Annotated in this window: 33 protein-coding genes and 1 pseudogene; 17 read left to right on the forward strand and 17 right to left on the reverse strand. The window is 36.7% G+C overall.

The features are described from left to right. Positions 1–57 precede the first annotated feature (57 nt). Positions 58–1,329 (forward strand): exonuclease subunit SbcD, encoded by a 1,272-nt coding sequence (gene sbcD / locus ACP6PM_RS28495; RefSeq protein WP_426590263.1) that lies wholly within the window; start codon positions 58–60, stop codon positions 1,327–1,329. A 208-nt stretch (positions 1,330–1,537) separates the two neighbouring features. Here the strand turns inward: sbcD and ACP6PM_RS28500 are convergent, their stop codons facing one another. After that, on the reverse strand, positions 1,538–2,278 hold the full coding sequence (locus tag ACP6PM_RS28500; protein WP_426590304.1) for a winged helix-turn-helix domain-containing protein: 741 nt from the start codon (positions 2,276–2,278) through the stop codon (positions 1,538–1,540). 188 nt (positions 2,279–2,466) lie between these two features. Then, positions 2,467–2,643, reverse strand: a complete 177-nt coding sequence (locus ACP6PM_RS28505; protein ID WP_426590264.1) for a hypothetical protein — start codon at positions 2,641–2,643, stop codon at positions 2,467–2,469. A 313-nt stretch (positions 2,644–2,956) separates the two neighbouring features. On the opposite strand from ACP6PM_RS28505, the gene ACP6PM_RS28510 reads away from it, so the two are divergent. From ACP6PM_RS28510 to ACP6PM_RS28520, 3 genes are all read left to right on the forward strand, one after another. Further along, positions 2,957–3,703: a creatininase family protein gene (locus ACP6PM_RS28510; protein ID WP_426590265.1), complete on the forward strand. Its 747-nt coding sequence runs from the start codon at positions 2,957–2,959 to the stop codon at positions 3,701–3,703. Between the two features lie 1,113 nt (positions 3,704–4,816). Continuing rightward, complete coding sequence (locus ACP6PM_RS28515) at positions 4,817–5,395, forward strand: COP23 domain-containing protein (protein ID WP_426590266.1); 579 nt, start codon at positions 4,817–4,819, stop codon at positions 5,393–5,395. A 571-nt stretch (positions 5,396–5,966) separates the two neighbouring features. Further along, positions 5,967–6,311 carry a hypothetical protein gene (locus tag ACP6PM_RS28520; RefSeq protein WP_293096435.1) on the forward strand — a complete coding sequence of 115 codons (345 nt, stop codon included), beginning with the start codon at positions 5,967–5,969 and terminating at the stop codon, positions 6,309–6,311. Positions 6,312–6,327: 16 nt separating this feature from the next. Here the strand turns inward: ACP6PM_RS28520 and ACP6PM_RS28525 are convergent, their stop codons facing one another. Further along, positions 6,328–7,149 carry a S1 family peptidase gene (locus ACP6PM_RS28525; protein ID WP_426590267.1) on the reverse strand — a complete coding sequence of 274 codons (822 nt, stop codon included), beginning with the start codon at positions 7,147–7,149 and terminating at the stop codon, positions 6,328–6,330. A 1,047-nt stretch (positions 7,150–8,196) separates the two neighbouring features. Here ACP6PM_RS28525 and ACP6PM_RS28530 point away from each other — a divergent pair. Then, positions 8,197–8,736 carry an alpha/beta hydrolase gene (locus ACP6PM_RS28530; RefSeq protein ID WP_426590268.1) on the forward strand — a complete coding sequence of 180 codons (540 nt, stop codon included), beginning with the start codon at positions 8,197–8,199 and terminating at the stop codon, positions 8,734–8,736. Between the two features lie 2 nt (positions 8,737–8,738). Here ACP6PM_RS28530 and sipA read toward each other — a convergent pair whose 3' ends face one another. After that, a complete protein-coding gene (gene sipA, locus ACP6PM_RS28535; RefSeq protein WP_426590269.1) occupies positions 8,739–9,029 on the reverse strand; it encodes a regulatory protein SipA in 291 nt (96 codons plus the stop codon). Positions 9,030–9,377: 348 nt separating this feature from the next. Between sipA and rbfA the strand changes: the two genes are divergently transcribed. The 3 genes from rbfA (at position 9,378) to ACP6PM_RS28550 (ending at position 11,973) form a co-directional block, all read left to right on the forward strand. Continuing rightward, positions 9,378–9,791, forward strand: coding sequence for a 30S ribosome-binding factor RbfA (rbfA, locus tag ACP6PM_RS28540; protein WP_426590305.1), 414 nt, complete (start codon positions 9,378–9,380; stop codon positions 9,789–9,791). 29 nt (positions 9,792–9,820) lie between these two features. After that, positions 9,821–11,419: a glycoside hydrolase family 3 N-terminal domain-containing protein gene (locus ACP6PM_RS28545; RefSeq protein WP_426590270.1), complete on the forward strand. Its 1,599-nt coding sequence runs from the start codon at positions 9,821–9,823 to the stop codon at positions 11,417–11,419. 329 nt (positions 11,420–11,748) lie between these two features. After that, positions 11,749–11,973 (forward strand): DUF4327 family protein, encoded by a 225-nt coding sequence (locus tag ACP6PM_RS28550; protein WP_293109503.1) that lies wholly within the window; start codon positions 11,749–11,751, stop codon positions 11,971–11,973. 182 nt (positions 11,974–12,155) lie between these two features. On the opposite strand, the gene ACP6PM_RS28555 is transcribed toward ACP6PM_RS28550, so the two are convergent. The 6 genes from ACP6PM_RS28555 to ACP6PM_RS28580 all read right to left on the reverse strand — a co-directional run bounded on the left by ACP6PM_RS28555 (position 12,156) and on the right by ACP6PM_RS28580 (position 19,291). Continuing rightward, positions 12,156–12,536, reverse strand: a complete 381-nt coding sequence (locus ACP6PM_RS28555; RefSeq protein WP_426590271.1) for a hypothetical protein — start codon at positions 12,534–12,536, stop codon at positions 12,156–12,158. 864 nt (positions 12,537–13,400) lie between these two features. After that, the gene (locus ACP6PM_RS28560) at positions 13,401–14,648 is read right to left on the reverse strand and encodes a hypothetical protein (RefSeq protein WP_426590272.1); all 1,248 of its coding nucleotides are present in this window, start codon (positions 14,646–14,648) and stop codon (positions 13,401–13,403) included. A gap of 724 nt (positions 14,649–15,372) precedes the next feature. Continuing rightward, the gene (locus ACP6PM_RS28565; protein WP_426590273.1) at positions 15,373–15,813 is read right to left on the reverse strand and encodes a hypothetical protein; all 441 of its coding nucleotides are present in this window, start codon (positions 15,811–15,813) and stop codon (positions 15,373–15,375) included. Between the two features lie 1,359 nt (positions 15,814–17,172). Then, positions 17,173–17,529 (reverse strand): hypothetical protein, encoded by a 357-nt coding sequence (locus tag ACP6PM_RS28570; protein ID WP_426590274.1) that lies wholly within the window; start codon positions 17,527–17,529, stop codon positions 17,173–17,175. Positions 17,530–18,207: 678 nt separating this feature from the next. Next, positions 18,208–18,738: a phosphoribosyltransferase gene (locus ACP6PM_RS28575; RefSeq protein WP_426590275.1), complete on the reverse strand. Its 531-nt coding sequence runs from the start codon at positions 18,736–18,738 to the stop codon at positions 18,208–18,210. 346 nt (positions 18,739–19,084) lie between these two features. After that, the gene (locus tag ACP6PM_RS28580; RefSeq protein WP_426590276.1) at positions 19,085–19,291 is read right to left on the reverse strand and encodes a hypothetical protein; all 207 of its coding nucleotides are present in this window, start codon (positions 19,289–19,291) and stop codon (positions 19,085–19,087) included. Between the two features lie 1,027 nt (positions 19,292–20,318). On the opposite strand from ACP6PM_RS28580, the gene ACP6PM_RS28585 reads away from it, so the two are divergent. Both ACP6PM_RS28585 and ndhM read left to right on the forward strand, forming a co-directional pair. Then, positions 20,319–22,196 carry a hypothetical protein gene (locus tag ACP6PM_RS28585; protein WP_426590277.1) on the forward strand — a complete coding sequence of 626 codons (1,878 nt, stop codon included), beginning with the start codon at positions 20,319–20,321 and terminating at the stop codon, positions 22,194–22,196. 147 nt (positions 22,197–22,343) lie between these two features. Beyond that, the gene (gene ndhM / locus ACP6PM_RS28590; protein ID WP_426590278.1) at positions 22,344–22,691 is read left to right on the forward strand and encodes an NAD(P)H-quinone oxidoreductase subunit M; all 348 of its coding nucleotides are present in this window, start codon (positions 22,344–22,346) and stop codon (positions 22,689–22,691) included. A gap of 351 nt (positions 22,692–23,042) precedes the next feature. Here the strand turns inward: ndhM and ACP6PM_RS28595 are convergent, their stop codons facing one another. Together ACP6PM_RS28595 and ACP6PM_RS28600 are read right to left on the reverse strand one after the other, a co-directional pair. Beyond that, entirely contained in the window at positions 23,043–23,318 is a 276-nt protein-coding gene (locus ACP6PM_RS28595; RefSeq protein WP_426590279.1) for a hypothetical protein, read from the reverse strand. A 126-nt stretch (positions 23,319–23,444) separates the two neighbouring features. After that, positions 23,445–23,576, reverse strand: a complete 132-nt coding sequence (locus tag ACP6PM_RS28600; RefSeq protein ID WP_426590280.1) for a hypothetical protein — start codon at positions 23,574–23,576, stop codon at positions 23,445–23,447. 658 nt (positions 23,577–24,234) lie between these two features. On the opposite strand from ACP6PM_RS28600, the gene ACP6PM_RS28605 reads away from it, so the two are divergent. Continuing rightward, positions 24,235–26,343, forward strand: a complete 2,109-nt coding sequence (locus ACP6PM_RS28605; protein WP_426590281.1) for a protein phosphatase 2C domain-containing protein — start codon at positions 24,235–24,237, stop codon at positions 26,341–26,343. 250 nt (positions 26,344–26,593) lie between these two features. On the opposite strand, the gene ACP6PM_RS28610 is transcribed toward ACP6PM_RS28605, so the two are convergent. The 3 genes from ACP6PM_RS28610 to gap form a co-directional block, all read right to left on the reverse strand. Further along, complete coding sequence (locus ACP6PM_RS28610) at positions 26,594–26,743, reverse strand: hypothetical protein (RefSeq protein ID WP_426590282.1); 150 nt, start codon at positions 26,741–26,743, stop codon at positions 26,594–26,596. A 110-nt stretch (positions 26,744–26,853) separates the two neighbouring features. Further along, complete coding sequence (locus ACP6PM_RS28615) at positions 26,854–27,234, reverse strand: DUF1823 family protein (protein WP_293105891.1); 381 nt, start codon at positions 27,232–27,234, stop codon at positions 26,854–26,856. A 217-nt stretch (positions 27,235–27,451) separates the two neighbouring features. Then, on the reverse strand, positions 27,452–28,477 hold the full coding sequence (gap, locus tag ACP6PM_RS28620) for a type I glyceraldehyde-3-phosphate dehydrogenase (RefSeq protein ID WP_426590283.1): 1,026 nt from the start codon (positions 28,475–28,477) through the stop codon (positions 27,452–27,454). A gap of 615 nt (positions 28,478–29,092) precedes the next feature. Here gap and ACP6PM_RS28625 point away from each other — a divergent pair. The 5 genes from ACP6PM_RS28625 (at position 29,093) to ACP6PM_RS28645 (ending at position 41,902) form a co-directional block, all read left to right on the forward strand. Beyond that, the gene (locus ACP6PM_RS28625; protein ID WP_426590284.1) at positions 29,093–29,284 is read left to right on the forward strand and encodes a hypothetical protein; all 192 of its coding nucleotides are present in this window, start codon (positions 29,093–29,095) and stop codon (positions 29,282–29,284) included. A gap of 1,257 nt (positions 29,285–30,541) precedes the next feature. Next, entirely contained in the window at positions 30,542–34,117 is a 3,576-nt protein-coding gene (locus ACP6PM_RS28630; protein WP_426590285.1) for a caspase family protein, read from the forward strand. Positions 34,118–34,800: 683 nt separating this feature from the next. After that, the gene (locus ACP6PM_RS28635) at positions 34,801–36,084 is read left to right on the forward strand and encodes a CHAT domain-containing protein (RefSeq protein ID WP_426590286.1); all 1,284 of its coding nucleotides are present in this window, start codon (positions 34,801–34,803) and stop codon (positions 36,082–36,084) included. A 329-nt stretch (positions 36,085–36,413) separates the two neighbouring features. Next, positions 36,414–41,036, forward strand: a complete 4,623-nt coding sequence (locus tag ACP6PM_RS28640; RefSeq protein ID WP_426590287.1) for an nSTAND1 domain-containing NTPase — start codon at positions 36,414–36,416, stop codon at positions 41,034–41,036. Between the two features lie 281 nt (positions 41,037–41,317). Next, the gene (locus ACP6PM_RS28645; RefSeq protein ID WP_426590288.1) at positions 41,318–41,902 is read left to right on the forward strand and encodes a Uma2 family endonuclease; all 585 of its coding nucleotides are present in this window, start codon (positions 41,318–41,320) and stop codon (positions 41,900–41,902) included. 252 nt (positions 41,903–42,154) lie between these two features. Here ACP6PM_RS28645 and ACP6PM_RS28650 read toward each other — a convergent pair whose 3' ends face one another. Together ACP6PM_RS28650 and ACP6PM_RS28655 are read right to left on the reverse strand one after the other, a co-directional pair. Next, positions 42,155–45,544 carry an efflux RND transporter permease subunit gene (locus ACP6PM_RS28650; RefSeq protein ID WP_426590289.1) on the reverse strand — a complete coding sequence of 1,130 codons (3,390 nt, stop codon included), beginning with the start codon at positions 45,542–45,544 and terminating at the stop codon, positions 42,155–42,157. A gap of 623 nt (positions 45,545–46,167) precedes the next feature. Next, complete coding sequence (locus ACP6PM_RS28655; RefSeq protein ID WP_426590290.1) at positions 46,168–47,997, reverse strand: efflux RND transporter periplasmic adaptor subunit; 1,830 nt, start codon at positions 47,995–47,997, stop codon at positions 46,168–46,170. 792 nt (positions 47,998–48,789) lie between these two features. On the opposite strand from ACP6PM_RS28655, the pseudogene ACP6PM_RS28660 reads away from it, so the two are divergent. Beyond that, positions 48,790–50,133 (forward strand): annotated as a pseudogene (locus tag ACP6PM_RS28660) (RNA-guided endonuclease InsQ/TnpB family protein). Positions 50,134–50,395: the final 262 nt, after the last annotated feature.

The following is a 50,395-nucleotide window of genomic DNA, read 5'->3' on the forward strand; positions in this document are numbered from 1 at the left end:
CATAAATGTTAACTGGGGTTACTTGCCTATACACATGATTTTTTATTCAACTAAAAAATGATTAAAATCCTCCATCTTTCCGACATACATATTGGCAGTGGTTTTTCTCACGGTCGCATCAATCCAGAAACCGGTTTAAACACTCGCCTCGAAGACTTTATTTCTAGTCTAAAACTTTGTATAGATAGAGCAATTTCTGAACCAGTCGATTTAGTTTTATTCGGTGGAGATGCTTTCCCAGATGCTACTCCCGCACCATACATAAAACAAGCTTTTGCTGCTCAATTACGCCGTTTAGTAGATGCTCAAATTCCCACAGTATTATTAGTAGGAAACCATGACCAACATTCCCAAGGTCAAGGGGGGGCAAGTTTAGGTATTTATCGTACTTTAGCTGTGCCGGGAGTTGTAGTAGGCGATCGCTTAGAAAGTCATAAAATTCAAACTCAAAATGGTGCTATTCAAATTATTACTTTGCCTTGGTTAACTGCTTCTAATTTAATGACAAAATCAGAGACTGAAGGTAAATCTATGAAGGAAGTCAATGAGTCATTAATTGAAAAACTACGATTGATATTAGAAGCGGAAATTCGGAAATTAAACCCAGAAATTCCCACTGTACTTTTAGGTCATTTAATGGCAGATAGGGCGAGTTTAGGAGCAGAACGTTTTTTAGCTGTAGGTAAAGGTTTTAATATTCCTGTTTCTCTATTAAACCGCCCTTGTTTTGATTATGTTGCTTTAGGTCACGTTCACAAACATCAAAATTTGAATCAGTCTAATAATCCACCAATTATTTATCCGGGAAGTATTGAACGAGTTGACTTCAGCGAGGAAAAGGAAGAGAAGGGTTTTGTTTTGATTGAACTGGAAAAAGGTGCAGCAAAATGGAAATTTTGTTCTCTACCAGTCCGAACTTTTCAGACGATTAAAGTTAATGTTTCAGAAGCAGAAAAACCACAAACTGAATTATTAAATACTATTAGTAAATATCAGATAGAAAATGCGGTAGTAAGGTTGATTTATCAATTACGTTCCGAACAGTTAGACTCGATTGATAATGGGGTTTTACATCAAGCTTTAAGTGAAGCACATACCTATACTATTCAGCCAGAATTAGTTAGTCAGTTAGCAAGACCCCGTTTACCAGAATTATCAACAGGTAATAGTATCGATCCTTTAGAAGCTTTAAAAACTTATTTAGAAAATCGCGAAGATATTCAAGATATTCAAGAGGAAATGTTAGAAGCTGCTGCTAAGTTACTAGCAGGTAAAGCAGATTTATCAGAAGAAAATTCTGATACTCAGTTAAGTTTATTTAGTAAATAAGGGAATAGGGAATAGGGAATAGGGAATAGTAAGAAGTAATTGATAATTTCTGGATAATAATTGATTCTATTTTTGATTTTTGAAGATGCCTAAGTAATGGGGAACAATAAAAGAAATTAAATTATTCTTGCTTGTTTCTTCCTTCAAAGGTATCTAAACTCTTCTTCCTTCTTCCTTCTTCCTTCTTCCTTCTTCCTTCTCCCTTCCTCTAACCAAATCTATATCCAAAACCTCTAACAGTAATCACATACTCTGGCTTACTAGGATTTAACTCCAATTTCTCCCGTAACCAACGAATATGAACATCAACAGTTTTACTATCCCCAATAAAATCTGGTCCCCAAACTTGTTCTAACAATTGTTCGCGAGACCAAACTCTACGTGGATAACTCATAAATAGTTCAAGTAAGCGAAATTGCTTGGGGGAAAGTTTGACTTCTTGACCTCTGACCGTTACTCGGCATTCCTCGGGATAAACGATTATATCTTTATATTGAAGCATAAGTGCTTGAGATAGTTGACCATTACCTTGGCGACGCATCATAGCTTGGCAACGGGCCATAAACTCCCGCATCCCGAAGGGTTTAGTTACATAATCATCAGCTCCAGCTTCTAAATAAAAAGCACAATTATTAGCACTACCTCTTGCTCCTAAAATCATTATTGGTATTAAATTACCTTGATGTCTTAACATCCGGCATAAATCTAAACCATTAACAGAGTCAAGAATTAACAGATTGAAGGATTTTTCACTTTTAACTGATAAAGAATTCTCAAGAGTGGGAATAACACTACGCCCATCTGGAGCAATAACTACTTCACAACTTTGTTCTTCTAGAGCTAGAGCTAACATATCCCGAAATAGCTCTTCTGTCTCTAATAATAAAATCTTACTATTTGTTCTGACGGCAGACCTGGAAAGACTTTCGCTTAGATCTGGGGAAAACATAAATATCACTTCTGGTAGGTTTAATGGTGAATTATTAGACATCTCCAGAAAAGAGGAAACAGGAAACAGGGAACAAGGAATAGGAATTGATAATTTCTAGATAATAATTGACTTTACCGTTTATTTTTGGAGATGTCTATTAATTAATATTGCCTTGCTGAGAAATTAGGCAATTGCTAATTTTGTAGCTAATTAACTGAATTAATTTCCAACCATCCAACTGCCAAAAGCACTGGGTCTTTCTCCCATTGATACAACGCATTTTGACTATGAGACATTACTAGAGCAACCATAGCACCAGCGGTATCTGTGCTGTGGTCTGGTTTTTTGTCGTTTCTAGGGATAGGTGTTAGTTTAGTCAGCATTTCCCACTTTTATTTTGCATTGTTGTGCTGAATACAAAACTTAGATGCCCTAATAGTAGAGCTAATAGGTTAACGCTTTGTTAACTTTAGGTTATCAAAAGGTTAAATTTGAAAATGTCATACAAATTCAATAGAGCATTACTAAAAACTGTTATGCCAGAAACTTAATAGATTAATCTATGAATTTTAATTTTTGTCTCAACATTGAGGAATTTAAAGTATATTAAATAGTTTAATCCTAATTTAATATAATATTAAATTTTATACTAACAATAAAAATTAAAAGTATAAATCAATCAATCAAAATCTAGATATGTTACTACATTTAAGTACTTGGTCTGAAGTCGAAGCTTATCTAAATCAATCTCAAGGTATTATTTTGCCAATTGGTTCTACTGAACAGCATGGACCTACAGGATTGATTGGCACAGATGCTATTTGTGCAGAAGCCATCTCAAAGGGAGTAGGAAAAACAGTACAAGCATTAGTAGGACCGACAATTAATGTAGGGATGGCCTTACATCATACAGGTTTCCCAGGTACAATCAGTTTGCGGCCTAGTACAATGATTCAGATGATTCGTGACTATATAGTTTGTTTAACTAAAGCAGGATTTACCAAATTTTTCTTTATTAATGGTCACGGAGGTAATATCGCTACTCTGAAAGCTGCCTTCTCAGAAACCTATGCTCACTTAGCTGATTTAAACATTGCCAATGCAGACCAGGTTAAGTGCAAAGTCGGAAATTGGTTTATGTGTAGCTCAGTTTACAAATTAGCCAAAGAGTTGTATAGCGATCAGGAAGGTTCTCATGCCACACCTAGTGAAGTAGCTTTAACTCAGTATGTTTACCCAGAAGCAATTAAACAGGCTCCACTTTCAGAAGATGTAGCTACTGGATATTCAATATATAGTGCTGCTGATTTTCGTAGCCGATATCCCGATGGTCGTATGGGTTCTAACCCTGCATTAGCCACACCCGAACATGGTAAGCAGTTTTATGAGTTAGCAGTCAAGGAACTCAGTAATTCTTACTTGGAGTTTATTAATAGTGATTAGAATTTAGAATTTAGAATTTAGAATTTAGAATTTAGAAGTTAAATTCGCAGCACGGACTAAATTAAAGGGTAGTGGTGCATTGTAATGGTCGTTTATTGTAATTATTTTTGTTACGAGGCATGGCAGTGGGAGCATCTTGCTCCCATACTCCCAGGCAGAATTGCCCACACAAAGCGTTGCTTGTCCCTATCTAACATTACTATGCAGGACTACCAATTAAATAGTTTGAGAATGTCCTAAAAGTAACAGTGACTACTATACAAGCACGGGACGGAGTTTTCCTCCCCCTTACCTTCAAGGGAAGGGGGTTAGGGGGTTAGGTTTTTTGATAACTGATAACTGATATCAAATCCCCTTGGCAATCGAAGTGTCATTAAGAAACCGGGTTTGTGGAAGACAGATATCAGTATAGTAGGACATTTGATACCAACCCAGTTTCTATACTTTATTTATACCGATACTACCAGATTTAATCTGATATAGCACTACGCAAATAGGGCGCGGACATTTATAAATGCTCAAACTCAGTCAGAGAATACTTTTGACTTTTGACTTTTAACTTGCGCGTAGCGCTATATAGCGTTTCTCAAATTAGTGAGGTACAGTTGTTTTTCTTCTTTATCTATTCCTACGGAACGAGAATTACTACTCCCTACTTCCTGTTCCCTACTTCCTACTCCCTACTCCCTATTCCCTGTTTCCTGTTCCCTAAAACCAAAGAATTTTTTACCTCACGAATATGGGAATTGCTATAACTGATTAAAGTACATTTAATTTATATAATTTTTTAGCTACAACCTTTATGTAGATTAACTAAATCTAGAAACTTAGATATTAAAGGTTGCAAAAACCGAAAATTGAGTTAACATAGTATTCAGAAACATCTAAATTATCTCAAGCAAAAACGACACATAAAAACAGTAAACCAGTAGACAAATAGCTAATATATATTACTTTTTTATTACTTTCAGATAACCTATTGTCTGAAATTCTTGTTTTGAAATATTACTTTATTCTTACTGACAATCCTAAGTAATTCCTCTACTGTAAAAGTATAGAGAAGAAACAAATAACTTCTCTCCCGAAGCAGATATTAAGTCAGAGGTCAAGATTGTGAATAACCAATTAAAAATTTCCTTAGCAGGTGTTTTAGCAACCGTTGGTCTCTGGGGTTTTCTACCTCAATCAGAAGCTAAAGCAGGACAATTTGAAACTACTGACAAAGTAGTTTTCACCTGTGTTTCAGTTAATGCAGCAGAAAATCAATATGCAACTGTTCCTCAAATAGTTCGTGAAACACGGGATACAAGTGAACCTGGACTTTTAGGCGGATATCCCCTAGTGAAACGAGAAGTTATTCAAGTTTCCTCTAAACCAATGATTGTATGGACTGCAACTCTTTCTTCCGATCATCCCAAAGGTGCTTATACTCCTGACCGTCGTTGTCAATCAGTTAGCACTCGTCTAACTAACCTTGCTTACGCCCTAGGGATGGAAACTTTCGCAGATATCAGTCAAATTGGTGTTGTAAACCATGAGCAAGTGGTTTATGTTTCTCCAGAAGAAAAGCCTAATTTTGATAATGTGGTCTTCACATTAAAGCCAGGAAATCGTGATAAATCAGAAGAAATTATCACTCAATTTAAAGATTTCGGACAAGGTACTGCTAGTGACGAACCCATCTACGAATAAGTGATTTTAGCAGAAATGTTGAGGGAATAAATAAGGAAATCAATTTTCCCTCTTCACTTCTTTTTATTGACTTATAACTATTAATTATTAGGTTATTAAGTTTAACTATAGCAATTTATATGCTGGTGAGGTACTGTCATTTGTTTGTTGGTTTTAGGGAACAGGGAATAGGAAATAGGGAATAGAATAAAAATCAAAGATAGGTGTACCTCATTAGGAACAGAAACGCTATAGATTTTATTCTATTGTCTTAGTGAACTCTTATCTAACACTATCCATAATTTACACTCAAATTATCTCAGAAACTTATGAATCTTGAGAATAATTAATCAAAATTTGTAGATAATCCACATATCATTTCCTCGGACACTAATAACTTAGTTTGCTCTAAGTTTGTGTCTGTTTTAATCACTTGCTCGATAAATTGATCGGCAAATTATCTCAACTATCAAAATTATTTTTCAACCCAAGGCAAACTGCAAAAATATAGTTAATTGACGGTATAATAAAATAACGCTAAAGCGTTAATTTGTTTGTTAAAGTATTTCAATTAATTGTCAAGAGGAAAGCCATGAAAGTTAGAACTACTCCAACTTTATTTACTGCAACAATCGCAATGTTTTTCACTGTTAGCTTAACCGCTAATCCTGCAAAAGCTCAAGAAAAACCAGCAACTAATAATCTTGGTTCCTCAGAACAATTATTGAGCACCAATGCTAATAGTTTGTCAAGTGGTAAAACTGTTAACTTAACTCAAGAGTCTACAACTAGAGGTAGACGTGGGTTGTCTCAAGGTGAACTGGATGAGGTGACAAACAATATTAACCTACAAATGCAGAAAAATAGAGACCCTAGATGGAAAAGAGAGAAAGTATGGTTTGAGGAAAAGTGGGATTCTTTTTCGACGGACTTTTAGCTAGTCTTAATATGAGTTAATTCCTGATTTTAGAAGCTGGAATTCCCCAACTTAAAGGTTCCATTTTTTTGAATTGCTCTATAGATGGTCGAGAGCCATCTATAAAACTAAATGCTCCAATTCCAGCAATGGGATATTTTGACCGTCCGTTAATACCAATTAACTGACCTTTGCTATTTAAAATCGGTCCACCACTCATGCCACTTTTAATATCATTGGTATAACCTAATTGATATCCTTGGCTGAGGGTGCGACTGGTTAACATTTCTACAGACCCTACAGTTAACTGAAAAGCTCGACTACCCCAAGCACGGGTACTACTCATTTGTGAAGAGTCTGCTTGATGCCAATTGGGAAAACCTGCTGCAAAAACAGTTTCTCCTACTAAGGGTTGATTAGTTTTTACTATTTCTACAACTTCATAGGGGCGATCGCTAGTAAATTTCAATAATGCTACATCCAGATTACCTATTTGAGGGGTAGAAACTAGGGTAGCTTGATGAGTTATCCCATCTCCACTCATAACTGGGTAAAGTTTATTAGAGTTATTCTCAATTACATGATGATTAGTTACAATAGTGTAGGTATTACCTTCCCGTTTGATAATTACTCCAGAACCTGCACTATTATCTGTAAAAATTCTCACAGTAACTTGTTGGGCAATATTGGATACTAATGATGGAAACTGTTGTGAATCTACTGCACTAGGTTTTGTGTAATAAGCTGAATTTTCTACTCTGGTTTGGGAGTAAGCATTAGGTACAAATGTACTTAGACAAAATAGTGAAGCTCCTAAGATTTTACTACTTAAATTCAAGATTGACTTATTCTGTTTCATATTCTTAAGGTTTCTCAAAAAAAAGATATTTAAAAAAAAGACAAAAATTCCCCTTACACCACTCAATCTATTTCAAGAAATTTGAAAGTGTGGTGACTATCTCCACGTTGGTTAGTGGTAGAGATCACTTCTGATTGTTTCAATACATGAATTTTTCTTAGTAGTTCAAATTAACTACTTAAATCAGAATAGGTATATATATTGATTAAGTTCAGGCCAGTCACAAATAATTTAGTTATTTAGCCATTGCTAAAATCTGAATTTTTCAGCAGAAATGACTGTGAGGAACTGAATTGGTATTTTACAATATAACGGTCACAAAAACACATTCTCAGAATAAAAATTTGTCAAATTTTTTTGTAGAGTTTCTCATCTGACCTTGTGTCATAATAATGATGAGTTAAAATACTTAACAGTTATCAGTTATTAGCAATGGAAAATGGGCGACTCCCTAGCCATGCTAACTATTAATTAACACAATCATGACTTACGGTAAGGTACTATATATAGAGTGCAAAAACTATAACGTTATAGTTTTTAACGCTATATATGTGGTCTGTGCGTAAGTCCTAATAATAAGAGTGGGGGTCTTATAGAACTAATTTGAAATCTATTGACCGATCGGTGATGAGTAAGATCTGAATTAATAAAAATATTAATAACAATTATCAGAAAAAATTCTCAGATATAATTAAGCTGAAGCGATCGTTTAACTATATGCAACAATCAATCTCAAAGTTTGTTGGAGACCCGCGCTGTCTCGTAGACCAGCGTCGGGAGGATGTCAAATTTGCTCTTTAATATGGATGCTAGTGGTGGGGATAAAGCTAGAGTATTCGATAGGGGAGTCCATAGCACTATCACTATCGCTCATTTATTTCTGCTGTCTTAATAGCTAACTTTACTATCTGAAAAAAGTACAGTAAATTCAAAATTCTATAGTCAATATAACTGTTTGAGTTATCCAATAAAATGTTACATAGATTGACAAGTAAACTAGAAATGTGTATCTAAGAGCTTAGATGAAAATCTAATTCAATATTAACCATGCAATTATCAAATCTGCTGTCCCGTAGTCCATTAATTATTTTGGGTGCGATCGCTGGAGTTATAGTCTCCCATCAAAATGCGATCGCCACGAACAAAATCGTAATAGATATAGCTGGCCCAATAAAAGCATCGATCAAAGTTAAGGATCTACGACAATTTGCAGAAACGGGTAAAACGACCAAAACAATTTCTCAAGCTCTAGGCATATCAAAAGTCAACCCTAATACAGTTCGTGGATTAATGACATTAGAAGTAGGAGCTAATGTTGCTAACCTAGCCAAAGTGCTGTATAGTAACCTAGGTCAAAATGTAACTAAAGGCGTCGCCGAAGTAGTTCAGACGAGACACAATTATGAAAGTGACAAAGCCCTACGTTCTGCCATTATCTTAGCAGCAGCAGATGACAATCGAATATCAGTACTAGAAGTTCTCGAAAAATATCCTACCGCAGAAATGCACATAGACGTAGGTAAAATTAATGAAATTGTAGGAAAAGTTAAAGAGACTATCGGTAATTTAGGAGAACTACTCAATTAAATCTACGATTCTGAAGGCGGAGTTATCTTATTAGTATATTCATCAGTATAATGTTGCTGGCCAGTTACCGAATCAACTGCCACAGCCTCTATATATTGACTATCTATAAGAAATGCTCCCTTCTCAAAACGAACAGCCCAATAATTTCCTCCTTTGCCACTTAAAATAGTGCCTACTTCACCCAAACGCACTACATTAGGGGGACGTAATATGGGCATCGATTCAGCAGTTTTGATGTATGGTGGTTGAACTACTAATCTGACTTTTTGGCCAACAGAAAATTCATTTTCCATTTATTATACTCCCATAATATTTGCTTTTTTATTTCTTATCATAAAGTTGGTCATCCCCCCTCTTGGTCATTTCAGTTATCAGTTATAGCAATTGAAACAAAGGGCGCGGACATTTATAAATGCTCAAACTTAGTTAGGGATTACTTTTGACTTTTGAATGCATGACTTGCGCCTAGAGCTATATTAGTACCTTTGGCCTCAGCCAAAGCCTTAAGACCTGATTTTTTGTTCAAGGGAATTCAAGAGTTTAATATAATTAATTTTAGTCAAGTTACAAAAAGCTGCCATAAGTCTAGGGAAGGTACTACAATAGATATGGCGAGTATGAAATTTTAGGGGGTAATGATCGTGGCTACAGGTCGTCGCGTTTCCCGGGTTGCTTCATTAATCAAGCAGGAAATCAGCCAGATGTTGCTCCATGGTATCAAAGATAACCGCGTAGGTATTGGTATGGTCAGTGTGACAGATGTAAATGTTTCTGGAGACTTACAACACGCTAAAATATTTGTAAGTATCTATGGGTCTGACCAAGTAAGGTCTGAAACCATGGCAGGTCTAAGGTCTGCCACTGGCTATGTCCGCAGTGAATTAGGCCATAGAATACGTCTACGTCGAACTCCAGAAGTTATCTTTATTGAAGACCGCTCCCTAGAGCGTGGGACTGAAATTATATCACTGTTAAACCAACTTTCCCAGGAACGGCAAGAACAGGAAACAGAAGGTATTGCAGATCCAGAGTCTCAGGCAGAAACAATAGAGTAAGCTGTTCCTAAATTCCCCATTACTAAATTATGAATTTAGCAGAAAAAGTAGCTCAGATGGTAGTAGTCAGAGCATCTGGGCATTTATTTGACAATCAAATTCTTTATCCAGACTGGGAACCCCCTAACAGCAAGCTTCAATATTGGGTACAAGAGTTGGGTGTTGGAGGGGTGATTTTTGTGGGTGGGAGTGCTGTAGACTTGGCAACTCGCATCCAACAACTTCAGTCTTGGGCAAAAATTCCCTTGCTTTTGGCTGCTGATATTGAGGAAGGAGTTGGTCAAAGGTTTGCTGGGGCAACTTGGTTTCCTCCACCAATGGCGATCGCTGCTATTGCTCAAACTAATTTGAAAAAAGCCCAAGGGTATGCTGAGACTATGGGCGCTATTACAGCTCAAGAAGCTGTGGCTATTGGTTTAAATTGGATTTTGGCCCCAGTGGTAGATGTGAATAATAATCCTGATAACCCAGTGATTAATATTCGGGCTTTTGGAGAAACGACGGAATTAGTTTGTCAATTGGCAAGGGCTTTTATTAGGGGTGCTCAACAATATGCAGTTTTGACCACTGCTAAACATTTTCCGGGTCATGGGGATACGGCAGTTGATTCTCATTTTGATTTACCAGTTATACCCCATTCGGATAGAAGACTGGCAGAAGTTGAGTTACCTCCTTTTTTTGAGGCGATCGCTGCTGGGGTAGATTCTGTGATGAGTGCCCATTTGTTAATTCCGGTCTGGGATGGAGAACTACCGGCAACTTTATCCCACAAAATTATCACAGGTCGGTTACGCCAAAAGTTGGGTTTTGACGGATTAGTTGTAACTGATGCTTTGGTAATGGGGGCGATCGCTAATCGTTATGGTTTGGCGGAGGCGTCTGTTTTGGCTGTGGAAGCTGGTGCGGATATTTTACTTATGCCTCTAGATGCAGAGGTGACAATTAATTCTGTTTGTGATGCGGTGAGTCAAGGCCGTATTTCTGAATCACGAATTGATGAGTCTTTACAGAGAATTTGGCAGGCTAAAACAAAAGTTTATCCTACTTGGGAACCCGGAAATGAAAAAATACCAGATTATTTCTCACCTCCTACATACAATTTAGTTGAAAAGTTAGCTCAATCACAGGCACAAGAAACTGTAGCTCAAATTTTGCAAGACTCTATTCAAGTAGGAGGAGGTTATCTTACTCCAAAAAATAGAGATGATAATCATTTACGAAATTTAGTGCTTGTACAGGATATACTTAACACCCCTTTCTTGGGTAATCATACTCCAGCGATCGCTATTCCCAAAAAATATGGTTATCAACTACAGCTAATTGATAATTATTCAGAAGCTCTCCAAACCTTTACCTCTCATCGCTTGACTTTGCTGCAACTATTTATTCGCGGTAATCCTTTTGGTCAATCAGCTAGTTTAACACAAGCAGGAGAGGATTTAGTTAAGAAATTATTAAGAAGTGGCGAATTGCAAGGTCTAATCATATACGGTAGTCAGTATACGTTGAAACAGTTTTCATCAGAACTGTTATCAGAGATACCTTATATCTTTTGTTATGGACAAATGCCAAAAGCCCAAGCTATTGCTCTGGAGCTTTTATTTAAAGATTTACAAGTATCTCTCTAAAATCTAAAAAATATCACACAATATCTCTCAATCTTTGACAAAACAAGATAAAAGTGATATATCGAAGACTATTTTTTTAGGCAAAAAGACAAGAGAAATCCTAAATTAGCTAGCTGATGGGTACAAGTTAAAAGTATATATATGCAATTTGGACTAATACTAGAACTAATATGTTGGTTTGATGACTTTTAGAATACTTATCAAAATAAGATAACAAATTGTAACTATATATACTGAAAAAATTAACATTCATAATTAGCAATTTTGCCTTATATTATTAATAGCGCCGTAGCGCCGACAATTACTCAAGCTAGGCCAAGAGGGTGACCATGACTTACACCACAGTTCAATATTCTTTAGACATTATCAGGGACGAAGCAGCAGAACTTGTATACAAAGGAGTTCTCAGTCGTCAGCAGCCTATTTATACTCTTTGCCAATATATTCCCGCCAGGGAATGGGCCTGTGTAGAGGGTGAGTTAGAAGAGTGTGACTTTCTACTCAGGGATAGAATTGGTGACCTGATAGGTAACGAAAAATGGGACAACGACTAAATAAAAGCCTAACTCAGCTAAATTAAAAATTTTTAGCTGAGTTAGGATCTAAAATTTATCCTACTTATCTAGGACTTATTAATAACTTAATATTGGTATAAGACACATCTAGAAAAGAATCCTGTGATGTGTCAAATATTCAAATATTTTTTTCTGTGTGGAAAAAATATCTTAAAAGAAACTTAATTCTGAGATTCTGACTCCTGAGATTGTTGTAAATCAGTCCGTAGATTGGCTATTTCTTTAGTTAATTCTAACAAGTCTCTTTGTATATCTGATTGTACAAAACCTGAAGCAGGAGCAGAAGAAACAGTCGTGCTATCAGTATTTACTTGACTATTTTGTTGATTCAAAATTGTATCAACAAAATTTCGGGCTTCCTGCTCAGTCATCTCTCCTCTTTCAGCCCATTCTTCAGTTAGTTGATTAAAATCAGAATTTAATTTATTCAAATTTTCATCTCGCTTACCAGAGTCTTGCAAAGTCTCCATGAAAAAGGATGTGGCACCCAAGGTAACACGAAATCCTTTTTGTATTATTTGGGTCAGATGATCGGGATTCATAAGTGTAAGTTAATTCAATATCAAATGGTAATTTCTCTCTTATTACAGATGAGAAATAGACTGTATTGGTAATATAACGCGGATAGAAGCAAGTGAAAAGTTGTTTGAGAATATTTTTAGCTAGTCAAGTATATTTTCTAGCTAAAGTCTAGATTTTTTTAATCTGAATAACTGGCAACTTAAAAGCTGATTTATTTTTGAAGCGTAAGCATTCAGCTATTAGCGGTCAGCTCTCAGCTTTTTTATGAATGAAGCAAGTATCCATTTAAGTTCTACTGAATTTTAACTTCTTGGAAATCTCTCAATTGCTTTTTCCTCCCTTAAAGCTTAAAGGTAATAAAGCTGAATCCTGAATGCTTACTTTGAGGCAGACACAATTTGTAATTATTATCTACTTAATTACGATATTTTAATAATAATTTCTTCTACACCCAAATTTATCAATTTATTTTCAAGTTGGGAAACAACATTTTTTAAATTGATATATATCAATAAATATTCATTTTTTGTCAATCTATATATTAATGAAGCTTTCAGAGCAAATGATAATAAATCTTTATGGTATATCATCAAATTCAAACAGCTTTTGCAGAATTAATTTACCACTAAAATCAGGCAAATAATTTTGAGAAGATTTTTGAAAATATATTTTCTAGCTAAATCTAAATTATTTTAATTTGAATAACTGGAAACTTGAAAGGTAATTGATTTTTTAAGTGTAAGCATTCATTTAAGTTCTACTGCATTTTAACTTCTGGGAAATATCTCAATTGCTTTTTCCTTCCTTAAAGCTTAAAGGTAATAAAGCTGAACCCTGAATGCTTACTTTGAGGCAGACCCAATTTGTGATTATTATCTACTTGATTACGATGTTTTAATAATAATCTCTTCTACACCCAAATTTATTAACTTTTTTTCAACTTGGGAAACAACATTTTTTAAATTGATATATATCAATAAATATTCATTTTCTGTCAATCTATATATTAACGAAGATTTACAAGCAAATGATAATAGATCTTTTGGTATGTCATCAAATTCAAAGAACTTTTGCAGAATTAATTTCTCACCAAAACCAGGTAAATAATTTTGTAATTTCACCCATGAATTATGACCCATGTACTTGCTATTAAAAGTAGGTACAAAACTGTATATTCCTGGAAGTTGATTGACTGATTTTCTCACATCAGTATGTTTCAACATATAATTGTTTTCTGGTTTAGTTAAATCTGAGACCACAGCTTCAGCATTTCCTAAATAATTTTCTGGTATACCAACATTTCTATATCTTAGGTTACAAGGAAAAATAAATCGTTTAATGGGAATAACTGATAAAAATTCAAATAAAGCGTCGTTTGTGCTATAGGCAATTTCTTCGTTTGACAGATTTTTATTTTTCCACTTAATTAAATCTAACTTTTCTTTAGTTAAGATACATTCAAGAGAACTCCAATTATTCTTATTTTGAAAAAAACCGTTCAAGACAAAAACAATAAAAGATGTTGAACTTAAAAGTTTATCTTTCCATGATAATTTTTTAAAACTTGCAGCCATAAAATCATCTATTTTATGAAAATCTATTGTAAATAATGGTTCAGATTTAGCAACATATTCTGGGTCTTCGTATGCTTGGGAAAGATATTCTAATAATAGAAAATATGTGCCACCATCTACTATGAAATGATTAACAAACAGAGTGACACCATAATAATTTTGATTATGATTCAAAATCACATATACTAATGGAAGATCTTTATTAATAGCATCTGAAGAATTTTTGGGAATATTGAATTCATTTTTTACATAAGTTTTTGCATCTAATAAATTATCAAGATTTATTTCCTGTTCATCTAGATCAATTTCAATAAAACCAACACCAGATTTTTGTGGGTTACAGACAACTTTTAATGGAGAAAACAGTTTCTTTACCAATCTTCCTCCGAAAATTGGCACACTATCTACTATTTGTTGAATTGCTATTTTTAATCTATGAGAATCTATTTGATGTTGATACCAACTTATTACACCATAATAAGGCCAAACTCCCATTTGACTATCAAATTTTGAAAGTTGATACTCTTGATGCACATTGCTATTTGTGATTAATTCCATTTTTTGCCTCCCTAGGTTAACGTGATAATTAATCTTAGATAATATGCCATTGATTCTTCAATAGGTATCGTGATTTCCTATGGAAAAAAGAAAGAGGAAACAAATAACAAAAATTATTTTCAATTCGGAGTTTTATTCAAGCAAAAATGACTACTTGTACACCACTAACTATACCCATGGCTATTTCATTCTAAAATGTTTTAATAATAATCTCTTCTGCACCCAAATTTATTAACTTCTTTGTGAATGTAGTAATGATTAATCTTAGATAATATGCCATTGATTCTTGAATAGATATAGTGATTTACTATGAAGGTAGGAAAGCTGAAGAAGCGACAATAAGAATTGAACAGTAGTCCTTGTAAAAGATTGAGCCAGGTACGCTTAAAAAAGATGATCCTCCCTATTGTTAATAAGGCTCATTTAATAAAAATGAATAAACTCCATCAAGTGTACTATAAATATTTAGAAAGTCAATTAAAATTCAATCTATGGGTAATGTTGAAAATTTTAATTGCCATAATTCAAAACCATAGATTAATATTTTAGGAAACTCTGGTGAATCCAATACAAAATTTGAGAGTTGTCGTCGAGCTATGAACATTTTCTATGTTTACCTGAAATAAAATTTGAAACAAAGTTGTTTGAGAATATTTTTGAAAGCATATCTTCTAGCTAAATCTAAATTATTTTAATTTGAATAACTGGCAAGTTGAAATCTAATTTATTTTTGAGGCAGACCCAATTTATGATTATTATATACTTGATTATGATGTTTTAACAATAATCTCTTATACTGATTTACAAGTAGAGTTATGCCACAATAATCTTGATTATGATTCAAAATCACATACAGTAATGGACTATCTTTATTAATAGCATCTGAAGAATTTTTGGGAATCTTGAAATAATTTTTCACATAAGTTTTTGCATCTAATAAATTATCAATATTTATCTCCTGTTCATCTAGATCAATTTCAATAAAACCAACACCAGATTTTTGTGGGTTACATACAACTTTTAAGGTCGAAAACAGTTTCTTTACCAATCTTCCTGCCAAAATTGGTACACTATCTACTATTTGTTGAATTGCTATTTTTAATCTATGAGAATCTATTCGATGTTGATAGCAACTTATGACACCATAATAAGGCCAAACTCCCATTTGACTATCAAATTTTGAAAGTTGATATTCTTGATGCAAATTGCTATTTGTGATTAATTATATTGGTTTCATCTGAGTTTTTTATTAGTTGGTTTTCCATAGTTTACAGATAAAATTATGGTAATTAATGTAATCGGATATTGAATATTGAATTTATTGATATTGAAAAATATTTTTATAGATCCTTTCTACCTTAAATAAAGGAAATAAAGGAAAAAATTATGATTTGAGGAAAGTAGGAAGATGCTTTTAGGTTGCCTGTCTCAACGGTGGTCGATATATTTAACAAGAGCTATAATTATTAATTTTTTTACAAATTCATCCCATGGCTTAAAGCCTTAATATTTTTTTGACAAATACTCTCTTATATTATCTTCCTCAAAATTAAGTTTTTTTAGGAATTAGGAGTAAGGAAGCACAGAGGTGCGGAATAGGAAAATGTAGGGTTTGGTATTGAGACTTTCCTGTTATAGGAATCATATCAAATCTGGTAGCATTGGTTTAATTAGATAAAGAGTGTAGTCCGTGTAGTCAGTGTGGGTAGATGGGGAGATAAGCGAGCATATTTTGCGATAGCTGAAGATGACACATTTTTTTATACTTAGGACTTACGCAGAGACCATGTATGTAGTGTTAAAAACTATAACGCTACAGTTTTTGCACTCTATATATAGTACCCCTGCGTAAGTCCTGATACTGAATTAAGCGGATTTGATATCAGGAATGATTTTGATAGATATTTAAGAACAATTAAGAGCAATCAAAATCCTTTTATATTCGGAGGACTGACTCCTGATTTCTGACTCCTAATTACCACTAAAATCTTACAATTCAAATATAATTGCTATAGAATTTGATTTAACAGAAGAATCTCACACAATTTGCTTCATCCTCATCTACTTGAAAATTTTAGAGACTTTGCTTTTGAATAATTCTTTTTTTGTTCAGGATAAATAAACCAGCCAAAAGAAAAAAGTCTCATAGTAATGTGGTAATTCCCAATAGACCTCTCCGGAAAAGAGGGAGTAGGGAGTAGTAGGGGGAAATAATTGATGATTTATGTGCATGGGATTGATTTGATTTTTGATTATCACCAGATGTCTAATAGTTCATCAGCAAAGGGAGGATGTAAAATTCAACCTTGTACAACAACTAAGAAAAATATCTGGTATAGCCCTACGCGCTAGGGAATAGGGAATAGGGAATAGTATAGTTTCAAAGGGTTTGAGGATTTATAAATGTCAAATACCTTAATGCGTAACGCTATATTCGTAAACAAGTAAAAATAAATTAGTTTAGCTCCTAGCAATTAAAGAGATATACTAACTAATATCCTTTCATTTTAAGACCACCAAAATTTTAGCCTACTTGCTCTAAATATTGATTAATATCATCATAAACTCTAGTAAGTTCAGCTTCAGTAGTTATCCGAATCCGCTCATCTCGTAAAGTAATCAAAACTTTAGCCGCAAAAGGACTAGGCCAAATGTTAGGATTGCAGAATATTTCCAAAAAGACATCTCCTGTATACTGATATTCTGTAGATTTTTGTGGAGTTGGTTTGCCAGAACTACCAGCAGCATTTTTAGCTGCAACAGATTTTAATTGCTGCATTAACTGAGCTATAACACCTTGTAAATTTCTTGCAGCTTCAGCAGTAAAATCAAAAGATATAGAGCCTTCTACCAAATTCAAGGTTAGTTTAGAAGTAGACATAAGAAATCAAATACAAATAAATATATAAAAAGTCCTAGCAATATAGAACTATATCACACAACCTCAAGCTCAAGTTACTATTGCACGATGGCAGAAATAATTAACCAGTTACAACATCCTCAAAGTCCTACCAATCAATACCTTTAAATTTTCAATTTTGACTTCCGGGTTGTGGCACTATTGGAAATAGAAAATTAGGCAATTGTCATTTTTGAATAATTTAGCCTGAAAATGATAATATGGAAATTAAATTAATTTGGGTATTTCTTGACTTACCACAAAAAATTTTGCCCAAGAAATCAGGTTGCTAGCCTCCCTTTTAAAGCTATGCTTTACCCATAAGTCTTGAAACCCTTTTATGATAGGGAGATGGGGGATGGGGGGAGAAAGAGAGCCAAATTACGGAAAAGCCTCTAATTAAATCTAATTAAATAGGTTTTAAATACGTTGAGTCTCCCGAAATATCCATTTAATGGCAAATACATAACTTCTCTACTTTTGTCAAGTTTGATGTTAAGAAAGATGTGGGTAATGGATAGCTTTTAAAGGGGATAACCAAGAAAATTATGTATTTCAAGCCTCTTAATTCAGTAGGAGCTACTGTTAACGGACTACCTTCCGAGGAGACTAACTGATAACTGAAATGACCCTCAGTCGATTTACCCATAAATTAAGTATTTAATCAAAGTTAATTTCACTGCCCATCTTAGCAAAAGTTAGATCGGCAGGATTCATTCGTTCATATATCTCAAACGGTTGATGAATCCAAGGATTATCAGTCAAATAATCAACATAGTAATTAGGCTCAAATATTGAGCAAGATTTATACCATAAAACAGCCGTTTTTAATTCTTGAATTTCTTGAGTATAATTATCCTGTAGCCAAACAATAGATTTTTGAATACTAATTCCCGAATCCACCAGGTCATCAACTAACAAAACATGACTACCTAAAGTATCTGTAGTCATAGTCAAATTTTTCCCGATCTTAATATTACCTTGCTCCTGACCTTTAATACCACCATAGGAAGAAGTAGCGAGAATTGCCAAAGGTTTCCTAAAAATGCGAGAGAGAATATCTCCTACTCTGACTCCCCCCCTAGCTAAACAGACAATTTGATTAAACTCCCATTGAGATTGATAAATCTTTGCTGCTAGATATTCAATTGTTTGATGATACTCTGGCCAAGAGATGTAAATATCACTCATTTGTGAATATGAAAATAATGCTGACAACTTAAAAATAAGTTAATTTTACCTAAAATCACCATTTTTATCTCAAACCATAATTATCATATTCTCTGAAGCAATTTTTTCTTTTTCAATCATTTTAAAATCAAATAAATATCATAGAAGTCTGATCAACAAAGACCTCTATTACTTAAAAATTCGATCGAAAATTTTCACTCAGATAATTCCCATTTTCTATAAGTTGATAGATATAAAAATGCTGAACTTTTGGGGTTATTGAAAGGTAATCAGACCTGCAAATTATGATAAAATGGGTGTTCTTATATTACACTTTTTTTATTAGTCAACCAGAATAGCAAAGTTTTTAATCAGCCATCTTGAGCCATCCACGACGAATTGCATGAAGTAATCGATTAATTGCTGTTGTATCTTCTTCACTCAGATTATGGTATAAAAATAAATTTCTGAGTTGTTTTCTTTGCTCTTGAGTCAAGATACCAGATCGATATACTTGAAATACTAATTCTGTGATTATTACTTCCGGTAGAAAAGCTTGATGTAGATAATCCATAACAGTTAATTGTTATAACTCACTATATTTATTATTCCCTATCTAACAATCAATAACTGTGATGACCAGCTTGAGTCCAGATGATATTTCTCCTGTCAATTAGTGATTTCTGTCACATTAGTCAAAATAAAATTATTTGCTCAAAATATTAATAATTAGAAACTTTTAAGCATAAAAATTAAGCCCGATGATTGTTTCAAAATATACACTTGTGAACCACAAGTAACTCATGCAGAAATTACAGCACTTCCCGCTGCCCGTGATGTACACATTTAGCGGGCAAAATGCCTGCACCACAAAAGTTTTACTATTCACGCCTTGTACATTATTTGTCCGAAATATGCTGTAAATATTATCAAATTCGATAATTATGATGTTAATTATTTTAATTAGAGGCGTTGGTAAATCAAACTATGGATTAAGATATTTGGGCGAACCATAATCAAGAGATGAATTATCAATACCCCTTTCACTATTTGCTCCTGTTCCTACCTATGAATGAACTCATCCGTACAGACGTTGCATGCAACGCCCCTACCCCGGACATATTACCGAAGAATTAATAATTAATAATTAATAATTAAATAATTCTGGTTTAAAGCCTCCCCTTTTCAGAGGAAAACAAAGACAATATTCCTTATATTCAATTCCCGTGCGATTTTAACCAGAGGTAATTATCAATTATCAATTATCCATTATCCATTAATGAACTATTCCCTCTCTTGCTGGCCATTCCATTCCGTCTGCCTTACCCCGCAGGTCGCATCGCTATTCCCTATTCCCTACCCCAAATAGCACAGAAAATCATAGCTAAATTCACCAACACCTAATTAGAAATTGTAAAGTATAGGGAAATCTAAAATCTGTATTCAAGCTTTAATATTTAGTTAACAAACAGTCTCTTAATCAGCTCCGCTGCTTAACTAGCAAGATTCATTTTTATGCCAAAATATAATCTCTACTTGACATTATTTTTTAGTCTATATAGCCATCACCATTATACAACAATTTCCAATAATTAAAAAATATGAAATCTCAGCAAAGACCCTATATCATTCTGACAATAATTACCACCCTAACATTGAACTTAATAATATCTGGATGTCAAAAAAAACATCAGACAAAATTAGCAGAAAAAACACAAATAAAAACAGTATTACAACAAAATATGGGAGAAGAAGAAAATAAATTTCAAGAGCGAAGTTTAGCAATTCGTCAGAAACTAGCAGCCATAGATTTAGAAGAATTAGATACTTGGTGGAGAAAAAAAAACATAGGAGATCCTCATAAATATTTACTACCAGTAATCTTAGCTAGATTAAGTCTAGAAGGTGAACCAGCAGGACAACTTTATAATCAAGAAAAAACTTGGAAAATTTTGCTGCAACTAGATAAAGATAAACCAAGTCTTTATCACTTTCGTAGTTATTTAGATGTGCGGATTTTCTTTTTGTTTCGAGACAAAATGCCGTCAGAAATATTAACATCTTACAAAAATCAACTAGAGCTACCGAAAGTCCGACAGTGGATAAAAACTGGCACAGAAAATCATATGTTTATGCAACGTGCATCCGGTTTAGGATTGATGGATGGGAGTGGTTGGCCAGTCGGAGTTCCAGGGGTTCAAGCCACAGATGAGGCATGGTTACGAAGCGAACTGAATAAATTTTTAACTATTGGACAAGGAGAATTTCATTCCTCTAGTTATTATGGATATAGTATAGGCGGATTACTTAATCTCTATGATTTTGCTCGTGACCCAGAATTAAAAAAACTGGCCAAAGCTTTGCTAGATTGGTACGCAACTAATATGGCATTAAGACTAAGTTGGGGAACTGCTGGAGGTGCTGAAAGTCGAGGTTTCGATCGCAATACCTGGAATAGTGGGTTAAGTGCAGTAGCTTGGATGTGGTGGGGAGATGGAACTGAAGTTGCAGAAAAAATGAGAAATGGTCGTGCCAGACTAGCATTAGCACCAGCTCTGAGTACATATCGTCCCCCAGAACATTTGCGGGCGTTAGCTCGTAAGCAAGTGCCATTACCATTTAAACTACGGGCAAGTCATCCAATTTACTATAGCTACTCTCAAGGAAATGGCTTATGGGAGAACTTTTATATAACCCAGGATTATAGTTTAGGAACTTTATTAGAGCCTACTCGTAGTTATCAAGTTGAGGGTACAATTAGGGAACAGTATGCTACTTATAAGTTAGTAGTGCGCGATCCGAATAGCAAGAATAATGCAGTAGTCAGTTTAGCAGGTACTTATCATGGAGCGCAGGCAACTGGTCGTAGTCCTGGAGACCAATATGTTCAGGAAAAAGGGGCAGTTATTTTTCAGTTAATTCTCAACGATCGAGATTTGCAGGCGGGAGTACCTGGGCGATCGCATTTAGTCTTGCCAAAGCGTTATGGTGAACCAACGAAATATAAAGATTGGTATATTTGGCGGATTGAAAATATTTGGCTATGTGCTAGACCTTGGGGAGATGAGGTAAACTTGCAGATACCAGTCTCTGAGAAATATAAAGATTATCAAGCAATGGTTGCCAAGGGGAGAAAAACTGCTTGGGTGACTGATGTGGCAAGGGTCGCTGATGTTGGAGACTTTGAAAGTTTGAAACAGGCGCTGGATAAAACTAAAGTTGATGATAGTAAATGGAATAGTCAGGGGCGTTTGAATTATCTGAGTTTAACAGGCGATCGCATAGTGATGACTTATGAGCAAGATGGTGCTATTGGGGATGCTGTGATTAATGGAGAGACAAGAATTTTAGAAAATTGGCCTGTTTTAGAAAGTCCTTATGCCAAGCAAGAATTGTATAGTGGATTGTTAGAAGTTGATGACCCCAATTTAGGTAAGTGGCAATTACGAGGTAAGTTGACAGGTCCAGAATGGGAGTGAGTATTTGCTGAATTTTTATCCAGAGAAGAAAAAATAGACCAGTATTTTAGTACCTGATTAATAAATTCGGAATATGTTGTTATACTATCTGCCAAGACAGCACAAAGAGATAGAATTTAACAAAAAGTAACAGAGAGAAAATTACCTATGCCATTAAAGTCAACAACTAGACATATTCGTATTTTTGCAGGAATTGTGGAAAATAATGAACTTGTTCCTGATGATAAGGTATTAACTTTAGATATCGATCCCGACAATGAACTTAACTGGAATGATAGTGCTATGCAGCAGGTTTACCGAAAGTTTGACGAATTGGTAGAATCTTATAGTGGGTCAGATTTAACTGAATACAACCTCCGTTGTATAGGTTCTGATTTAGAACATTTTGTCCGATCCCTATTACAATCATGTCAAATTAGTTATAATCTTGGTAGTCGTGTCAATAACTATAGTCTAGGACTACCTAGAGTAGATGTTGATGCTGAAGCTAAATAGCAATGCCAAAAAAACTGAAATTGAATATCATAAGTCTATCCAATTAGGAAATAATCATTGACATCCTCTCCGGCATAAATAAAGGCGGGGAATTTACTACCGAACCCTATATCCTCGACTGACGTTGATTAGACTCATAGACTTCTGCTGGCTCTGTGCTAGTCTTAATATATGTCTCCACGTCCGTTTAGAGTCTGGTAAATACCCCCGGCGACAACCTAAAAAGCATATTTTTAGGTTTTGCTTTAAGGAGAGATTTCCTCATTTACTATGGGCTTTTCCAGGACTACTTACTTAAGAGACATTTGTATCGCTACTTTCATGTAACAAAGCCGTTAACTGTTTCAATCATCACATCTCTACCTTTTTATTCTGAGAATGTTGCAAAAATTGCTTCATAGAGACCTGACGATTGGCCATGAATTGATTCCAAGCACCGGGAAAAAACTGTTCTAGAGTTTCCACTAAAGCCCAAATTTCAAGATTAACCATTTTGTAATATAATCCATGAGAATGTTTCACTTGAGTCAGCAATTCATCTATCTCTATTGGAGGTAATGGCTGCTTATTATTAGTTTCTTGATTAGTAAAATTCCTGGAAGCGCTACAATCAGAAGATTTAGACATGAATAGACCTCTTGACATCCTCCCGACCTTGCGCATGGCGCGACAACGCAGGATTCCTAAACCTCGCTGCTTAGAGCTTTCTGCTGCCTTTTACAGAGGAGTTGGCCTTTTTATGTCGCGTTTGCGTTAGCATTCCGTAGGAAAGCGAAACATAGCATCTCTCTCCGAGGCAGAACCTTTTTCTGGTCTTACTGTCGATTCTAAAGACTTGCCAGCGTGGTCTTGGGGGTCTCCCCCATGAGCGACTGGCGCTGACACTGCTAGCCCAGCAGCCTTACTTAAGCTTAACACACTATTGGCAAAACCGCAAAATTGATTAGTTTTTATCCATCCCCCCCAATGCCCCCCCTTTTAAAGCTATCCCCCATCGGGAACTTCTGAAAACCTTGTAGGGAAGAGGGGAAAAGGGAGAAAGAGTATAGTAGCTAGGCAAAAATACTTAAGTTCTCAAACAAAAGTATTTTTTAATACACTTTTTCAGGAGAAAAAGTGTATTAAAAACCTATACATAACTTGTCTATTTTGTCAAGTAAAGATGTTTATAAAGCATAGCTTTTAAAGGGGAGATGGATATCGTGGGTCTTCAACCAACCTTGAGATAAGACTGGAAAAATATATGCTGGAACCAACACACTACAATTTATGACTTAGAGATATGACTCAGAGAATATTTATAGCTTTACTGACAAAATTTTTAGGAAATCTTAACTGTATTAATTGTATCAAATCTATTTATAATAAGGGTATAATAATTTAAGGTCAAAAACTACCAAATAGGAATTGGCTTTTTGAGATATTGGAATTATGCCGAGAACTAAGGCACAAAGACCTAATCCAATCAGCATAAATAATCAATAGAAATCTAACCAATCAAAAAAAAGGCCGAAAGCGGTGAGGCCCCCTGATGCAAAACACTATGCCAAAACACTACCTGTGGGCTATAGGTGAAGGGATCAAAACCTATCGGCCAGGAGAAATAATAGCAGATCGCTATCAAGTTGAGCATGGTAAGATATTACTAGATACTCAACCAGAAAAAATGCCCGAGATGCCCGAAGAAATTCCGGGTGGAATAGAACCTTATTTGAAATTATTTCCCTATAGACTTCATATTCCTCAAGTTTTTGGACTGATATCAGTACCAGAGAACAAAGGGACTAAAGAAATTTGGTTGTTAGAAGGAGGGCCAATAACTCCAGGGACAGCTAGCTTAATGCCAGAAATAGCTACAGCATGGAAAGATGCTACACCCATGCGACAGCTAAACTGGTTGTGGCAAATAGCCCAACTTTGGCAACCGTTAAATGTGCAAAAAGTAGGTTCTAGTTTACTAAATCCAGAAAATCTGCGGGTAGAAGGGCAATTAGTACGTTTAGTAGAACTACAGCCAGATGAAAAATCTGTGACATTGCAGCACTTAGGTCGATTATGGCAGAAATGGGCGAGTAATGCTAACCCAGCAGTAGCCAAATTTTTGAAACAACTGTCTCAGCAAATGATAGCAGGCAAAGTACAAAATGCCGATCTATTAATAACACAACTAGATAAAGCTTTAGAAGTATTGGGGCGATCGCAAGTTCGGAGCATTCACATTACCACCGCTACAGATACCGGACCAAACCGTTCTCACAATGAAGATGCTTGTTACCCACCTAGTAAAACTGTGATTAGCTATCCACCTAGTTATAAGACAGTAGCTATTGTTTGTGATGGCATTGGTGGTCAAGATGGGGGTGAAGAAGCCTCCCAGTTAGCAATCAAAGTTCTGTGCCAAGAACTGCAAAAGATTCCGGAAAATGGCGAGCCTCTAACTATAACTACAAAGTTAGAAGAATCTGCTTGTGCGGCTAATGATGCTATTTGCGATCGTAATGATCGCGAGGAACGCCACGATCGTCAACGAATGGGAACCACGCTAGTGATGGCACTTGCCCATCTGCACGAATTATACATCACTCATATAGGAGATAGCCGTGCTTACTGGATTACTCCTAGCAGATGCTATCAAGTTACTGTAGATGATGATGTCGCTAGTCGTCAAGTCAGATTAGGTTATTCTCTATATAAGGATGCCATAAAACAAGTCGCATCAGGTGCCCTAGTACAAGCTTTGGGTATTACTACCTCAATAGCTCTACATCCAACAGTACAACGTTTTCTGATAGATGAGGATAGTATTTTCTTGATTTGTTCCGATGGTTTAAGTGATAAAGATCGAGTAGAAGAATATTGGCAAACAGAAATATTGCCATTGCTAGAAGGAAAAATTGATCTAGCTACAGTTAGAGATAGATTAATAGAAATTGCTAATACCAAAAATGGGCATGATAATGTGACAGTAGCCTTAGTGTATTATCAAGTAACATCTAAAAGTCAGATGACAGAATTATCTCTCCCACCTATAGACGTTAAGTCTGCACACTTAGAAAAACCATTTGTTGAGTATAAATCTCAAACTTCCATGTTTGACTTAGAACATAAAAGTGGGTGGTTTTACCTGTTAGGAATTTTTATACTTCTGGGATTAGGGGGAATATTAGCATATTTTTTAAATCCTATAGCAACTGAATTAATTGAAATTACAGAACCAACAAACAATAATTCCGATAATCAGATGGATAAAAAGATAGAAAAACCTAGCTTATCAACAACTCCTACATTTTCTCCGACCTTATCCTTGGATGTAGGTTCATTCATATTGATTAGTGGTAGCGACTCTCCAACTGAAACATTAAACGAACCCATTGAATTACTAACTAGCACCAGAGATAATACTGTGAAAGGTATAGTTGCTAATGGTAGTATTCTCAAAGTAATCAGAAAAATGTATCTTTCTGAAGAAATTTGGTTAGAATTAGAGGTATGCTCAACTACAAAATCATCGAGTATCGATCCAGAATTTATATATTACTTACAACCAAAAGATATAGGTTGGATTCAACAAGTCAAAATAGATAGTAGTATGGATATAATCAATCTCTTTGATGTAAATCCAGAACAACTAGATGGGTGTTTCAATAATTAATAATTAATTATTACCTCTTCTTATAACAGATAGGATTGGCTAAAAGGAATTTTTTTTCTTCTCAGAGGTTGTTTGTAAAGAATTATGAAGTGTTGGTAGCCCTCGCAAATTGGTTATTCCAGACTGCAAAATCACCGGATAAATAAGCAAGTTTTTAAAGTTTAAAGGGCGATTGCTTTCCTTTACAAAATTTTACAAACAGTCTCTCAAGGGGAGATTGGATATGGCGGACTTCGGAGCGGCTCTGCATTCAGAGGGAGACCTTGGCATCCCATCCTAGGTCATGCTGCCTCTTGCCTCCTTTCCTGCGGAATGCTGCCTCTTTCAGAGGATCTGCCTCTTGTAGAGGAGCTGCCTCTTGCAGAGGAGCTTCGCTAACGCTAACGCTAACGCTTCTCATGTCGGCGACAGCCGAAACGCAAACGCAAACGACCGCTTTTTATCCTTGAAAATAGAGGCTTTATACCTGAATTTTTCGGTAATATATTAGTCAAATTCAACAAATAAATATTAATTTGTGCCAGATTTGTGAGCAATTTCCATATAACTTAAAAGCCAATTAGCCATAGTAGCACGACGAGCTTGAACGGGAGTAAACTCACCAATTTTATAACCTTTGAAACCCAATTTTTGTTTCAATAATTGTTTATTTTCTTTAGGAATAGACCGAGTTAACTTCACAGTGGGTGGACGAAATTCAATAAAATTCGGAGGTTCTGGATATTCCTCTCGCCACTCTGGTGCTACCCTGGAAATATCCCATTTACCAGTAGTATCATCATAGCGATAACCAAGATAATACCAAACTAATTGATTAACGGTATTATCATCAATCTTTTCATCAATAATTGCCTGAATAGTTTCTGTGTTTAGGGATGGTAGTTCAGACATAAAACCTGATTCCTTAAAACTTAATTTAGATGATTCTGTGTTGAGAGTATGTAGAGGCAGAGAGAGACTGCCTCTCATATAACTAAGACAGACATATTCCCATTAATAAACCGAGTTTTAACCACTGATTATTGGTCGATCATACAGGAATTTTCATTGATAAACCCGGTTTCTGGGTAAGTCCTGATAACTTAATTTTTCAGTTGTTAGTTATTAGTTAAGAGATACCTTCTTTTTTTGCCATTGATAACATTAAATCTAGGACTCGATTTGAATAACCCCACTCATTATCATACCAAGAAACAACTTTAAAGAAATTAGAATTAAGTTCAATTCCTGCACCTGCATCAAAAATACTAGAGTGAGGATCACTCGTAAAATCAGTAGAAACTACAGGATCTTCAGTATAACCAAGAATACCTTTCATTGGACCCTCAGCAGCAGTTTTCATTGCGGCACAAATATCCTTGTAGCTAGTTGACTTCTCCGTTTTGAAAGTCAGATCGACCACAGAAACATCTGGAGTAGGCACTCGGAATGCCATACCAGTTAGTTTTCCTTTTAAGTGTGGCAAAACTAGAGTCACTGCTTTTGCAGCACCAGTAGCAGCAGGAATAATATTTTGAGCTGCACCACGTCCACCCCGAAAATCTTTTTTACTCGGACCGTCTACAGTTGGTTGAGTAGCAGTCATAGCATGAACAGTTGTCATTAGACCTTCACTCAAACCAAAATTATCGTCAATAACTTTGGCAATAGGAGCTAAACAGTTAGTAGTACAGCTAGCATTAGAAACAATTGTATCTTGAGCAGGATCGAACAAATCGTGATTCACACCCATAAGCAAAGTTTTTACTTTGTCAGGATCTTTAGTAGGAGCTGAAATAATTACCCGCTTTGCACCTGCTGTCAAATGATTTGAAGCACCATCAAAAGTGGTAAATAATCCTGTAGATTCAACCACATAATCTGCACCTTTTTCTTTCCAGGGCAATTCAGCAGGGTTTCTAACTGACACGCAGGGAATCAACTTTCCGTTAATTGTTATGCCATCATCAGAGGCGGTTACTTCCCCTTGGAAACGTCCGTGAGTTGAATCATATTTCAATAAATAAGCTAGGTTTTGTGGTGGTACTAAGTCGTTAATTCCCACAAACTCGATTAAGTCCGGGTAGTTTAGTCCAGCACGAAATACTAGACGTCCAATACGGCCAAATCCATTGATGGCTACTTTTAAAGGCATGGATACAACTCCTATATAGCTAAAAGTTTCTATAAGTATTAGGACTTACCGATTAGAAATTATCACAAGGACAATTGGTCTAAATTATTCTTTTCCATATCTTAAGAATCTTTAGGCCAGATGACGGAGGCATTATGGGACACCTAGCAACTATATTTAGGTTATGGAGAAAATATTTCGGAATGAGGGAACGGGCAACAAACAGGCAAAATCTAACAGATATCTAGATATAGGTTTATGTTGGGTTGCGCTCTAACTTAACCCAACCTACAAATAATTTTGACAGAGAATATTTACTCCTGGTAAAACTGAAATCAGTGAAAACTACTCCGTAAATGTACAGTAATTTTAGTCTGATTGTTTATGGGAACCAACTATTTCTTTCATCTTGTCAGATATGCTTTTTGAAAATCCGTAATTTTTCTGAATTTTAATTATCTGAAACTATCTAATTATCATCAGTAATTCCCCTGATTTTTTGAGACTATTTTAGATGAATATACTGATAAAACATTATGCTTAAATATTTAATAAATATATAAAAAAAGTTGTCATTTACTCAAATAATAAGCCATACTATTAATGATTAAGCAATAGGAATTAAAGGATATAGAAATGAAAAAGATTACTATACCAACAGTTTTGGGTTTAGGAATAGAGGGTTTAGTTCCTGACAATGCAATTCTAATTAACTTGAAGCCTAGAAAAACTGTCAGTGATGGTAAGATAAACCAATTAGGGACAGGTTATATCCTTCAAGGTAATCAGCATGAAGATTTTGGTTTCCATAGCTTTTCTGTTCACTAGATCCCTCAAACCATTAGGAATCAGGAGTGAGTATTTTGGTTACTGTATTTGATACTTGTTAAAAAATTTCCCTAATATCTTCTTTTCTAACAGGGTAATATCTACAATTTAACTAAGTTTTTAATATCCTATCAATTGGTAAGCATATGGTAGCTATCTCACAGTGACCAAGTTATAAGCTATATTAAGTTTTCGTTCTATTTCTTCCTAATTTGTCAAAGTGTTCCTGCTTCTAATATCTTGAAGTTTTGTCTGAGAGTTTCGACTTAGTTAACAATTTATGTGTGTAAGCGATATAATACGGTAGTTCTCTTCACACATTTGTAATGAGGGTGAAATTTGTATCTTCTGCACTAATCGCTGCAAGTAACATTTCTGGCAGTCTATAGTATTAGACCTCTCTAAAAATCCTGCTAGCTACTATCCAAAGCCCAGTTAGGGTTGGAGAACCAAATGAATAGTAATGTCTATTGACAAAGACTTAAATGTAAGTATAGACTGAACAGATGCGGTTGGCTTGACCGTCAATGCCTGTGGATGAGTAACCGCCGACGGCCTCAGGAGAAGCATGAAGTAAACATTAAAATGTCACTTGTTATGGCGTTTTATATCGGTTTTATAAAGCAGATTCGATTCTAGTGCTGCTACGCGAAAGTCAAAAGTCAAAAGTCAAAATTATTGGTTAGTAAGGCTTTTAGGATTTTGTAACTGGAAGAAAATTTCTGATTTTCCTAGTTTCCCAATACAGCGGTCGGTACTGATAACTTAAATGACAACGCTTCTTTGTTGAGTAGACCACAGTAGGGACGTTTCAGAGAATGTCTCTACAATAGTTGTGGTTTTGACTTTGTGGTCTATCTACCTACAAAATTCTCTGAATAAGCTTTCAATATTTGTCTGAGTAAGTTTGCCTAGTTTATAGATTTTCGTACCAGATCCGATTACTATAGACCACATATTTTATGTTGAGAAAAACTTGATAGATATAGATTATAGTTGACTTATTTGTGGTCTAGATAAACTGGATTTGGTATCACTAATGTTTATGCCATTTTCTATGAAGTCCTTTTCCTCTAAATTTTGATAAGTTTTTGTTCTCGACTTAGGATAAAATGAACTTATCACAAACATTAATGAGTTAACAGACCTCACGTCGTGAGGTTTAGGAATACTGCACTGTCTTGTCAGAGCAGCGTCGGGAGAATGTCAACGGCTGAAATTATTAATTAACTTAAAAAAACAGACAGAGGAACTGAGATGAATTCCAATAAAAAGATTTATGCTTTGCTAGTAGGTATCGATCAATATGCGCCAGATTCAGAAGTACCTACATTAAAAGGTTGTGAGAATGATATTAAGGCTATAGAAGCATATCTTAAAGACCAAATAGCAGGAGAATGGGAATTATTTGAACCGAGAATTCTGACTAACGAACAAGCTACTCGTCAAGGAATCATTGATGGTTTTCAGGAGTACCTTTGCCAAGCAGGAACCAACGATATAGTCCTATTCTACTATTCAGGACATGGGGGGCAACAAAAGACCCCAGAAGAATTATTACATCTAGACCCAGATAACTTAAATGAAACTTTAGTTTGCTACGATAGTCGTAGTCCAGGAGGTTATGATTTAGCGGATAAAGAACTCAAGTATTTACTAGCTAAAGTAGCAGAAAAAGAGCCTCGTGTTATTGTGATTTTTGATTGCTGTCATGCAGGTGCAGGAACTCGAAGTATTGATCCAAGTGTTCTAGGTACACGTCTAGCTCCAGAAGATACGAGAGATCGCCCTTTATCTAGTTTTATTTTTGCTCAGGACGAAAAGTTTAAGAATTTGCTATTGACTTCATCAGAAGTTGATAAGAAAAAGACAGGGTTAGATTTGCCACGAGGAAAGCATATTCTCTTGGCAGCTTGTCGAGACTACCAATATTCAAAGGAATATAAAGGAGATGATGGCGAACCTAGAGGCGTTTTTTCTTACTCTCTCCTGCAAAGTTTACAACAAACTAATGGTCGTTTATCTTACTCTGATTTAGCAAGAAATGTAGCAGCTTTGGTTAAGGGGAAAGTTCAAGATCAAGATCCTCAACTTGAGGCAACTAACCCAGAAGACTTAAAAGAATCGTTTTTAGGGGATGCAATTCCGGAACGTCCTTTTTACTTTACTTTAACCTACAACACAAAGCCTAAAGAGAAGAGTTGGGAGATTGATGGTGGAGCATTACAGGGCATTCCTAAAACATCTAAGTCTGCTAAGGAAACTACTTTATTAGCTATATTTCCTGTAGGAAGCACTCCTGACGATCTAAAGGAAATATCAAAAGCTGTTGGAGAGGCTAAAGTTACTAAAGTCTTGACCGCAAAAAGCAAGGTAGAAATTACTCCAACTCAAGGAAATTTGGATGAAAATCAAAGTTATTGGGCAGTTATTACCAGTTTGCCTATAGAAAAATTAAAGGTTTACATTGAAGGGAATTTGACAGAAGAAGAGGGTATCAATTTAGTAAAGCAAGCTCTAGAAGAAATTAATTCCGGTCAAAAATCTCTATATGTTGAACAGGTTGAAGATTCTACAGAAGCTAATTGTACTCTGCTAGTGGATAAAGGACAATACTTGATTACTCAAGGTAAAACTCCTGTGGTTGCTCCCATTCCTAAAAAACCAGGTTATAGTAAAAATGCTGCCACAGAAGCAATTGAAGCTTTGGAAGCGATCGCTCGTTGGACTAATATTCTTAACTTAAAAAGTGCTAAGAGTAGTATTAAACCTACTGATGTGGAGATGGAAATTATTAAGTATGGATATGAGGATGAGGAAGGGGAGATTACAGTCGCCTCAGATTCAGACAAATCTTTGTCAACGGGTTCTGAATATTATCTAGAGTATAAGTATGAAAATGGAGAATGGAAACGTCCTGTTATCAAACTTAAGCTCACAAATCATAGCAACCAAAAATTATATTGTGCTGTTCTGTTACTTTCAAGTGATTATTCGATAGAACCGCGTATACATTTCTATCCATATCCCGAAAACCCCGAGGAGTATGAATCGAGTACAATAGCAGTTTCAGGAGCGAATTCAGGCGAGAGCAATAGTTTTGAAAGTTTTGTGTTTGTGGCGATTCAAGAAGATTTTCTCGAAAATGGTATAACTGAGATCAAAGATGTCTTAAAACTGATTGTGAGTAAGACAGACTTTAATGCCGATCTACTACAGCAAGAGGGGTTAGAACCTCCTCAACCTACGAGAGCACTGCCAGAAGGAACTCTTGAGAGTTTAATGCAGCAAGTTTCTACCCGTGGTGCAGCTAAGTCTCGGAAAAAAATTGATGATTGGATTACTAAAGAAGTAACAGTTACCGTTGTTAAACCTAGAGATGCGGAACAACTACAATCGGATCGCAACGCCAAACTAATGAATGGTTTAGTTGAAGTCCAATTCCATCCAAGTTTGCAAGCAAAAGTAACTCTCACTACTGTTTCCCAAACCACACGATCTGTGGGTAATGTGGCAACACCACCCCTACTTAGAGAAGAACCAGGAGCAATTGAATCGTTTCAATTTACCACCAGTCGTAATAGTGATCCAGGATTAGCTGCTGTGGAATTATTTAATGTTAATGATGTTAACTTGGTTACTAAAGATGCACCTTTAAAGCTACTGGTTGACCAATCTTTAGAAGAGGATGAGTACATTTTACCTATTAGTCACGATGGTGAATTTTTCTTACCTCTTGGTAACGGTGCAAAGAAGGGAGAGCAAACAGAAATTACCTTGGAACGTTTACCTAAACCAACTACAAGTAGTCGTAGTTTAGATGGTTCAATTAAAATTTTCTTCAAAAAACTCAAGAGTCAAAAATTAGGAACTTCCTATGAATATCCGATTTTAGCATCAGCGGAGGTGAAGCAAGAAAATAATCGGGAAAAGGTAATTTATGAGAAAAATATAGAAGAAGTCAAAAAACAAGTTGACTCTGCTCAGAAAATAATTCTCTACATTCATGGTATTATTGGCGATACCGAAACTATGGTTGGTAGCGTTCAAAGGGCAAAAGTAGAAATCAATGGCGAACAACGTCCTCTACGGGAGCTTTATGACTTGGTTTTAACTTTCGACTACGAAAATCTCCAGACAACTATTGAAGAAAATGCGCGGTTGCTCAAAAAACGATTAGAAACTGTAGGTTTAGGAGCAAATCATGGCAAAGAATTACATATTGTTGCTCACTCCATGGGAGGATTAGTCTCTCGCTGGTTTATCGAACAAGAAGGAGGAAATGAAGTTGTTCAACATTTAGTGATGTTGGGTACTCCTAATGGAGGTTCTCCTTGGCCACAAGTTCAGGAACTAGCATTTGTGATGTTAAATTTTGGTTTGAATAAAATTCCTACAATGGCATGGCCTGCAAAAGTTGTAGCGGATATGGGCGCTAAATCTTTACAGTTTATAGAAGCAAATGATAATTCTCTAGATCAAATGCAACCTGATTCAGAGTTTATCACGAAACTTGCTGAAAATCCAGACCCTCACGTTCGCTATAGTATTATTTCTGGAGACCGATCGATGCCAACATCGAAAAAACAATCTAGTTTCCTAGAAAAATTCAAGGCAAAACTTTTTGATAATGCAGTTACCAACGCATTTCTTGATGGTTTGGTTTTTGGGGCAGAACCTAATGATATTGCGGTGCATCTAGCAAATATTAAAAAAGTAAGTAGCGATCGCTCGCCTCAACCAAGGATATTACCGGATGTTGCTTGCGATCATTTGACCTACTTTACTTCAGAAGCAGGGTTAAAAGCATTGGTAGATGCTTTAAGTAGTTAATAATTAATAATTCAGTAGTCCAGTAGTGTCGCGTCAAGCTTGAAAATGTGGTTTAAGATACCTAACCCCCCAACCCCCTTCCCTGCAAGGGAAGGGGGGAACTCACCCCTCTCCTGCGAGGAGAGGGGTTGGGGGAGAGGTCTTCTAGGTTGCTCGCTGCTAACCCACAATTTTAGTCTTGACACACCAGTAGACACACCAGTAGTGGACTGACACATCTAAAATGGTGCGTTACGACGGATTGCTGAATCCCTTTCATAGTCTGAATTTAAGCCGTCTAACGCACCCTACAATTTTGCACTAAATTAGCTGTGTCGGTCCAGTAGTGGAGTGTTTCATCTTAAATGTTGCTTTAGGAAAATGCTGTAATCTATCTATAGCAAGAATTTAGCTCGAAAAGCTAATGCACCATTTAAGGTGTGTCAGTCTACTACTAGACTCAACCCAACCTACGCCCTAACTTTGTCGGTGCGTTATATCAAATCCGTTGGCTTCGGAGTAATATAATTCCGTCAATCATTATACAATGCGTAAGGGCGAATGGCCATTCGCCCCTACAATATAGACTCGGATCTTTAATACTGAATAACACCGATGCTACCGGATTTGATATTACGCTTCTCTAACGCACCCTACTGGACTTTCCTACTTGTGAAAAAAGTAACTTACAGTCAATAAGTTCGATGAAAAAAATTCTAATTTTAAGCTCAAATCCGAGGAATGACCTCAATTTGAATAGAGAAATCAAAGACTTGCAGAACGTGATTAAACGCGCCAAAAACAGGTCGGAATTCGAGATAGATATTCAGCTAGAGGTACAGCTAGACGAATTGCAAGAATTATTACTAGAAAGCGAACCACAAATTGTTCATTTTTGCGGACATGGAACTGGAGAAGAAGGTTTGCTGCTACAAAATCAAGCTGGCTATGAGCGGATAGTGAGTACAGAAGCTCTATCTAATCTGTTTAAGCTTTTTGAACAGGAGATTGAGTGTGTTGTGTTCAATGCTTGTTATAGCGAAGTTCAAGCTAATGCGATCGTTGAACATATTAATTATGTGGTTGGTATGAATCAAGAGATTCGGGATGATGCAGCAATTTATTTTGCTACCGGGTTTTATCGTGCATTAGGATCGGGTAAATCAATTGAAAAAGCTTACGAGTTTGGTTGCAATGCCATTGAAATTCAGCTTACTAATTCTCAAACTTCTCGTTCCCGTAAAGCGTCAAAACCTCGTAAGCTTGCCTCTAAGCAAGTTGTGACTCCAGAACATCGAATACCAGTTATCAAGACAAAGTCACTGTTGACTCCTATACGGGAAGAAGTTATATCTGCTCCTCAAAATGATGCTCCTGAGTCTTTCCCTGAATCTGAACTTCCCGGGGAACTGATTGAAGCATTAGAAGCAGAAAAGCATTACAAAGGTTATCGAGAACAAGCGAGGGAGAGTTGGGATGAGTTTGGTCAAACTTCGGTGGTTCGTTCAGATTTAACCCAGCAGGAATATCGTCAACGCAAAACCTTATTAAACAAAGTCAAGGACTTCTGGATTAAGGGGTTTCTTCAGCCTTCTCTCTATGGGAATACTGCCATTAATCTTGACTGGAAAACTGATGGCGATGCTGTGCTGCGTCCTTTTTCCGGGATTGACGCTGTGGAGTTAGATGAATCCTTTGAAGAATTACAAACCACAGATATCTTGCAGGAAACGGGGCTGGGTAAAACCCTGTTAATTTTAGGCCATCCAGGTTCAGGAAAAACCATTACCCTGTTGCAATTGGCGGAAAAGCTGGTCAAACAAACTGAGCAGGATTTAACCAAACCCATTCCGGTGATGTTTAATTTATCTTCTTGGGGGGAAAAGCAGCAACCCCTGGAAGAATGGTTACGGGAAGAACTGAAGGATAAATACCAAGTTCCCAAGACTATGTTGATGGAACATTTTGCAAAAAAGGAAATGAATTAATCGAGTTTTAGCTATCAAAAAAAAGGGTTGAGATTATGCCAAAAATTACCAGGCGTAGGTTGGGTTGAGGAACGAAACCCAACATTAGACATCTCCAATAATAAAAAATAAAATCAATTATCCCACAGAAATTATTAATTCTTTCCCCCTACTCCCTATTCCCTACTCCCTACTCCCTACTCCCTCTTTTCTGAAGATGTCTATTAGTAAGCTACAGTAGTAAGCTTTTGTTGGGTTTCACTCCGTACCGCTACGCGGAAGCAAGCTACAACCCAACCTACATTTTTAGGCGTGTCAGTCTAGTATCCAAAAAAAAAGGGTTTGCTATTATGCCAAAAATTACCAGAAGTCTAGCCATAATCATCGGCATCGATCGCTATAGTCATATTCCTAAACTGAAGAATGCTGTCTTTGATGCTAATTCTGTAGCTAATGTTCTTCAGGAAAAACACAATTATCAAGTTTTAAGATTATTTGATGAAGGAGCAACTAAGGAAAAATTTAGTCAACTTCTAGAAAACCTTCAAAACAAGAAGATTGAATTAGAAGGAAAATTAACTCAAATTGAAAAAAGCGATCGCCTCTTATTCTATTTTGCAGGTCACGGGTTTGATCAAGAATCAGAAGATAGCGAAGAGGGTAAACCTGCAGGTTATTTTATGCCTCAAGATGCAGATGCTAATGACAATAAAACTTGGTTGTCTATGAAAGAAGTATACGAAACCTTGACCAACTTGGACTGTCATCATTTGTTAATGATTCTAGACTGCTGTTTTGCTGGTAGAATTTCTTGGGTTAGCAAGGGTAGAAATGCAGCACGTCCCCGCAAACTTTATAAACAAAATTATGACCGCTTTATCAAACATAGCACTCAGCAAATTATTACTTCAGCAGGCTATGATGAGAAAGCATTAGATTCATTTCGTTTTGGTAACAGGGGCGATAAGAATGGACATTCACCCTTTGCCTATTTTCTTTTAAAAATACTTAAAGGCAATTCCAATGGAGAGCAGGACAAATTTCTGGAAGCAATTATTGATGATAAAGTAATTACAACCCATGAACTTTTTACCTATTTGCAAAACGAATTACGGAAAGTGGCAGAAGGACAAACTCCTGTGCTTTTTCAACCTCAAAAATATGACCCAAAGATCAATGAATATGTGTTTTTAAAGGGCGAATATATTTTTCCTCTATCTAATTTTAAACCGGAAAAACTAGAAGAATTTCAACTAGATGAAAGTACCAATCCCTACAAAGGTTTAGCTTCATTTGAAGCTAAGGATAGTCAGCTATTTTATGGTAGAAAAAAGCTGATTGAAGATCCTAAAGAAGGTCTGATAGCAAATGTAAAAAACAATCAACTTACAGTAGTTTTGGGTCTTTCTGGTTCCGGTAAATCTAGCTTAGTAAAAGCTGGTTTAATACCTGCTATTAAACAAGAAGCAGAAACATGGTACATCCTGGAAACAATGAGACCAGGAGAACTACCTTTTACTGCTCTAGCAACGGCGCTCTTGCCAATTACAACAGGTTTAGAGCTTGATTCATTAATTGATAAGTTATATCAAGATGTTCAATTTTTAACTGAAATTATTCATCAATGGAGTCAAAATCATCCGAATAGTAAGTTATTATTGACTATGGATCAGAGTGAAGAAATTATTACTTTATCCAAGAATGACGAAGACAGAGAAAATTTTTTACGTTTGTTAGCAGAAGCTTTAGCAGCACCAGAAATAGCTGAAATTTTGCGAATTGTTATGACATTGCGTTCTGACTTTGAACCTCAACTTAGAGATTTGAATGAACACAAATATAAAGAGATAAATTGGCAACAGGTTTGGCAAGAGATTTGGCAAAAAGGAAGGTTTATAGTAACTCCGATGAATAGGGAAGAGTTACAACAAATAATAGAAGAACCTGCTGCACAACGAACATTATTTTTTGAGTCTTCTAAATTGGTCAATGCTTTGATTGACGAAGTAATTTCAATGCCTGGTGCTTTACCTCTACTTTCTTTTACCTTAAGCGAGCTTTATTTAAGATATCTGAATGCAGAAGAAAATAAAGAAAAGAGCGATCGTACTATCAGTGAGGCAGATTATCAAAAAGTAGGTGGGGTAACACGCTCTCTAACTAATCGTGCTGACAAGACTTATAACAAGTTAAAAGAAGAAAAAAAAGTTGATGAGTCAACCATTCGTGATGTGATGCTGCGAATGGTAGCTATTCGTAGTGGTGAACTAGCTCGCCGAAGAGTGCTAACTTCTGAATTGGTATATCCAGAACCAAAAAATCAGCAAGCGAAGCAGGTTATTGCTCGCTTTATAGAAGCACGTTTGCTTGTCAAAGGTAGGGATACAGAAGGTCAAGAATATGTGGAACCAGTCCATGATGCTTTGGTAAGAGGATGGAAACAAATTAAAGACTGGTTAGATGAAAAACAGGAAGCAGTTGAAACAGTAAGTTCATGGAATCCTATCAATAAATTTTTCAATCGCAGAAAAGAGCATCCTGAAGCAGAAAAAATATTAAAAGTTAATCTGCCGTTGCAGCGAGAGGTGAATACTTCTGCCAATAATTGGAGTCACCATGCAAAGGCACTCGGTTTCCTCTGGAATGCCGATCCACGGCTAGATTTGCTCAAACAGGTACTCAATTCTCAAGACAACTGGTTTAACAAGGTAGAAACTGAGTTTGTACGGCGTAGTATCTGGCGCAAAACCTTTAATACTCGGCGCAATTGGAGTATTGCTATTGCGGTTATGGTTGGATTAAGTAGTTTGACGATTTCATCTTTGATTAGTCTACGAAATACAAAGCTAGAACAAGTTAATAATTTAATCAGTTCTGCAGAAATTAAGTGGGAATCACATCAAGAGTTAGAAGCGTTGCTAGATTTATTAAGAGCAGGAAAGTTATTTGACGACTTGCTTTTGAAATTTCAGCCAGATCAAAAATTAAAAGAAAAAATAAAAGACGACTTCCTAAAAGTAGTTTATGGAGTCAAACAACTTAACCAACTACAACATGAGGGTGAAGTTATAAACGTAAATTTTACTCCCAATGACAAGATGATTGTTACGAATGATCGAAGTAGTCAGCAAATAGCTGTTTGGCATTCAAATGGAAGACTAAAGAAAAAGTATAGTTATGATCAAATTAAAGCTATATTAGAGAAATCAGATAGCGATCTGTACCAAACACTAGAACAAAAGTATTTGTTGCCCGTATTAAATTTTAACCTTGAGGACAAGATACAAGTTGATAACTCTGACAGTAAGAGACAAGCTTTTAGTCCTGATGGCAAGATGCGAGTAACCGGAGACAATAAAGGAAATGTCTCTATCTACAACAGCAATGGCAGTTTGCGCAAAACCTTTCAAGCAGATGAAACAGAGATAACGACAGTTAGATTGAGTCCCGATAGCCAGACTATCGCTACAGGAAGTTGGAGCGGCAACCTTAAACTCTGGAAACTAGATGGTACATTGTACAAAACCTTAAAAGATAATAACAAAAAAGCCCATGAAAAATCAGTTAATGCTTTAGATTTCAGCAGTGATGGAGAGATAATTGCTTCAGTAAGTGATGACAAAACAGTTAAACTCTGGAAAAACGGCACTTTACGGAAAACTTTTCGCGGACACCAGAGTATAGTCTGGGATGTGAGTATCAGTCCTGACAACCAGATGATTGCTTCAGCGAGTAATGACGAAACTGTGAATGTCTGGAACCCAAACAACGATAAGCCAGTGAAAACCTTTAAAGGACATAATAATGCAGTTCGTGCAGTGGCATTTAGTAACGATGGCAGTATCCTAGCCTCAGCTAGTGAAGATGGCACTGTCAAACTCTTGCAGCTTAGAGATACAGACTCTTTAAGAATCTTAAAACACAGTTTCGATCAACTTTATGGAGTAAATTTTAATCATGATGGCAATACAATTCTCACGGCAAGAGGATATGGTGATGTAACATTTTGGAATAAGGATGGTACATTCCTAAAAACTGAGCCATGGCACTCTCGACGGATTAATACCTTCAAGTTTATTCCTGATAGTAAGCTGATTGTATCAGCTGCTAGGGATGGAAGTGTGAGAATTTCCAGAGCAGACGGTAATGAAATCGAACCCATAAAACCACCCCCCCCAGGTGAACTTAAACAGAATTATGTTCTGGCAGTAAGCTTTAGCCCTGACAGCCAAATTTTCGTTACTGGGGATAATAAAGGAAAAATCAAAATTTGGAAGCAAGACGGTAGCTCGCTAGAAACTAGCGAAAAACATCAGAAATCGGTTCAGGGACTAAGTTTTAGTCCAGATGGTGAGGTTTTTGCTTCAGGGAGTCTTGATGGAACAGTAAAACTTTGGAACATAAACGGGTCTCTAGAGCGAACTCTTCTAGATAATGATAATGATAGTAAATTACGGGTGTTTGGAGTAGCTTTCAGTCCCGATAAAGAGCCAGACAAGCAAATAATTGCTGTTAGAATTAACAAAAATCAAGTCAAATTATTAGATAGAGATGGTAAAGAACAGGCAGTTCTAAAAGGCCATAAGAGGTATATTAGTGCTGTAGCTTTTAGTCCTAATGGTCAGCAAATTGCTACAGCAAGTCACGATCAAACTGTTAAACTATGGGGCAGAAATGGTAAAGAACAGAAAACTTTTTATGGTCATAATGACCGCGTTATCGGATTAGCTTTTAGCCCTGATGGTAATAGAATTGCTTCAGCTAGCGATGATAAAACAGTTCTCCTTTGGGATGTGAATATTAAGCAAGAGTTACCAGAGTTAAGGGAATATACCTGCCAGTGGATGCAGAACTATCTCAAGAATAACAGAAACCTTGAGAAGAGCGATCGCCAGCTATGCAATAGCCAAAATAATTTAAAGACCTTCTATATAAAATTCCTACAAAAGTTAAGGAAATACACCGACAAATAGATGCAGCACTATCTCCAGAATAACAAAAATCTTGAGGAGAGCGATCGCCAGCTATGCAATAGCATTAAGTCAAAAGTTAAAAGTAATCTCTGATATCAAATCCTGATAATTGTCATTACGACTAGAACGAAATGGAAAGAAGCAATCTTATGAGTACAGAAAGTTGTATTTATTTATTGTAGCATAAGCGATCGCTTTTCTGCCAGAAAACAGGAGGGATAGAACGACCTTCCCCAATATGTTAAAATAAAATCAAAACCTCAATTACCAGGAGACAAACAATGGTAGCACTTCCCAAACCAGATCAAATGACCCCCCAAGAATACCTTGATTGGGAGGAGAAACAACCGATTAAATATGAATATATGAACGGTCAGATTTTTGCCATGACTGGGGGAACTATTCCTCATAACGACATTAGTCTTAATTTGGCGACGGCTTTAAAAAATCATCTGCGGGGTAAAGGGTGTAAAGTATCAATGGCAGATGCCAAACTGGGAGTATCCGAAGAAGGGCCTTTTTATTATCCCGATGTGATGGTAACTTGCGATGAAAGAGACCGACGTGCTACTAAAGTTATTTATCATCCTTGCTTAGTCGTAGAGGTTTTATCTCCAGGAACCGAAGCTTTTAACAGGGGCAAAAAGTTTAAAAATTATCGCAACATTTCTACTTTAAAAGAATACGTTTTAATTGACGCGCGAGAGATGGCGGTGGAGTGTTTTCGACTTAACGAAAATGGTGTTTGGGAACTTTATAATTATGGGGAAGGCGAGGAAGTAACTTTAACTTCTGTAGATTTGAGCTTTCCCATTGAGATGCTTTATGAGGATGTGGTTTTGGAGGAAGTAGAGGAAGAGAAGTAGAGGAAGAATAGAGAGGTGAGGTTTTATCTTTTTGCTAGAAAACAAGAGCGACACCTGACGATATGAGAAAAAAGCGATCGCCCTTCTATACACATCTCCAGAAAAGAGGGAGCAGGGAACAGGGAACAGGGAGGAGTAATTGATAATTTATAGATAATAATTGATTTGATTTTTAATTATCGGAAATATCTAATAAAAATAGTGAGTAGGGGGGGTGCATGCAACCTCCCTACAAAATTCAGATATATCAATCTAACTTTTAGGTGTTTGTGGCGTCTTTCTAAGCGCCTCATCAATATTAGAATCAGCAGTTTCTGTAGTAGAATCAGCTTGATTTTCTGATGCACCATTAGCTACAGTATACCCATTATGATAGTCTCTGATACGATCTTCAAGAGATTCAAAGCCATTAGAATGATAATCGCCATTATCATCTGAAAAACTATCCCGATCTGACTGCTCAGGTTTTTCGCCTTTCAAAAATCGAGATTCAAAATTTTTAACCGCGATATATAGGTTAGGAGTAATCAACAAACTCAACAAAGTACCAAATAACATTCCGCCAAATATTGCGGTACCGAGAGACCAACGACTGCTCGAACCTGCTCCAGTAGCAATAACCAGTGGCATAAAACCAATTAAACTAGAAATTGCTGTCATCTGAATAGGTCGAAAACGCTGTTCTGCTGCTGTAATTGCTGCTTTTGTAATGCTCAATCCTTTATCCCGTAACTGGTTAGCAAATTCTACAATCAAAATTGAGTTTTTAGAAGCTAAACCAATTAACATCACCAATGCAACCTGAGCATACACGTCATTAGTCACAACTGGCCAAACACTACCCGCCATCAGTATATTTGCTCGGAACCAAATTGCAACTAATGCTCCTAAGACTGCCAGTGGCACTGAGAGCATAATAATCATGGGATCGATATAGCTTTCGTATTGTGCTGCTAGTACCAAAAATACCATCACAAAACCTAAGCCAAAAATAACCGGTGCTGCACCACCAGAGGATTTTTCCTCCAACGCGCTACCCTGCCAAGCGTAACCAAAACCAGGGTCTAACAATTGTGCTGAAGCTTCCTCCATAGAAGCGATCGCTTGCCCAGAACTATAGCCAGGAGCAGGACCACCTTGAATTTTCATGGAACGGAAAATATTGTAGTGGGTAATAATTTCGGGTCCGACAAAATCTTCTATTTTCACTAAACTACCAAGAGAAATCATTTCTCCATCAAGAGAGCGGACATATAATTGATCTATATCTTCTGGTTTCGCTCGAAATTTTGGCTCTGCTTGAGCATAAACTCGATATTGGCGTTGCCCTAATACAAAGTCATTGACATAAGATGAACCCAAATAAGTTTGCAGGGTGGCAAATATATCATTTACATTAACATTTAATGCCTTGGCACGATCGCGTAAAACTTCAATTTTTTTCTGAGGTTTATTCGCACTAAATTGACTGTAAACACCTTGTAGACTTGGATATTCTGGGGAATTAGCTGCTCCAATTAACCGATTACCATTTTCGAGTAATGCTTGTAGAGGTAAACCTCCGCTACGATCTTGCAATTGAAATTCAAAGCCTCCCGTGCTACCTAATCCTGGTACTGGTGGGGCGTTGACAGCAAAGGCGTTCACTTCTTTTATTCCTTGCAATGCTCCATTTAACCTTCTGGTTATCCCGTAAACAGACTGTTGTGCTAGGGTTCGTTCTTCCCAAGGCTTAAGTAAGACGAAAAATATACCCTGACTGGGGTTTAGACCATCAAAACCAAATCCCGCAGCACCAAAAGCAGATTCAACTTCATCAAATTTTTCAATTTCCTCTTGAATTTTGTCTGCTGCATTAGCTGTATAATTTAAGGAAACTCCATCGGGAGCTTGGAAAATTACAATAAAATAACCTTGGTCTTCTTCGGGAACAAACCCACTGGGAACTACACCGTACATCCAACCTGTTGCGACTAGACCTGCGATAAAAATCGCCATGACAATAACATTGATGCGGGTAAGAAAACTGACTAATTTGCCGTACTTGTCTTGTAGCCAACCAAAACCCTGATTAAACTTATCAAATATCCAGCCTAACGGACCTGTTGCTTCCTGTTTTTGCCGCAGTAATAGTCCTGCCATACTAGGGGAGAAAGTTAAGGCGTTAAAAGTTGAACAGGCAACAGCAAAAGCAATAGTCAGAGCGAACTGTTTGTAAATTACTCCAGTTGTTCCAGGGAAGAAAGAAACAGGGATAAACACCGCCATTAATACTAAAGAAGTAGCGAGCGTTGCTCCCGTGAGTTCTTCCATCGAATCTAATGCTGCTTGCCGTGCTTTCATTCCCTGTTCAATTTTACTGGAAACTGCCTCCACAATCACAATTGCGTCATCTACAACTAGACCTGATGCTAAGGTACAAGCAAATAATGTTAGGGTGTTAATTTCAAAATTCAACATTTTCAAACCTGCCATTGCCCCAATTAGAGCTACAGGAATAGCGATCGCTGGAATCAGAGTAGCTCGCCAATCTTGCAAGAAAATGAAGATAATCAAAACAACTAAACCTACTGCTTGGAGCAGGGTAATTACCACTTCTTGCAGAGATACTTCCACAAATAATGTTGTATCGTAGGCAATATCATATTTTAATCCTGGTGGAAAACTCTCGCTGAGTGCTGCCATTGTGGCTTTGACTTGTTTAGCTGTTGCTAGAGCGTTACTGCCTGGTAATTGATAGATTGCTAAACCTGTGGTTGGGTCGCCATTATATGTAGCATCAAGATCGTAATTTTCTGCTCCAAGTTCGGCTCTACCTACATCTCTTACTTTAACTAAAGTACCATTTTCACCTACTTTGAGTACCAAATCTTCAAATTCTTCGGCATTTCTCATCCTCCCAATAGCTTGTAGAGGAATTTCATAAACTAAATCTGGTGGTGCTGGGTTTTGACCAATTTTTCCTGCTCCTACTTGAATATTTTGTTCTCGCAACGCATTAACTACATCCTGAGCAGTTAATTCGCGAGCTGCCATTTTCTGGGGATTAAGCCAAATACGCATAGCATATTTCCGTTCCCCTAAAATTGTAGCTTGACCGACCCCAGGAATACGTTTGATTTCATCTAAAACGTTTAGGTCGATGTAGTTACTCATAAAATTAGTGTTGTAGTAAAAGTTGCCATTTTCATCTTTTTCTGAGTAAGTGGCAATTACTAACAAAATATTAGGGGATGCAGCTTCTACTTTGACACCAGTTTGTCTGATAGAGTCTGGTAGGGAGGGTTCTGCTTGAGATACTCGGTTTTGAACGTTAACCTGAGCAGTGTTGCGGTCTACATCATTAGGGAATACAACATTAATACTCGTCTGACCGCTATTAGTGGTATTGGAGTACATATATTTCATGTCTTCAACACCGTTAATTTCTCGCTCTAAAATTGTAGTTACAGTATTTTCTGTAGTTTGAGCGTCAGCTCCAATATAGGTTGAACTTACTTGAATCTCGGTATTAGCAAGTTGAGGTAATTGAGCAATGGGCAACAATGGAATTGAGATTGTTCCCACTAATATTATTATAATCGTACAAACTGTCGTGAGGACAGGTCGTTTGATAAAGTTGTCAGCAATACTTAAAAGCATAATGAATTAGTTATCAGTTATCAGTTGTCAGTTATAGCGCTACGCGCTAGGGAATAGGGAATAGGGAATAGGGAATAGTAAACTGTCAAAGGGTTTCATAATTTAGAAATGTCAAATACCTGAATGCGTAGTGCTATATTAGTTATTAGTTATTAGTTATCACTACAGCAGCAATTTAACTTCTGAGTTCTGAATTTCTTTGTCATATAGAATCCGGTTGTATGATATATGTCTATAGTTCGGCTTTGTTGTATGAAAGCATATAGCTACCGCACAAGCTTAAGCATATGTACTTCAGACTTCTACAACTATTGTCCAATAGATGAAATTAACATCAATCTTTGATATAAAAAAGGCTGAAAGCTTTGCCTGCAAGGGCTTTGACGGATTTAACTATTGTCCAATAGATGAATAAAACATCAATCTATAGAAAGAGGGTGATATAGCTGCCACTAGGTTCACCTTTCATGTCGGGGACAACCGAAAAGCGGAACGGATGTTCTATCGATACTTTCATGCAACAAAGCCCTATAATTCTATAAATTACTTCAACATTCAATCTCCCCACCTCCCCATCCCCCCATCTCCCCATCTCCCCAACTCCCCATCTATTTTTAAGGGGACTATTTCTCATTTTTCTTCTCAGTGGGATTTCCTAACTCAGAATCATCAGCAATAGGAACGCCATTTCGGAGTTTTACTACACCTGAAACCACGATTTTGTCACTGCCCTTTAATCCCTCAGTTACTTCTTGATTTTGACCTTGAATTATTCCCAACTTTACAGGTTTCTGAGTTGCAATCAACTTTTTTTCACCATCCATAATTTTATCTTCTGCGAGAAACACAAAAGCTTGATCTCCGATCCGCCTGACAGCAGTAATGGGAACGGTTAATCCTTGCTTTTCTTCCCAGATAACTCTTGCTCCTACTTGTTGGTTAGTTTGCAGTTTCTTTTCAGCATTATTGTATATTGCTTTGACTAAAATAGTTTGAGTTCCTTGACCAGCATCTGGGGAGATGAAAGATACTCGACTACTGCCAACTAATTTATCTGTTTTATCTGTGTCTCTAGATATCAACTCAACTCGTGTACCCAGTCTAATTCGAGGTAGTAGATCTATGGGGATCTCAATATTAACTTCTAAAGTATTGTTGTCTTGAATAGTGGTTAGTTCACTTTGAGTATCTACATAATCACCAACTTTTGGTTGTACATTCCCAACTACCCCACTAATAGGAGCAACAATATCGTAATATTGTAACTGTACTTGCTCTGCTACTGCATTTGCTTGCGCTTGTTGTAGTTGACTGCGAGCTTGAGCTACCTGACTTTCCTGAGATGCAATTAGTTCGTCTTGACTAGCTATTTGAGCATCTAAAGTTTCAATGCGACGCTGCAAATCTTTTTTAGCACTTTCAACTTGTGCTTCAGAAGCTTTAATAACTTCTCTTTGAGAGGCTATTTGAGCATCTAAAGTAGTTGTACGTCTTTGTAAATCTTTTCTAGCACTTTCGACCTGTGCTTTAGAAGCTTCAATAACTTCTCTTTGAGAGGCTATTTGAGCATCTAGGGTAGTTGTACGTCTTTGTAAATCTTTTCTGGCACTTTCAACCCGTGCTTCTGCTGCTTCAATTTCTTGCTCTATATTATCTATTTCTGCTTCAGCTTGTTTAATGTCACGGGTAGCTTGGTCGAACCTTTCCTTGGGAACTGCTCCTTGTTCGTAGAGTGTAGAAAATCTTACTTGTTCAATTTTTTGGTATTCTAAAGTTGCTTCTCTTCTATCTTTCTCTGCCTTCTGGGCTCGTAAAGCTGCTTCGGCATCATCTACTTGCGCTTGCTCCGATAGGGACGTAGATTCAGCGATTAATCTATTTAGCTCTTGACGCTGTGACCCCAGACTTGCTTGAGCATTCTGTAAATTAGCTTCTTCTGATAAGGAACTAGACTCAGCTAGTAATCTATTTAGTTCCTGACGCTCTCGACGAAGGTTGGCTCTAGCATTTTCTAGATTAGCCCGCTCAGAATTTAATTCTCTTTGGGCGATTAGTTCCGTTTTATCATCTCTCAAGGATCTTAGTTGAGCCTCCGCACTATCTAATTGTGCCTTAGCTGAACCTATCTGAGCAATATTACTATCAAGAACTGCTTGTTGTTGAGAAGGATCTATTTGCAGTATGGGGTCTCCTTTTTTAACCCTATTACCTAATGATACAAATACTTGCCTTACTTGTCCGCTGACTCTTGGTTGAATAGTTGCTTTTTCTTTTCCTTCTAAATTTGCGACATACTCTGTACTTTCTGCAACTTGAGTCTCGTCAACTCTTGCTATTGTGACTGCTGTAGGTGGGGGTGGTGGTGGGGGTGGCGCACCACCACAGGAACTTAACAACAGGGCAGATAATAGCAAGGGCCAATATTTAGTTTGTTTGACTAATTCGCTATCCATTGGTCTTAAGTTCACTTGTGAATTTCTCCTAAGTTTTAGCTAGCTCTTGAATTTAAGTAATATGGGATTATTTCTGTCTTGAATATTGGATGCTTTATGCTAACATATAAATTATCAAATTAGTGACACAATCCCCTTTTTCAGAACTAGATTTTAAGAATATTTACACTGGCAAAAAAATAGTTTTGAGGTAAGTTTATATCTGATTAAATATCTTTTTAATAGAGTCTAAAAAAAAACTTAAATTATTCAATTTTTCAGCTTATTTTATTTATAATAATAGGTTGAGTTAAAAATATTAAGTAGCCAGTATAATTTAATTTTACTATGTCCGCAACGACAAGCTCGTAGTTTTGCTCTAGCCCAGAGTTAACGAAGTCAGAAGTCAACCCACCCCTAACCCCTCCCAGGAGGGGAAGTAGGGGATTTGAGCAAGCCTCCAAAAACATTTCGCCTTAAAAGCCGGGGTTTTAGACCCAATTATTTTGATATAGCAGAAGAAAGAAGGAAGACGGAAGAAGGAAGAAGGAAAAATCTGGCGTTGTCTGAGTTTTCAGCTTTTGATCTGTCCTAACCTTTGCTTCGACTGCTATAAATATTTGGGTAGTTCTAAAGATGTAGTGATATTGGTAGGATATGTCAATGTTTTAGCCGACAAAATCACTACTTTATCAAAACGTTGGTTGAAGACCCGCGCTCTCCCGCAGGGGAGCGACGCAATTGGAAAACCAATCAATTTTGCGGGTTTACACATAGTATGTTAGGATGTAAATGTTGACAATTAATCAGTAGATGGTCGAAAAAGCGTACAAATTTAGATTTTACCCAACTCTGGAGCAGGAAAGTCTGCTGAGGAGGACGTTGGGATGTGTACGCCTCATTTACAACAAAGCTTTAGATGCAAGAACTACTGCATGGTATGAGAATAAAGAACGAGTCGGTTACAAACAAACTTCAGCCATGCTTACCTCTTGGAAAAAGCAGGAAGATTTAGATTTTCTCAGAGAAGTCAGTAGTGTACCCTTGCAGCAAAGTTTAAGACATCTACAGACTGCTTTCACCAACTTTTTTAGTGGACGGGCGAAATATCCCAACTTCAAGAAAAAGCGCGCGGGGTGGTAGTGCTGAGTTTACCTCATCAGCATTTAAGTGGAAAGATGGTCAAGTCTATTTAGCGATCGGGTGCACAACCACTACCTATTAGGTGGAGTAGACAACTGCCAGCAGATTGTGTACCTAGTACAATTACTGTCAAGCTTGAGCCAAGTGGCAGATGGTCTGTATCTATGAGAGTCAATGATACCAGAGATTTGAGGCTGAAACCGACGAACAAACAAGTGGGGGTTGACTTAGGTCTCACCAGTTTGCTAACTACAAGTGATGGTAAAAAAGTTGCTAACCCAAAAAATATTCAAAAGTTACATAAAAAACTGAGGTTAGCCCAGAAATCCCTAGATAGAAAACCCGACAAAAAGTCTAACAACTATTACAAAGCTAGGCTGAAAGTCGCAAAGATACACGCAAAAATCAAAGACTCCAGGCTTGACTATACCCATAAGCTAACAACCCAACTGATTAGAGAAAATCAAACTATTGTAGTTGAGGATTTAGTAGTAAAAAACATGGTCAAGAACCACAAAGCACGCTAGAGCAATAAGTGATGCCAACTGGGGAGAATTAGTGAGGCAATTAGAATACAAAGCTGATTGGTATGGACGGGAATTAATTAAGATTGACCGATATTTCCCCAGTTCCAAGCGTTGTTCTAATTGTGGTCATGCAGTAGAAAAATTACCTTTGAATATTAGAGAGTGGGATTGTCCTAAGTGTGGGAGTCACCATGACAGGGATATAAACGCAAGTGTCAATATTTTAGCTGCTGGACTAGCAGTGTCAGCGCCAGTCGCTCATGGGGGAAACCCCCAAGACCGCGCTGGCTTGTCTGTGGAGCGCGCCTTTAGACCCGTTGGCGAAGCCTGTGCGAAGCACATAGGGAGTAAATCTCGGAGGGCGGGTGCTATGTTAGCGCAGCTCCTCTGCAAGAGGCAGCAGAAAGCCCCTAACAGTGATGTTAGGGAATCCCGCGCTGTCACGCAAGTGCAGCGTCGGGAGGATGTCAAAGATGACTACCAATAATATTTGAAGGGCTAAAGCTCTACTACAAACAAAGGCAGATAACTTACTCTCTAACACCATCACATAAATGGCGATCGCTTTCACAACCTCGTAGTTTTGCTCTAGCCCCTCAATTATCTTTGGGCTAGAGTCCTACTACAAACAAACTTACTTCCCAATACCATCACATAAATGGCGCTCGCTTGGAGTCAAACACTTATGAGCAGGCTCGTAGTTTTGCTCTAGCCCCTCAATTATCTTTGGGCTAGAGTCCTACTACAAA

It is taken from the genome of Dapis brunnea BLCC-M229, from assembly GCF_050015995.1.
In the GTDB taxonomy this organism is placed as follows: Bacteria; Cyanobacteriota; Cyanobacteriia; order Cyanobacteriales; family Microcoleaceae; genus Trichodesmium.

What these genes read in the sequence shown, in the direction of transcription:
- sbcD (WP_426590263.1), top strand. Translation starts at nt 58, where the DNA reads ATGATTAAAATCCTCCATCTTTCCGACATACATATTGGCAGTGGTTTT.
- ACP6PM_RS28500 (WP_426590304.1), bottom strand. Translation starts at nt 2,278, where the DNA reads ATGTTTTCCCCAGATCTAAGCGAAAGTCTTTCCAGGTCTGCCGTCAGA.
- ACP6PM_RS28505 (WP_426590264.1), bottom strand. Translation starts at nt 2,643, where the DNA reads ATGCTGACTAAACTAACACCTATCCCTAGAAACGACAAAAAACCAGAC.
- ACP6PM_RS28510 (WP_426590265.1), top strand. Translation starts at nt 2,957, where the DNA reads ATGTTACTACATTTAAGTACTTGGTCTGAAGTCGAAGCTTATCTAAAT.
- ACP6PM_RS28520 (WP_293096435.1), top strand. Translation starts at nt 5,967, where the DNA reads ATGAAAGTTAGAACTACTCCAACTTTATTTACTGCAACAATCGCAATG.
- ACP6PM_RS28525 (WP_426590267.1), bottom strand. Translation starts at nt 7,149, where the DNA reads ATGAAACAGAATAAGTCAATCTTGAATTTAAGTAGTAAAATCTTAGGA.
- ACP6PM_RS28530 (WP_426590268.1), top strand. Translation starts at nt 8,197, where the DNA reads ATGCAATTATCAAATCTGCTGTCCCGTAGTCCATTAATTATTTTGGGT.
- sipA (WP_426590269.1), bottom strand. Translation starts at nt 9,029, where the DNA reads ATGGAAAATGAATTTTCTGTTGGCCAAAAAGTCAGATTAGTAGTTCAA.
- ACP6PM_RS28545 (WP_426590270.1), top strand. Translation starts at nt 9,821, where the DNA reads ATGAATTTAGCAGAAAAAGTAGCTCAGATGGTAGTAGTCAGAGCATCT.
- ACP6PM_RS28550 (WP_293109503.1), top strand. Translation starts at nt 11,749, where the DNA reads ATGACTTACACCACAGTTCAATATTCTTTAGACATTATCAGGGACGAA.
- ACP6PM_RS28555 (WP_426590271.1), bottom strand. Translation starts at nt 12,536, where the DNA reads ATGAATCCCGATCATCTGACCCAAATAATACAAAAAGGATTTCGTGTT.
- ACP6PM_RS28560 (WP_426590272.1), bottom strand. Translation starts at nt 14,648, where the DNA reads ATGGAATTAATCACAAATAGCAATGTGCATCAAGAGTATCAACTTTCA.
- ACP6PM_RS28565 (WP_426590273.1), bottom strand. Translation starts at nt 15,813, where the DNA reads ATGGGAGTTTGGCCTTATTATGGTGTCATAAGTTGCTATCAACATCGA.
- ACP6PM_RS28570 (WP_426590274.1), bottom strand. Translation starts at nt 17,529, where the DNA reads ATGTCTACTTCTAAACTAACCTTGAATTTGGTAGAAGGCTCTATATCT.
- ACP6PM_RS28575 (WP_426590275.1), bottom strand. Translation starts at nt 18,738, where the DNA reads ATGAGTGATATTTACATCTCTTGGCCAGAGTATCATCAAACAATTGAA.
- ACP6PM_RS28580 (WP_426590276.1), bottom strand. Translation starts at nt 19,291, where the DNA reads ATGGATTATCTACATCAAGCTTTTCTACCGGAAGTAATAATCACAGAA.
- ACP6PM_RS28585 (WP_426590277.1), top strand. Translation starts at nt 20,319, where the DNA reads ATGAAATCTCAGCAAAGACCCTATATCATTCTGACAATAATTACCACC.
- ndhM (WP_426590278.1), top strand. Translation starts at nt 22,344, where the DNA reads ATGCCATTAAAGTCAACAACTAGACATATTCGTATTTTTGCAGGAATT.
- ACP6PM_RS28595 (WP_426590279.1), bottom strand. Translation starts at nt 23,318, where the DNA reads ATGTCTAAATCTTCTGATTGTAGCGCTTCCAGGAATTTTACTAATCAA.
- ACP6PM_RS28605 (WP_426590281.1), top strand. Translation starts at nt 24,235, where the DNA reads ATGCCAAAACACTACCTGTGGGCTATAGGTGAAGGGATCAAAACCTAT.
- ACP6PM_RS28610 (WP_426590282.1), bottom strand. Translation starts at nt 26,743, where the DNA reads ATGAGAAGCGTTAGCGTTAGCGTTAGCGAAGCTCCTCTGCAAGAGGCA.
- ACP6PM_RS28615 (WP_293105891.1), bottom strand. Translation starts at nt 27,234, where the DNA reads ATGTCTGAACTACCATCCCTAAACACAGAAACTATTCAGGCAATTATT.
- gap (WP_426590283.1), bottom strand. Translation starts at nt 28,477, where the DNA reads ATGCCTTTAAAAGTAGCCATCAATGGATTTGGCCGTATTGGACGTCTA.
- ACP6PM_RS28625 (WP_426590284.1), top strand. Translation starts at nt 29,093, where the DNA reads ATGAAAAAGATTACTATACCAACAGTTTTGGGTTTAGGAATAGAGGGT.
- ACP6PM_RS28630 (WP_426590285.1), top strand. Translation starts at nt 30,542, where the DNA reads ATGAATTCCAATAAAAAGATTTATGCTTTGCTAGTAGGTATCGATCAA.
- ACP6PM_RS28635 (WP_426590286.1), top strand. Translation starts at nt 34,801, where the DNA reads ATGAAAAAAATTCTAATTTTAAGCTCAAATCCGAGGAATGACCTCAAT.
- ACP6PM_RS28640 (WP_426590287.1), top strand. Translation starts at nt 36,414, where the DNA reads ATGCCAAAAATTACCAGAAGTCTAGCCATAATCATCGGCATCGATCGC.
- ACP6PM_RS28645 (WP_426590288.1), top strand. Translation starts at nt 41,318, where the DNA reads ATGGTAGCACTTCCCAAACCAGATCAAATGACCCCCCAAGAATACCTT.
- ACP6PM_RS28650 (WP_426590289.1), bottom strand. Translation starts at nt 45,544, where the DNA reads ATGCTTTTAAGTATTGCTGACAACTTTATCAAACGACCTGTCCTCACG.
- ACP6PM_RS28655 (WP_426590290.1), bottom strand. Translation starts at nt 47,997, where the DNA reads ATGGATAGCGAATTAGTCAAACAAACTAAATATTGGCCCTTGCTATTA.